The organism is Kitasatospora sp. NPDC101108 (assembly GCF_055584725.1).
The window spans coordinates 55470-111752 of sequence record NZ_JBVJLM010000019.1; the positions used below are offsets into that span (position 1 = coordinate 55470).

Consider the following 56283-nt stretch of genomic DNA (forward strand, 5'->3'; position numbering starts at 1 on the left):
TCGAGGTGCCCTGCATGTACCCGTACTTGTTGCCCCGGATGGTCGACAGGATGCGACCGTTCTTGTCCGGGGTGTTCGGGATCTGATAGCGGGCGTCACCGCCCGGCGCGGCGACGGTGACGACGCCCTTGCCGTAGCTGGAGTAGTACGACTTGTCACCGTTGACACCGACCGCGGAGACCGCGATCACGCCGGGCAGCTCGGTCGGCAGCGACAGGCAGTCGTTGGTGATCGGGCGGCTGCCGGGCTTGGTGTCGTCCGGGCTGGCGACGTCAGTGGTCTTGTGCGCCAGGTCGATGTTCTCGTTGCCCGCGGCGGCGACGTTCAGGACGCCCTTGCGCTGCGAGAAGGCGACGGCCTTGCGGACCGCCTCCGAGATCGCGGCCTGGTCCTTGTCGTTCGGGCAGTTGAACATCCACGGGTCGACGTAGTAGCTGTTGTTCGTCACCTTGAAGCCGTGCTCGCCGGCCCAGACGAAGCCGCAGACCGCGTTCTCCGGGTAGATGAAGCCGCCGTCGTCGACGACCTTGACCGCGGCCAGCTTCACGTTCGGGGCGACACCGATGACGCCCTTGCCGTTCTTGGCGGCGGCGATGGTGCCGGCCACGTGGGTGCCGTGGTCGCTGGTGGTCGGCTGCCAGGCCTTCCAGTCGGTGTTCGTCCTGCCGTCGAGGCAGGAGACCGACTGCGAGGCGTCGACGTTGGCGGCCAGGTCCTCGTGGGTGGCGTCGATGCCGGAGTCCAGCACGCCGACGGTGACGTTGCGGCTGCCGAGCGAGAGCTTGTGCGCCTTGTCGACGCCGATCTGGCGCATGTCCCACTGGTTGGGCTCGTAGGGCTCCTGACCGTCGGCAGCGGCGCCGGTCGGCTCGGCGGCGACGTCGGCCTCGCCCTGGTCGGAGGCGAGGATGCCCTTGGTGCGGCTGGCGCCGACGGAGTCGACGCCCTTGGCCAGGCGCAGCTTCTCCGCGAACGCGGTGTCGTTCGAGCGGGCGATCACGACGCCGACCTGCTCGTAGGACTGGACCACAGTGCCGCCGAGGCCGGTGATGGCCTTCTCGACCTTCTGCACCTGACCGTGGTTGGCCTTGGTGTTGACGACGTAGCTGAGCAGCGGACCGGTCGTCGAGTCGCCGGTGGGCGCCGCGACGGCGGTGCCGGCCGGGAGCGCGAGGGCGCCGGCGGTGGCGAGCACGAGGCCCACTGCCGCGTACCGGGTCCGGCTGATCCGAGTAACTCTCATTGGGGTAGGCCCTCCCGAGTCGTCAAGCGGCAGCTGCGGTGTGGCAGGTGCGCTGGGATGACCGGGACGTTAATGAATATTCGCTGAAAAGCGCAAGAGGCAGTCATCTGATCGTCACATCTCAACCAAGAACGCCGGTTAGCGCTCCGCGGGTCAACAACCGCAACAGGGCGAGAGATTGTTAAAAAGTGATGGTTCGCGACGGGACGACCTCGCTGGTCATGTACGCGAGGAGCAGCCGGAACGCCTACGGGAGCGCGTACAACCGGCGCGCATTGTCGGCGGCGACCAGTCGCGCCAGCCGCCGGGCGTCCGACGCCGAACAGGCGCCGTCCGCCTGCCAGTCGGAGAGCAGCCTGCCCAGTCCGTACCGGAACTGTGCGGCGCCCACCGGGAACAGTTCGGGAAGTCCGTAGGCATCGGTGGAGAACAACAGTTTTCCGAACGGCACGAGTTCGAGCATCTCCCCCAGCACCGCCGCCACCCGCGGCCCGGTGTAGGAGGCCGTCAGCCCCAGGTCCGTGTGCACCGTCGGAAAGGCCTGGGCCAGCCAGGCGGCCTGCCGGTGGTACGGATAGCCGTGCAGCAGCACCAGCGGGACGCCGCTCGGCTCGGCGGCGCGGACGAAGTCGGTCAGCAGGGCGGGGTCGGCGAGGTGCAGGGTGAGGTCGGGATCGCCGAAGCCGGTGTGGAGCTGGAGCGGCAGGCCCAGCTCGGCGCAGACGTCCACGGCCGTCCAGAGCAGGTGGTGCAGCAGCACCGGGTCGGTCAGCCGGGCGCGCCCGCCGCGCAGCCAGGCCCCTGCCGCGGCCACCACGGCCGGGCGCGCGGGCCGTTCGGCCGGGACGGCCAGGCCGTGCCGGTAGGCGAGCACCGACTTGACGGCGACCGCGCCGGTAGCGGCCGCCGCCAGCGCCTCGGCGACGGCCTGCGGCCAGTCCTCGGCGCCGGAGGCCACCGTCCCGGCCACCGACTCCAGCCGGACCACCTCGCGCACCACCGCCCCGGTGGCCTCGGCGAGTTCGGCCAGCGGCAGCAGCTCGCGGCCCGCGGCGGCGGTCAGCCCGGTGTCCACCAGGCAGGTGTCCAGCCCGGCGGCCGCGAGCAGCCGACGGGTCGCCTCGGCGGCGCCCAACTCCCGCCGCCGGGCCAGGTAGTCGGCGGCCGGGGCGTGCGCGGGCAGGTCGAGCGCGGGCGGACACCAGCGCCGCACGGCCAGGCCGAGCGCGCTGTCGAAGGGTGAGCAGCCGGGCGCGGGCGGGCGGTCGGACTCGGTGAGCAGCCCGGCCAGGGCGTCGTCGGCGAGCTCGGCGGCGACCACGCTATGGCAGTGGTGGTCGACCAGCGCCCCGACCTCCGGGAGCCGGACCACCGGTCAGTACCTCCAGCGCGTCGCGGCGACCAACTCCTCGGGCCCGACGGCCGCGTACCGCTCGGCCTCGGCCCGGCGCACCGCCAGCACCGCCTGGTGGAGCGGCTCGCCGAGCGCCTCGCGCAGCACCGCCGAGCGCTCGTACGCGGCGATCGCCTCCGCCGGGCCCTGCGGCAGCCGGGGCACCGTACCGGGCTCGGCGGCGGCCGGGTCCCCGGTGAACTCCGGTGGCAGCGCGCGGCGTTGTTCCAGCCCGGCGAGGCCGGCGGCGAGCACCGCGCCGACCGCCAGGTACGGGTTGGCGCTCGCGTCGAAGCACTTGACCTCGGCGTTCGCGGCGGCGGCCCGCTCCCCGGTGGAGCCGGTGATCAGGCGCAGCGCGGCCTCCCGGTTCTCCAGGCCCCAGCACTGGTACGCCCCGGCCCAGTGCGAGGGCACCAGCCGCAGGTACCCGGCGGGGCTGGAGCAGCCCAGCACCAGGAGTTCGGGCAGGGCCCGGAGCACTCCGGCGAGGAAGCCCTCGGCCTCGGCCGTCAGCCCGTGCGGGCCGGGGCCGCCGTGGCCCAGGTTGCGGCCGTCCCGCCAGAGGCTGAGGTGCAGGTGCCCGCCGTTGCCGACCGCGTCCGGTTCGACCACGGGGGCGAAGGAGGCCCGCAGTCCGTACCTGGCGGAGACGGCGCGGACGGTCTGCCGGATCAGGACGGAGGTGTCGGCGGCGCCGACCGGGCCCTCGGGGGCGACCGAGACCTCGAACTGGCCCGGGGCGTACTCGGGGTGGATCTGCAGCACGCCCAGCCCCTGCTGGCCGAGGGCGCGCAGGACGTCCCGCAGGTAGTCGGAGAGGTCGGTGAGGCGGTGCATGCCGTAGGCGGGGCCGTGCGTCGGGTACTGCGGCGGCTCGTCGGGGGCCCCGGCCAGGGCGACCACCCACTCGACCTCGATACCGGCCTTGACGCTCAGCCCGCGGGCGGCGGCCGCGGCTTCCATCCGGCGCGCGAACAGCCGCTGGCAGCCGGGGTGCGGGCCGCCGGCCTGGGTGTGGCGGTCCCCCGGGGCCCAGGCCCAGCCGGGCTGGGCGGCCAGCGGGACGAGCCGGTCGAGGTCGGGGTAGAGCCGCAGGTCCCCGGTGGGGCCGCCGATGACCGGGCTGGTGGTGATGGCGTCGTCGGCGAGGAACACGTCGAAGCAGGGCGAGGTGCCGATGCCCCACTCGGCCGCGTGCACCAGGCCGCCGAGCGGCACGGCCTTGACCCGGGTGATGCCGGCGTTGTCCACCCAGGTGACGGCCACCGCCTCGACGGCGGCGGTGCGCAGCCGGTCGGCCGCCTCCTCGGCCCGCGCGGCGCGCTCGGCCCGTGGGGGCAGCGCGACGGCGGCCGTGAGGGCGGCCAGGGCCGCGCCGGGGCCGAACGGCCCGGCGGGGTCGGCCGGCTCTGCGGGCTGGGAGGCGGTGACAGTGCCCATGTCACCATGCTGCCCCGCCGACCGGGTGCCGGTAACTCCCCTATCGAGTGGAACAGATGGACGCCCGTCCGTCCGTTCACTCGATGGGGGAACCGCCGCCCGGAGCGAAGCGGGCCACCAACTCCCCCGCGGTGATCCGCTCCACGGCGTCCGGGGCGCCGTCCAGCGGCCCGGGGTAGAGCCGGTAGAGCGTCCCGCCCGCTCCCGCCGGGGCGGGCACGTCGGCGTGCACCAGGGCGGTGAACGCCCGGGTGCCGGCCAGGCGTTCGGCGATCAGCCGGGCGGTGTCGTCCGGTGGCTGCTCGGTGCGGTGGTCGCTCTCGTGCCGGCCGCGCACCCGCTCGGCGAAGGCGGCCACCGGTTCGTCCGCTCCCCGGCGGTAGCGGCCCAGCCCGCGGCTGCTCCGGTCGCGCACCCACACCTCGTCGCTGCCGGCCGCGGCGGCGGCGCAGCCGAGGTCCCACAGGGTGGCCCGGGAGCCCGGGGCGAAGTGGGTCAGCACCGACTCGGCCAGCGAGCCGATCGCGGCGTGGTGCCGGCCGACGTTGTGGAACCCGGCGCCGGAGCCGACGTTGAGGTCGGTCCAGGTGTGGGTGCGGGTCTGCAGGTCGACGATCATCGGCACGCAGATCCGGGCCTCCCCGGCGAGGTCCAGCCGCTGGCGCACGCTGCGGGGGTGGAAGCTGCCGGTGCGCTTCCGGGCCGCCTCGGAGGGGGTGAGGGTCATGAATCCGGCGAAGGCGTCGGTGAGGTCCTCGAAGGGAACGTCGTTGTAGCTGAAGACCACCACCACGGCGTACCGGGCGCCTGCCTCGCCCAGCGCCCGCACGTCGAGGTCGACGAACTCGGTGGCGCCGTGCGGCGGCGGGGCGGTGGTGAAGTCGCCGGAGTGCACGGCGGCGCGCGCGCCGAGCACCAGCCGGGTGTAGTCGCACAGGCCGGTGAAGCGCCACTCCTCGTCGTAGAAGGCGACCGACAGGTCGAGGTCCACCCGCTGGTGGGCGCGCTGCATCCAGTGCACGAACAGGCGCAGGTACTGTCCGTCCGGGAGCGGCTGCACGCTGCCGCGGGGCACCGCGACCAGGGACTTGGCACTGGCCCGTTCGGCGAACGGGACGAACAGGTCGGCCAGTCCGGCGTCCAGCACCGCCACCTCGTAGCGGCCGGCCTCCGCCGCCGACCGCTCGGCGCGGCGCAGCAGTTCGGCCTCGATCAGGGCGCAGACCGGCGCGCTCAGCCCGGCCGGGACGGGCGTGCCCCAGTCGGCGCGGGCGTGGGCGGAGGCGACCCGGCCGCGCGGGAAGTACAGGCGCTGCTCGCCGAGCCGGCGGGGTGCGCGCAGCCGCCCGTACGCGCCGAGCAGCGGTCCGGGGGCGACGGCGCGCAGGGCCCGCGGCAGGGCGTCGGCGAGTTCGGCGGCCAGCGGCTCGCCGGGGAGCCAGGCGGCCTGCACCCGCAGCAGGTGGTGCAGTCGGCGCACCAGTTCGCCGGGACGGGTGGCCAGCAGCCGGACGGCGGCGGGCAGGTCGCCCTGGGCGAGGGCGTGCTCGACCCGGGCGGCGAAGGTCTCGACGGTGAGCCGGGTGTGGCCGGCGGGCGTCTCGCGGACCCGCAGCGGCGCGGGGGCCTCGCGCAACCGCGGGCCGAGGCCGTGCAGGTCGAGGTCGCTCTGCCGCACGACCGCGAAGGCGGCGGCCGCGTAGGGGAAGCGGGCGCGGTGCTCGTACGGGTGCAGCAGTTCGCCGGCCCGCAGCCAGGCGGCGCGGTGGCGGCGCAGGTCCTCGGCGAGGGTGCCGACCGGGAACGCGTCCAGGACGGCGAGCAGTTCGCGGCGCAGCGGGCGGGGCAGGTTGCGCAGCCGCAGGGTGCGGGCGGTGGCCGGCAGCAGGTCGGGCTCGGCGCCGGACCAGGCCCAGATCAGCCGCAGTACGTCGGTGGCGGTGGTGAGGTGGGCGGCGAGCAGCGGGCGGGTGCGCTCCGGGTCGCGGCGCAGCAGGGCGGCCAGCACGGTCGCGCGGCTCTCCCGGACCGGGATCTCCGCAGGCAGCCAGGCGGCCGGGTCGGCCGGGGCGTGGTCGAGCAGCAGGGCGAGGTCCTCGCGCTCCTGCGGGTTGAGCGGGGTCCGCCGGGTGAGCAGGGCGGCGAGCGCGGCGCCGGCGAGCGCGGCCGCGTCGCGGGCCTCGGCCAAGCGCAACGGCTTGAGCGTCTGGCCCGGCTCCAGGTCGCGGGCGGCCTTGCGGGCGCCCCTGGTGTCGGTGGGCAGGTGGTGCTCGGGGTCCAGCGGGGTGTCGCAGAGCGGGCAGTGGCGATCGTCGCCGTCCTCGCCCAGGTCCTCGAAGCAGTCCCCGCACAGCAGGTGGGCGCAGGGGGCGAGGGCGCCGATCCCGGCCTCCAGGCTGGTGCGCTCGCAGACCAGGCAGAGCTGGCCGGCCTGGTGGAGCAGGTGACCGCGGACCAGGACGGAGTAGTCGGCGTGGGCGTGCGAGGGCACGCCCTCGGGGAAGCGGCGGAACAGCGGCTGGTGGCGGCGGTCGCTGCCGAGCAGGGCCTCGATGCCGGCCAGCAGCCGGGCGCCGGCCTCGGCGAGGTCGGCCGGGCGCAGTCGGCGGAGCGCGTCGCGCAGCGGCTTGGTGAGGACGTGGCCGAGCCCTGCCAGGTCGGCTTCCAGGGCCACCAGGCCCTTGGCCGTCCACGGGTCGGGTTCGCCGGGCGCGGCCCCGGGTGCGACCAGAACCTGTCCGTGGTGGCGCAGCAGGTAGGCGTCCAGGGCGCTCCCGGGCGCGGCGGTGTCGGGCTTGTTCACTTCTCTGTCCCCCGCTGGATATGACGAAGCGGGGGCGGAGAGTGGGCGCACTCGGGTCATTTCAAAGATGAGGAGAAGGAAGCACGCCGCGGAGCCGCCCCCGCGTCGATCACCCTAGCGAAACGGCCGCGCAGCACCGAACGGTTTTCCGCCTCGGCCCTCTTCCTACCTGTGAGTAGCTTCGCTACAGTGGCCGCACGCACCACCGCCGGGCTTCGGGAGCCGCACCGGCGGGAGGTCGCGGTCGCCGTGTCTGCGGCACCCGCGCGGTGCGTCTTCACCGGCCGGTGCTGCGAACCGCGGCGGGCCGGGTTTCTCTCCTCGTATCAGCGCCGCTTCCTTCACCTTCGAGCGCCTGAGCACCACGGCACACCCCGCAGTTCGGCCGGAGCGGACCGGCCGACGCCCGGGTCTGCCGGACCCGTCATCTCCCCAGCCCCCGCGCGTGGACCCTCCTCCGGCGGCGGCCGCCCCCGTTTCGTCGACGGGTGCGGCGGCCCGCCCGCCGGAGCACGCGCGGGCCCTTCATGACTAGGAGTCAGGACATGGAGCGTCCCTTCCCCACCGTGGCCGTCGTCGGCCTCGGCACGATGGGTGCCGGCGTCGCGGTCGCGGTCGCCAGGAGCGGCCGCCGGGTGATCGGCATCGAGGCCACCGAGGACTCGGCCGCCCGGGCGCTGGCCCGGATCGAGGAGGCGACCGCGCACGCGGTCGACCGCGAGCGGATCACCGCCGAGGAGCGCACCGCGCTGCTGGCCCGGATCTCGGTCGGGCACGCGCTGGCGGCCGCCGCCGACGCGGACCTGGTGATCGAGGAGGTCCCCGAGCAGCTGGAGCTGAAGCGGGAGGTCTTCGCCGAGCTGGACCGGATCTGCCCGGAGAGCACCGTGCTGGCCACCGGCACCACCGCCCTGTCGGTGACCCGGATCGCGGCCGCGACCGCCCGTCCGGAGCGGGTGCTCGGCCTGCACTTCTTCAACCCGGTGCACACCATGAAGCTGGTCGAGGTGGTCCGCACCGTGCTGACCTCCCCGCAGACCGCCGAGGAAGCCGCCGCCTTCGCCCGCGACCTGGGCAAGGAGCCGGTGGCGGCCGGCGACCGGGCCGGCTTCGTGGTGAACGGCCTGCTGTTCGCGTACCTGAACCAGGCCGCCGCGATGTACGAGTCCAGGTACGCCTCCCGGGAGGACATCGACGCCGCGATGCGGCTCGGCTGCGGCCTGCCGATGGGCCCGCTGGCCCTGCTCGACCTGATCGGCGTCGACACCGCGCGCACCGTGCTGGAGGCGATGTACGAGCAGTCCCGCGACAAGCTGCACGCCCCCGCGCCGATCCTCGGCCAGCTGGTCTCGGCCGGGCTGCTGGGCCGCAAGTCCGGCCGCGGCTTCTACACCTACGAGGCGCCGGGCTCGTCCAAGGCCGTGGACGCGGCGACCGGACCGGCCCGCGCCAAGGTGCCCGGCCGCGACGTGCACACGGTCGGGGTCTGCGGCTCGGGCACGATGGCCACCGGCATCGCCGAGGTGTTCGCCAAGGCCGGGCACCCCGTGCTGCTGGCCGCCCGCAGCCAGGAGAAGGCCGACCGGGCCAAGGCCCAGCTGGCGAAGTCGCTGGAGCGCTCGGTCGCCAAGGGCCGGCTGAGCGGGGAGCAGCGGGACTCCGCCCTGGCGCTGGTCACCCCGGTCGGCCAGTACTCCGAGCTGGCCGAGGTGGACCTGGTGGTCGAGGCGGTCGCCGAGGACCTGGCGGTCAAGCGGGAGCTGTTCGCCATCCTGGACAAGATCGTCCGCCCGGGCGCGGTGCTCGCCACCACCACCTCCTCGCTGCCGGTGATCAGCTGCGCGACCGCCACCTCGCGGCCGCAGGACGTGATCGGCATGCACTTCTTCAACCCGGCCCCGGCGATGAAGCTGGTCGAGGTGGTCTCCACCGTGCTGACCGCCCCGGACGTCACCGCGACGGTGCTGGAGCTGACCGCGAAGGTGCGCAAGCACCCGGTGGAGTGCGGCGATCGGGCCGGCTTCATCGTCAACGCGCTGCTGTTCCCCTACCTGAACGACGCGGTGCGGATGCTCCAGGAGCACTACGCGACGGTGGACGACATCGACACCGCGATGAAGCTCGGCTGCGGCTACCCGATGGGTCCCTTCGAGCTGCTGGACGTGGTCGGCCTGGACGTCTCGCTGACCATCGAGCAGGTGCTGCACCAGGAGTTCCGCGAGCCGGGCCTGGCCGCCGCGCCGCTGCTGGAGCACCTGGTGGCGGCGGGCTGCCTGGGCCGCAAGACCGGCCGCGGCTTCCGCGACCACGCGCGCCGGTGACCACCGCACGGGCCGGGGGCGAGCAGCTGCCGTACGACCCGGCGGCGGGGTCGGGCGGCGCCTACGGCAACGGTGGCGCGGCGTACGGCGCCGGGGCCGCCGGGCGCCCCGGCTGGACCCCGGGGACGGTGTCCGCGCGCTGGCCCCGACCGGCCGTGACCGGCCCGGTCGCGCCGGTGCGCCGGGGAAGGGCGGCGGGCGCGCAGCCCGGGCCGTGTAGCGTTCCGGGCATGGATCGGGTTCAGTCAGCCTCCCCGCAGCACTCCGCCGGACCGCGCGGCACCGACCGGACGGCCGGCCCGTCCGGGGGCACCGCGCCGGAGGCGGGGCCGGGCAGCCGCCGGGCGGCGGCGCAGCGTCAGCAGATGCGCCAGGACCTGGCCGCGGCGGCGATGGAGTTGTTCGCCTCGCAGGGCTACGAGGAGACCACGGTCGACCAGATCGCCGCGGCCGCCGGAGTGGCCCGGCGCACCTTCTTCCGGTACTTCCGGTCGAAGGAGGAGGCGATCTTCCCCGACCACGACGACACCCTGGTCCGGGTGGCCGATCTGCTGGCCAGCGCCGAGCCGGAGGAGCACCCGCTGGACGTGGTCTGCCGCGGCATCAAGGAGGTGCTGCGGATGTACGCCTCCACCCCGGGGGTGTCGGTCGCGCGGTACCAGCTGATCCGTCAGGTGCCGGCGCTGCGCGAGCGGGAGATCGCCGTGGTGGCCCGGTACGAGCGGCTGTTCACCCGTTACCTGCTGGGCCGGTTCGACACCGGCGAGCCCATCCCCTCGGGCTGGCAGCGCGGCGGCGAGGACGACTCGATGCTGGCCGAGGTGTCGGCGGCGGCGGTCGTCGCGGCGCACAACCACGTGCTGCGGCGCTGGCTGCGAGCCGGCGGCCGGGGTGACGTGGAGGCGCAGCTGGACCACTCCTTCGAGGTGATCCGGCGGACCTTCTGGGCCGCCAGTTCGCCGGGTGCCAGACGCCGGGGCTCAGTGGTGGCACCCGGTGCCAGTGGGATGCCAGAGGACGGGGTGGCGGAGAGCGCACTGAGTGCCAGTCCCGGAGGTGAGGTACTCATCACAGTCGCCCGCACGGACGCTCCACTGGACGTCGTGGTGGACAGCATCCGGGCCGCGCTGAGCGGCGCCCGGGACGCCTGAAGGTCAGAAAACAGCAGGTCAGAGGCTGCTTGAGGGCCCGCGCCGAATCGTCGGCGCGGGCCCTCGGCATACCCGCGCCGCGCGCGTCCCGGGTCTTTCCAGAGCGTCGGAATTCCTGACACCCGGTGTCTTTACGAGTGGCACAGGGTGCCACTACCTTGTTACCCACCAGTCGCGGCGCCGCGGCTCCCCACCTCGGCGCGCCGTCGTCCGGCGTTCCCACACCCCGGGAGCTGTGCCAGACCAAGCAGTGCCGGATCCGCCCGAACCACCCCGGGCGACCGCCTGACCGCCAACCACCCACCTCAGCGAAGCCGGTGTCCGCTCCCGGTTCCCCCAGACGCCCTGTGACCCTCACACAGGTACGCCTTCGGAGGCAGCCATGCAGGAAATCCTCGACGCGATCCTCAGCTCCGACGCCACGTCGGCGGACTTCGCGGCGCTCAAGCTCCCCGAGTCCTACCGGGCGGTGACGCTCCACAAGGACGAGGAGCAGATGTTCGCCGGCCTCGACAGCCGCGACAAGGACCCCCGCAAGTCCCTTCACCTCGACGAGGTCGCCCTGCCCGACCTCGGCCCCGGCGAGGCCCTGGTCGCCGTCATGGCCAGCTCGGTGAACTACAACACCGTGTGGAGCTCGATCTTCGAACCCGTCTCCACCTTCGGCTTCCTGGAGCGCTACGGCCGCCTGTCCCCGCTCACCAAGCGCCACGACCTGCCCTACCACGTCCTCGGCTCCGACCTCGCCGGCGTCGTGCTGCGCACCGGCGCCGGCGTCAACTCCTGGAAGCCCGGCGACGAGGTCGTCGCCCACTGCCTCTCGGTCGAGCTGGAATCCCCCGACGGCCACAACGACACGATGATGGACCCCGAGCAGCGCATCTGGGGCTTCGAGACCAACTTCGGCGGCCTGGCCCAGATCGCCCTGGTCAAGACCAACCAGCTGCTGCCCAAGCCCAAGCACCTCACCTGGGAGGAGGCCGCCTCCCCCGGCCTGGTCAACTCCACCGCCTACCGCCAGCTCGTCTCCCGCAACGGCGCCGGCATGAAGCAGGGCGACAACGTCCTGATCTGGGGCGCCAGCGGCGGCCTCGGCTCCTACGCCACCCAGTACGCCCTGGCCGGCGGCGCCACCCCCATCTGCGTGGTCTCCAGCGAGGCCAAGGCCGACATCTGCCGCGCCATGGGCGCCGAGGCGATCATCGACCGCTCCGCCGAGGGCTACCGGTTCTGGAAGGACGAGCACAACCAGGACCCCCGCGAGTGGAAGCGCCTCGGCTCGAAGATCCGCGAGTTCACCGGCGGCGAGGACGTCGACATCGTCTTCGAACACCCCGGCCGCGAGACCTTCGGCGCCTCCGTCTACGTCACCCGCAAGGGCGGCACCATCGTCACCTGCGCCTCCACCTCCGGCTACATGCACCAGTACGACAACCGCTACCTGTGGATGTCCCTCAAGCGCATCGTCGGCTCCCACTTCGCCAACTACCGCGAGGCCTTCGAAGCCAACCGCCTGATCGCCAAGGGCAGGATCCACCCCACCCTCTCCAAGGTCTACACCCTGGAGGAGACCGGCCAGGCCGCCCTCGACGTCCACCACAACAAGCACCAGGGCAAGGTCGGCGTCCTGTGCCTCGCCCCCGAAGAGGGCCTCGGCGTCCGCGACCACGCCCTGCGCGAGAAGCACCTTCCGGCCATCAACCGCTTCCGGGACGTGTGATGACCGACGCTCAGAAGCGCGACCGCCCCTGGCTGATGCGCACCTACGCCGGCCACTCCACCGCGAGCGACTCCAACGCGCTCTACCGGCGGAACCTGGCGAAGGGCCAGACCGGCCTGTCCGTCGCCTTCGACCTGCCGACCCAGACCGGCTACGACTCCGACCACATCCTCGCCCGCGGCGAGGTGGGCCGGGTCGGCGTCCCGGTCGGCCACGTCGGCGACATGCGCACCCTGTTCGACGGCATCCCGCTCGAACAGACCAACACCTCCATGACGATCAACGCCACCGCGATGTGGCTGCTGGCGCTCTACCAGGTGGTCGCCGAGGAGCAGGGCGCCGACATCGCCAAGCTCACCGGCACCACCCAGAACGACATCGTCAAGGAGTACCTGTCGCGCGGGACGCACGTCTTCCCGCCCGGCCCGTCGGTGCGCCTGATCACCGACATGATCGCCTACACGGTCGGCAACATCCCCAAGTGGAACCCGATCAACATCTGCAGCTACCACCTGCAGGAGGCCGGGGCCACGCCCGTCCAGGAGATCGCCTACGCGATGTGCACCGCTATCTCGGTGCTCGACGCCGTCCGCGACTCCGGGCAGGTGCCCGCCGAGCGGATGGGCGACGTGGTCGCCCGGATCTCCTTCTTCGTCAACGCGGGCGTGCGCTTCGTCGAGGAGATGTGCAAGATGCGCGCCTTCGCCCAGCTCTGGGAGAAGGTCACGCTGGAGCGGTACGGCGTCACCGACGCCAAGCAGCGCCGGTTCCGCTACGGCGTCCAGGTCAACTCGCTCGGGCTGACCGAGGCCCAGCCGGAGAACAACGTCCAGCGGATCGTCCTGGAGATGCTGGCCGTCACCCTCTCCAAGGACGCCCGCGCCCGCGCCGTCCAGCTGCCCGCCTGGAACGAGGCGCTCGGCCTGCCCCGCCCGTGGGACCAGCAGTGGTCGCTGCGGATCCAGCAGGTGCTGGCCTACGAGTCGGACCTGCTGGAGTACGGCGACCTCTTCAACGGCTCCGAGGTGGTCGAGGCCAAGACCGCCGCGCTGCTGGCGGGCGCCGAGGCGGAGATCGCCAAGGTGCTGGAGATGGGCGGGGTCATCCCGGCCGTCGAGTCCGGCTACCTCAAGTCCAACCTGGTGGCCTCGCACGCCGCCCGCCGGGCCCGGATCGAGTCCGGCGAGGACAAGATCGTCGGCGTCAACTGCTTCGACACCACGGAGCCCAGCCCGCTCACCGCCGACCTGGACACCGCGATCATGGTGGTCGACCCGGCCTCCGAGCAGTCCGTGCTCGCCGCCCTGGAGGCCTGGCGCGGACAGCGCGACGAGGCCGCCGTCCAGCAGGCGCTGGCCGAGCTCAAGGCCGTCGCCGCCACCGAGGCCAACCTGATGCCGGCCACCCTCGCCTGCGCCCGGGCGGGTGTCACCACCGGCGAGTGGTCCTTCGCCCTGCGCGAGGTGTTCGGCGAGTACCGCGCCCCCACCGGCGTGGGCGGCGCGCCCGTCGCGGTCGCCGCCGAGCCCGGCGGGGAGCTGGAGCAGGTCCGCGCCGCCGTCGCCGCCACCGCCGAGGAGCTGGGCGCCGGCAAGCTGCGCCTGCTGGTCGGCAAGCCCGGCCTGGACGGGCACTCCAACGGCGCCGAGCAGATCGCCGTCCGGGCCCGCGACGCCGGGTTCGAGGTGGTCTACCAGGGCATCCGGCTCACCCCGGAACAGATCGTCTCGGCCGCCGTGGCGGAGGACGTGCACTGCGTGGGCCTGTCCATCCTCTCCGGCGCCCACTCCGAGCTGGTGCCGGACGTCCTCAAGCGGCTGCGCCGCGCGGGGGTGGAGGATGTCCCGGTGATCGTGGGTGGCATCATCCCGGCAGCGGACGGCGAGGCCCTCAAGGCCGCCGGCGTCGCCGCCGTGTTCACCCCGAAGGACTTCGGCATCACCACCATCATCGGCCGGATCGTGGACGAGATCCGGCTCGCCAACAAGCTCCAGCCGTGGACGCCCGCACCGACCGCGGCCACGAACTGACCAGCTGACCAGCTGACCACTGGGAAGGAACCGAACCACCCTCATGACGACTGTCAACCGCCTGCGCCCGCGCCGCTCCTGCCTCGCCGTACCGGGCAGCAACCCGCGCTTCCTGGAGAAGGCCCAGGGCCTCCCGGCCGACCAGGTCTTCCTCGACCTGGAGGACGCCTGCGCCCCGCTGGTCAAGGAGAGCGCCCGCCACAACATCGTCGACGCGCTGAACAACGGCGACTGGGGCAACAAGACCCGCGTCGTCCGCGTCAACGACTGGACCACCCACTGGACCTACCGCGACGTGATCACCGTGGTCGAGGGCGCCGGCCCCAACCTCGACTGCATCATGCTGCCGAAGGTCCAGGACGCCGAGCAGGTCAAGGCGCTCGACCTGCTGCTCACCCAGATCGAGAAGACCATGGGCTTCGAGGTCGGCAAGATCGGCATCGAGGCGCAGATCGAGAACGCCAAGGGTCTGATCAACGTCGACGCCATCGCCGAGGCCTCGCCCCGGCTGGAGACCATCATCTTCGGCCCCGCCGACTTCATGGCCTCGATCAACATGAAGTCCCTGGTGGTCGGCGAGCAGCCGCCCGGCTACGGCGCCGACGCCTACCACTACATCCTGATGCGCATCCTGATGGCCGCCCGCGCCAACGACCTCCAGGCGATCGACGGCCCCTACCTGCAGATCCGCAACCAGGAGGGCTACCGCGAGGTCGCCCGCCGCTCCGCCGCCCTCGGCTTCGACGGCAAGTGGGTGCTGCACCCGGACCAGGTCGCCGCCGCGAACGAGATCTACTCGCCCTCGCAGGAGGACTACGACCACGCCGAGCTGATCCTCGACGCCTACGACTACTGCACCTCCGAGGCGGGCGGTGCCAAGGGCTCCGCGATGCTCGGCGACGAGATGATCGACGAGGCCAGCCGCAAGATGGCCCTGGTCATCGCCGGCAAGGGCCGGGCCGCCGGCATGCAGCGCACCACCAAGTTCGAGATCCCGGAAAGCTGAGGACCTGAGCCATGCAGTTCGGACGCACCTACGAGGAGTTCGAGGTCGGCGCGGTCTACAAGCACTGGCCCGGCAAGACGGTCACCGAGTACGACGACCACCTCTTCTGCCTGCTCACCATGAACCACCACCCGCTCCACATGGACACCAACTATGCGGAGAAGACGACGGACTTCGGCAAGAACGTCGTGGTGGGCAACTACATCTACTCGCTGCTGCTCGGCATGTCCGTCCCGGACGTCTCCGGCAAGGCGATCGCCAACCTGGAGATCGAGTCGCTGCGCCACATCGCGCCGACCTTCCACGGCGACACCATCTACGGCGAGACCACCGTCCTCGACAAGTGGCCGTCCAAGTCCAAGAGCGACCGCGGCATCGTCCACGTGGAGACCAAGGGGTACAAGCAGGACGGCACGGTCGTCTGCGTCTTCCGCCGCAAGGTGATGGTGCCGACCGAGACGTACATCAAGGAGCGCGGCGGCGAGCAGCCCGGGCGCCCCGAGCCGCTCTCCTGAACCCCTCCCCTATATAGAGACCCCGGACGGGGAGGCCGCCGTCATCGGCCGACCCCCACCCGGTCGGGGGCCCTGCTGCCGCAGCCACGCCGGCAGGGCCCCCGGAAATCCCCCCCCGCCCTCTTCAGACATTCCGGAGCCGCACGATGGGACGCCTCGCACAGACCGACGGCCTCACCGAGATCCAGCGGGACATCCTCGCCACCGTGCGGGATTTCGTCGACAAGGAGATCATTCCGGTCGCGACCGAGCTGGAGCACAAGGACGAGTACCCGACCGCCATCGTCGAGGGCATGAAGCAGCTCGGGCTGTTCGGCCTCACCATCCCCGAGGAGTACGGCGGCCTCGGCGAGTCCCTGCTCACCTACGCCCTGGTGGTCGAGGAGATCGCCCGCGGCTGGATGTCGGTCTCCGGCATCGTCAACACCCACTTCATCGTGGCGCACATGATCAACGCCCACGGCACCCAGGAGCAGAAGGACTACTTCCTGCCGAAGATGGCCGCCGGCGAGATCCGCGGCGCCTTCTCGATGTCCGAGCCCGGCCTCGGCTCCGACGTTTCGGCCATCTCCACCAAGGGCGTCAAGGACGGCGAGTTCTACGTCCTCAACGGCCAGAAGATGTGGCTCACCAACGGCGGCACCTCCACCCTGGTCGCGGTCCTGTGCAAGACCGACGAGGGCGGCAACACCCCGTACAAGAACATGACCACCTTCCTGATCGAGAAGACGGCCGGCTTCGGCCCGAACCCAACCGTCCCCGGCCTCACCGTGCCCGGGAAGATCGAGAAGATGGGCTACAAGGGCGTCGACACCACCGAGCTGGTGCTGCAGGACGTGCGGATCCCCGCCGACCGCATCCTCGGCGGCGTCCCGGGCCGCGGCTTCTACCAGATGATGGACGGCGTCGAGGTCGGCCGCGTCAACGTCGCCGCCCGCGGCTGCGGCGTCGCCCGCCGTGCCTTCGAGCTCGGCATCTCCTACGCCCAGCAGCGCTCCACCTTCGGGAAGAAGATCGCCGAGCACCAGGCGATCCAGTTCAAGCTCGCCGAGATGGCGACCAAGGTCGAGGCCGCCCACCAGATGATGGTCATGGCCGCCCGCAAGAAGGACAGCGGCGAGCGCAACGACCTCGAAGCGGGCATGGCCAAGTACCTGGCCTCGGAGTACTGCAAGGAGGTCGTCGAGGACGCCTTCCGGATCCACGGCGGCTACGGCTTCTCCAAGGAGTACGAGATCGAGCGCCTCTACCGCGAGGCCCCGATGCTGCTCATCGGTGAAGGAACTGCGGAGATCCAGAAGATGATCGTCGGGCGCCGGCTCCTGGAGGAGTACCGGATCGCCGAATGACCGCCCGGTCTCCCGCCCCCGGCGGGACCGCCGAGTGATCGCGGGGCCGCCCCGGTTGACGGGCGGCCCCCTCCGAACCGCCGGTCGACGGGCGTGCGGGCCCGTCCCGGCAGAGTGCCGTGCCCCGTCATGGGCCCGGCCTGGTCCGCCAGGGTCCGGCACGGCCTCCGGAAAGCGGCCGCAGGGCGTACAGCTGCAGCGACGCGCCCTGCGGCCGCTTCCGTGCACCTTCTTCCGGCCGCTACTGGCCGTGTCCCCCTTGGGTTCCGCCCCCCACCCGGCTGAGACAAGAGTCACCAGCCGTGTCCGGTCCCTTGGGAACCGGACCGGGGCGAGCTACGGTCGTAGAGGCGGGACGCGTGCACGCGCTCCCGCCGGACACATGAACGAGCAGGCGGGTTGCCCACCCACCGTGTGCTCCCGATAGCATCCACCGGGACAGCAAGCCGTCCCTCTATTACCGATCCGCGGTGGCCCCCGTCCAGCGGCCATGATCCCCCGCGACAAAGGTCTTCGATGCCCATCAGCCCGTCCCCTCACACCTCCGTCACGGACCGCGATGCCCTCGCATCCCCGACGGCCGGTCGGCGACCCCGCGTGACCATCGCGCGCGGAGCCACCCCCTGGTTCGTCCCCACCCTCGCCACGGCCGCCGTGACCACCGCCCTCACCCGGCGCAGCGGCAAGTGGGCCCTGGCGGCGGTACCGGCCTGTGCGCTCAGCGCGGGCATGCTGTGGTTCTTCCGCGACCCCGAGCGTGAGATCGGCACGGGCAGAGTGATCTCCCCCGCCGACGGCGTGGTCCAGAGCATCGACGCCTGGCCGGACGGCCGCACCCGCGTCGCGATCTTCATGAGCCCGCTGAACGTCCACGTCAACCGCGCGCCCCTGCCGGGCACGGTGACGTCGGTCGAGCACGTCGCGGGCGGTTTCGTGCCGGCGTTCAACAAGGACAGCGACCAGAACGAGCGGGTCGTCTGGCACTTCGACACCGAGCTCGGCGACATCGAGATGGTGCAGATCGCGGGGGCCGTGGCCCGCCGCATCGTGCCGTACGTGGCCGCCGGAACCAAGGTCGAGCAGGGCGACCGGATCGGCCTGATCCGGTTCGGCTCCCGGGTCGACACCTACCTGCCGGCCGGCGTCGAGGTCGGCGTCGAGGTCGGCCAGAAGACCACAGCCGGGGTGACGCGCCTTGACCGTGACTGAACCTGAGACAATCGTCGGCCTGGACGACGAGGAGACTGCCCTGCGCCGCCGCCGCTGGGCGCGCGACCGCGAGCTGCGTGCCCCGCGCTCCCCGCAGCACCTGTCCACCGCCGACTTCCTGACCCTGGGGAACGCCGTCTGCGGCTTCCTGGCGATCTACTCGATCACCACCGGGGTCCTGATCCCGCACATCACCAACCCGGACGCCGCTCCGGACCGGCACAGCGCGGCCACCGCCGTCACGCTGCTGCTGATCGGCTCGATGTGCGACCTCTTCGACGGCCTGGTGGCGCGGAAGCTCCGCTCCTCCGCCCTGGGGGCCGAACTCGACAACCTGGCCGACCTGATCAGCTTCGGCATCGCGCCGGCCTACTTCGTCGCGGTCTGGGGCATGGTCTCGCAGGGCTCCAACCGGACGCTCTCGGCGCTGATCGCGCTGACCGTGCTGCTCGCGGTGGTGCTGCGGCTGGCCCGCTTCTCGGCCGTCAAGATGCGGCCCGGGGTGTTCCAGGGCATGCCCTGCCCGATGGGCGCGATGACGGTGATCGCCATCGTGCTGCTCGACCCGCCGTTCCTGCCCGGTCTGCTCGCCATCTTCGGCGCGGCGTACCTGATGGTCAGCCGGATCGAGTACCCGAAGCCGCAGGGGCTGCTGGCCACCGCCACGCTCTGCTGGGTCGTCGTGGCGATCGGCTGCCTGGCCGCCTGGGCGACCGGCCTGCCCGGTGGCGACACGCTGATGCACGTCGGCGCGTTCGCCCAGATCACCCTCGCCGCGATGGCGCCGCTGCTGGTCATCCGGCGCAAGGTCGGGCAGAAGGTCGGCGACGTCCGCGCCCGGCGGGCGGAGTCCCGGCTCGGCTGAGCCGCCTCGACGTGGGAAGGGCCCGGAACCGTCTGGTTCCGGGCCCTTCTTCGTGCGCTGCTCTCTCCTCACGCACCGCCGGAGTGGACGCTGAAGGCGGAGCGGCGGGCCGCCCGGGCCACGCCCGGGTCCGGGTGCACGCCGGAGACCGCCGTCAGCACCGAGGCCGCCCGGGGGTGACCGGACTGCCGGGCGCGGGCGAACAGCCGCACCGGGTCACCCGCCGAGGCGCCCTCGACGTGTCCCACCAGCAGCTCCGTCTCGCCGTGGTCCAGCACCGCCGCCGCGGTGTCCACCCACAGCCAGGCCGCGTCCTCGGCGCCCAGCACGTCCGCCGGGGAGACCCCCTCGTCGGAGCGCTCGGCCAGCCACAACAGCGCGTACGGGCGCAGCACCGGCTCGTCCACCGAGGCCCGCACCGCCTGCTCGGCCGGGCCGCCGGCCACCCGCAGCGCCTCGAAGGCCAGCCCGCGCACCAGCGCGTCGTCGCCCTGGGCGGCGTCCAGCAGCTCGGCCACCGCGCGGTCCGCAGGGCGGGCCGCCACCCAGGCGCGGAACTCGGCCCGGGCCGGGCCCGGCGAGTAGTCGGCGCAGGCGTTCAGCAGCTCGAAGGCGCTCTGCTCGATGTGCCCGGCCGCGGTCTGGGCGACCGTGCAGATCTCCTCCAGCTTCGCCCGCACCGCCCAGTGGCCCAGCGGGGACAGCTCGGCGGCATCGTTCCTGCGCACCACGGCACCGACCGCCGCCAGGCCGTCCAGCATCCAGTCCAGGACGGCGGCCACGTCGGAGGGCGCGGCCGGGGTGTCGATCTGCGGCGCCCGGCAGGTGCCGCGGACGGCGGACACCGCCGAGGCGGCGTGCGGCACCGGCGACAGGCCCGGGGTGCCGAGGCCGGCGCCGACCCGGCGCTCGTCCAGGCCGCGGCGCAGCAGCTCCAGCAGCTCGCTCTCGGCCACCGGGCCGTCCACCAGGTGCAGGAAGGACAGCAGCTGGGGAGCCTGGTCCACGGCCTGGCCGGCCAGGACGGCGAACACCCCGCGCAGCGCGGCGGGCGGCACCGGGGCGAGCAGCGTCCAGGCGTCGAACAGCCCGGACCAGCCGCGCACCACGGCCTCGTCGTCGTGCTCCCAGGCGTGCAGCCGCCATCCGGGGCCCGCACCGCCGTCCCGGGCCTCCACGAGGCCCACCAGCAGCGCCTGGCCCCACGCCTTGGCGGCGGCGCCGACCGTCATGGCCAGCGCCCGGCCGGCGGCGCGGGCGTCCTCCGGGAGCAGTTCGCCGCGCTTGTCGACCTCTTCCAGTTCACCGGCCCAACGGGCGATCCGGACGGCGTCCACCAGCATCCGGCGGGCCAGCGGCGCCAGCTCGGCCGGCGCGGGGAAGCCCTCCGGGACCGGAACCCGGCCTCGGCCGGGTGCCGGCGCGGGCCCTCGTCGCCGGGGTACACCGGCCCCGCCCGGCCTGCCACCGGAGGGCCGGTGGGCCGTACCGGGGAGACGGGTCACCGTCGCACCGGTACCGATCGTCGGCGGGAGCGGGGCATCACGGTCGCGCGGGTTCCGAGACGTCACGTCGAGCAGTCTTCCCCTTGCACGGGCCTTCTGTCACATCCGGTTGTCCGTACGACCGCTGGACCGGGTACCGCACCTCCGCAAGATCGGGCAACAGTGGCAAACCGCCTGGCCGGAAACGTGTGGCGGGGTCATGCCAGGCACTCGGCGAGGCGTCGCACTGACCGTTCGGTCGGTCACGCTCCGTGCCGGGAGCGGGGCGTTCCGGAACCGCGGGAGGGGGACCGGCGGAAGCGGAGGGCCGGAATCCGGCCAGGTGGCATGTGCCTGGCGGGTGGTGGCGGCGCGCAGGAAGTCGGCGGGACCGACTTCGAGTGCGGTGGAGGGTGCTCCGATTTCCGCCGTTCGGGAGCAAATTTCCCCCTTTACCGCTTCATTGCTTCACTGCTTCACGGTCAGAGCAACGGGGTCAGAGCAGCGGGGTGAGCCAGCGCCGGAGGAGTTCGGTGTAGTGCTCGGGGGCGGAATTCCACAGGGCCGCGTGTTCGGCGCCCGGGAAACGCTGGAGGTTCACCACGTCGTGGCGGGCGGCGGCCAGGCGCTCCACGGTGGCGAAGGAGGCGATCCGGTCATCCGGGCTGTGCAGGACCAGGGTGGGCACCCGCAGGTCCGCGCCCTCGGCGAGGCGGGAGGAGTCCGCGAGGTCCACCCCCGTACGGCCCTGCGCGGCCAGCGCGCCCAGTTCGGCGGAGACACCGGTGAACCCGGCCCGGGCGGCGTCCCGGCGCGCCGCGCTCGGGAGGTCGAGGACCGGCGAGTCCAGGACGAGCCCGCTGACCGTGTGCGCCCAGGCGGAACGGGCAACGGTCTGCAGGACCGTTGTGGCGCCCACCGACCAGCCGTAGAGGATCACCCGGCCCGCGCCGCTGTCCAGGGCCAGCCGCACCGCCGACTCGACGTCCCGCCACTCCGTCTCGCCGAAGTGGCTGTAGCCGTCGGGGGAGGCCGGGGCGCCCGCGTCGCCGCGGTAGGTGACGGCGAGGGCCGGCAGGCCGAGGCGGTGCAGGACGGGCAGCACCGGGAGGGTCTGCTGGCGGTCGGCCTCGGGGCCGTGCACCAGGATCACCCAGGTGCCGCGTTTGCCGTCGATCCGCCAGGCGGGGAGGGCGCCGAGCTCGCCGTCGGCGGCGGTCGCGGTGTAGGCGAGGCCGAACGCCTGGGCGGGGTCGCCCAGGTGCACGCGCGGGGTGAAGCGGACCTCGGTACCGGGCCTCAGGATGCCCCGGTCGGCCCGGACCAGCCGACGGGTGACGCTCTGGGCGTCGCGGTGCAGGATCTCCTCGGCCACCGCGTGCCCGTCGTCGTCCCACTCGATCGCCCAGCGGCCGGGCAGCAGGCTCTCGGGGCGGCGGCTGAACGTGACCCGGCCGGCGCCGAGGCTCCGCACCACCACCGGCCCCGCCTCCGGCTCGACCGGCCCCTGCACCCCGGGGCGGACCATCCGCTCGGAGGCCCGGCGGCCGACTACCAGGACGGCGGCCCCCGCCCCGACGGCGGCGGCCGCCACGACGGCTGCGGTTCCCCAACGCATTTCGTTCCCCGCTCTGTTTCACGGACCGGACGGTGTTCGAGCACCAGTCCACCGGAGTTCCGCCGTTCCGGCCACCGGGCCGACCCGTCCGGGGGACGGCCGGTGGGCTGTCGGGCTGTCGGGCCGGTGGCGGTCAGACCGGGATGGCGGGGCCCTGGATGCTGAGGAGGTGCCAGAAGCGGGGGGTGAGGGGCTGCGTGGCGGTGCGGGGCTGGGTGGTGGTGCCCCAGTGGGAGGGGACGTGGTGCTCCTGGTGGAGGACCGGGAGGACGGCGGCGAGGTCGGCCTCCGGGACGGGCACCAGGCGGGCGAGCGGGCCCAGGTGGGGCTGCCAGCGGGCGGCCACGCACTGGCGCAGGAGGCGGTCGAGGGCCTCGCCGCGTCCGGTGGCCTCGACCAGTTCGGTCAGCCGCAGGCCCAGCACCTGGGCGAGGGCGTGGGTCCGGTCCGGGTCACCGTCCCACTGGCCGGTCAGCTCGGCCTGCCGGTAGGCGGGCAGCGACACTCCGGCCCGCTCGGCGACGGTCTCCTGGGGGAGCTCCCGGGCGAGGCGGTGGTCGCGCAGGCTCACCGGGCGGCCGTCCATCAGTTGGTCGGCCGGGCACCAGAGGGCCCTGGCCAGTGCGACGAACTCGGCCTCGCCGGGGCGCAGGTCGCCGTTCTCCCAGGCGAGCACGTGGCCGGGCAGCAGTCGTACGCCGTGGGCGGCCATGCCCTCGGCGACCTGCTCGGGGGTCAGCCCGAGGCCGGCCCGGTGGGCGCGGGCGGCCTCGGGTGAGAACGGGACGGGAGAAGGGGCGGCAGTGGTGGGGGACTTTCTGCGGCGCATGGCACCGAACCGTAGGTGCGGTGCCCGGCCCGGCCCAGCCGACGAACGCACGAAGCGGAGCTGACGGGCCCTCCCCCGCGCTGGGCGATCACACAGGTCCGGTCCCCGTGCCGGGTGTGACCGACCCCTCTTTGACCTCGGTTGACTCCCGGTTCGGCCGCGTGATGGGATCCTGGGGCCAAACGGAGGCATGGAGAGGAAGCCGGTGCGAGTCCGGCGCGGTCCCGCCACTGTCACCGGGGAGCACGCTCGGAATCCCTCCTCGCCCGCCGTCGCGCAGGAGGGGCCCATCACGGCGGGCCGTCAGAAGCCGCCGCTGGAAGGCCCGGGGGTGCGTTCGACCCGGAAGCCAGGAGACTCTCGGCCCCCGGTACGTCGATCCAGGGCGCGGACCCTGAGTGAGGACACCCACGCGATGCAGGCTGCCCCGCCCCGTCCGGCCCCGAGCTGCCCGTCGAGCTGCCTGCCGCCGTGCGCCCGCTGACCCGGGCCGCCGTCTTCGCGCTCGGGGCCGTCGCGGGCTACGCCGCCGACGCCCGTTTCGCCGACCCGCGCCGCGGCCACCCCGTCGCCCTGTTCGGCAGCGCCGCGACCCGTCTGGAGCGGCGCGTGTGGCGTGACGACCGGACCGCCGGAGCCGGGTACACGGCGCTGTGCGTGGGCGCGGTCGCGGCCGGCGCGCTGGCGCTGGACCGTACGGTCGGGCGCCGTCCGACGGGCCGGGCCGCGCTGGCGGCCGCCGCGACCTGGACGGTGCTCGGCGGCACCTCGCTGACCCGGGAGGCGCGCACCATCGGCCGCTCGCTGGCCGCGGGCGATCTGACGGCCGCCAGGGAGCGGCTGCCGCACCTGTGCGGGCGGGATCCGAGCGCGCTGGACGGACAGCAGATCGCCCGGGCGGTGGTCGAGTCGGTGGCCGAGAACACCGCCGACGCCGTGGTGAACGCGCTGGCCTGGGGCGCCCTGGCCGGCACCCCGGGGCTGCTGGCCTTCCGCGCCGTCAACACCCTGGACGCCATGGTGGGCCACCGCTCGCCCCGCTACGCCCGCTTCGGCTGGGCCTCCGCCCGGCTGGACGACGTCGCGGGCTGGCCGGGCGCCCGGCTGACCGCGCTGCTGACGGTGGCCGCCGCGCCCGAGCCGCGGACCGCCTGGCGGGTCTGGCGCCGGGACGGCTCCGCGCACCCGAGCCCGAACGCGGGCCAGGCCGAGTCGGCCTTCGCGGGCGCGGTGGGCGTACGGCTCGGCGGGACGCTCCGGTACGGCGAGCGGGTGGAGCACCGGCCGGTGCTGGGCGCCGAATTGCGGCCGGTGACGGTGGACGACATCGAGCGGGCCTGCACGCTGTCCCGGCGGGTGGGCGCACTGGCGCTGGGTACGACGGTCGCGGGGCACGTCCTGCTGCGGATGCTGTTCGGGAGGGGTGGAGCATGAACAACGCGCTGCTGGTCGCCGGGACGACCTCGGACGCGGGCAAGAGCGTGGTGACGGCCGGGATCTGCCGTTGGCTGGTCCGTCAGGGCGTGCGGGTGGCGCCGTTCAAGGCGCAGAACATGTCGCTGAACTCCTTCGTCACCGCCGACGGTGCCGAGATCGGCCGCGCCCAGGCGATGCAGGCGCAGGCCGCCCGGGTGGAGCCGGAGGCGGCGATGAACCCGGTGCTGCTGAAGCCCGGCGCGGACGGCCGCAGCCAGGTGGTGCTGCTCGGCCGGCCGGTCGCCGAGGTGGGCGCGCTGGACTACCGCGAGCGCAAGCCCGTTCTGCTGGAACGCGCCCTGGAGTGCCTGGCGGACCTTCGCCGGCGCTACGACGTGGTGGTGTGCGAGGGCGCCGGGTCGCCCGCGGAGATCAACCTGCGCGACCGGGACATCGCCAACATGGGTCTGGCCACGGCCGCCGCCCTGCCCGTGGTGGTGGTCGGGGACATCGACCGCGGCGGGGTCTTCGCGGCGATGTACGGGACGCTGGCGCTGCTGTCCGCGGAGGACCAGCGGCACGTGGCGGGCTGGTTCGTCAACAAGTTCCGCGGCGACGCCCGGCTGCTGGCGCCCGGCCTGGAGATGCTGCACGAGCTGACCGGCCGTCCGGTGCTGGGCACCCTGCCGATGCTGCCGGGGCTGTGGCTGGACGCCGAGGACTCGCTCGACCTGTCCACGGTGGTGGACCGGGCGGAGGGGCCCGGACCGCTCGGGGCGGACGTGCTGCGGGTGGCCGTGGTGCGCTTCCCCCGGCTGTCCAACTTCACCGACCTGGACGCGCTGGCGCAGGAGCCCGGCGTGCTGGTGCGCTGGGCGACCCGGCCGGAGGAGCTGGCCGACGCCGACCTGGTCGTGCTGCCCGGCACCCGGGCCACGGTGGCGGACCTCGCCTGGCTGCGCGAGCGCGGTTTGGAGCCGGCGCTGAAGGCCCGGGCGGCGGCCGGGCTGCCGATCCTCGGGGTCTGCGGCGGCTACCAGATGCTGGCGCGCTCGATCGACGACACGGTGGAGTCGAAGGCGGGCCTCGTCGACGGGCTCGGTCTGCTGCCGACCGACGTCCGCTTCGGCGCCGAGAAGGTGCTGGCGCGGCCGGTCGGCGAGGCGTACGGCCAGCGGGTCGAGGGTTACGAGATCCACCACGGGGTGGTGTCCGTCGAGGGCGGCGAGGCCTTCCTCGACGGCTGCCGGGTCGGCCCGGTCTGGGGCACCACCTGGCACGGCGCGCTGGAGAACGACGGCTTCCGCCGTGAACTCCTGTGCAATGTCGCCGAGTTGGCCGGGCGGGCGTTCGTTCCGGCGCCGGACACCTCCTTCGCCGCGGCCCGCGAGGCCCGGTTGGACCGGCTGGGCGACCTGATCGAGGAACACGCGGACACCGACGCGCTGTGGAAGCTGATCGAGGGCGGGGTGCCGGCGGCCGGAACGCTGCCCTTCCTCCCGCCCGGGGCACCTGGGAGTGACGCATGAGTGACGTCCGCTATCCGTTCACCGCGATCGTCGGCATGGCCGACCTGCGGCTCGGGCTGCTGCTGAACGCGGTCTCCCCGGCCGTGGGCGGCGTGCTGGTGCGCGGCGAGAAGGGCACCGCCAAGTCGACCATGGTGCGCGCGCTGGCCGGGCTGCTGCCCTCCATCGCCGCCGTGGACGGCTGCCGCTTCGCCTGCGACCCGGCCGCGCCGGACCCGCAGTGCCCGGACGGGCCGCACACCTCCGCCGCGAGTCACGAACGCCCGTCCCAGCTGGTCGAGTTGCCGGTCGGCGTGGCCGAGGACCGGATCGTCGGCTCGCTCGACCTGGAGCGCGCACTCGCCGAGGGCGTCAAGGCGTACGAGCCCGGGCTGCTGGCCAAGGCGCACCGCGGCGTGCTGTACATCGACGAGGTGAACCTGCTCCAGGACCATGTGGTGGACCTGCTGCTGGACGCCGCGGCGATGGGCCGCTCGTACGTCGAGCGCGAGGGCGTGTCGGTGCGGCACGCGGCGCGGTTCCTGCTCGTCGGCACGATGAACCCGGAGGAGGGCGAGCTGCGGCCGCAGCTGCTCGACCGCTTCGGCCTGACCGTCGAGATCGCCGCCACCCGGGACCCCGCCGAGCGCGCCGAGGTGGTCCGGCGCCGGCTCGCGTACGACGCCGACCCGGCCGGCTTCGCGGCACGGTTCGCGGCGCAGGAGCGGGAACTCGCCGAACACATCACCGCCGCTCGGAAGTTGCTGCCCAAGGTCGAGCTCACCGATGTGGCGCTGCGTCAGATCACAGCCGTGTGCGCGGCGTTCGAGGTGGACGGGCTGCGCGCGGACATCGTGATGGCCCGCACCGCGGTGGCGCTGGCCGCCTGGGCCGGGCGGACGGAGGTGCTGGAGGAGGACGTCCGCAAGGCCGCCCAGCTGGCCCTGCCGCACCGGCGCCGGCGCAACCCCTTCGACGCTCCGGGGCTGGACGAGGAGCAGTTGGACCGGACGCTGGAGGAGCACTCCCAGCCGGAGGAACCGGAGCTCGAGGGCGACGGGCCCGGTCCGGACGGTCCCGGTCCGGACGGGGACGGCGGTGACGGCGGCCCCGACGGTGGCGGCGGTCCGGAGGGCGGCGGCCCCGACGGCGGTGGCGCCCCCGAGCCGTTCGACGGCGGCGCCCAGGAGGCCTCCGCCCCGGAGAGCGGCAGCCCGGACTCCGAGCCGCCCGCGCAGCAGCCCGTCCCCGCCCAACCCCCCTCCCCCGCCCGGGAGTCGGCGCCGGTCGCCGCCGGGGACCCGTACCGCACCCGGCTGTTCACCGTGCGGGGCACCGGCCACGGCGCCCAGGGCCGGCGCTCCCCCGCCGAGACCACCGGCGGGCACACCGTCCGGGCCCGCCGGCCTCAGGGCACCCTGAGCCGGCTGCACCTGACCGCGACCCTCCAGGCCGCCGCGCCGCACCAGGTGGCGCGCGGTCGGGACGGCCGGGCACTGGTGCTGCACAAGGACGACTTCCGCGAACAGGTGCGCCAGGGCCGGGAGTCCAACCTCGTCCTGTTCGTCGTGGACGCCTCCGGCTCGATGGCCGCCCGGCAGCGGATGACCGCCGTCAAGGGCGCGGTGCTGTCGCTGCTGATGGACGCCTACCAGCGCCGGGACAAGATCGGCATGATCACCTTCCGGGGCGCGGACGCCGAACTGGCGCTGCCGCCCACCTCCTCGGTGGAGGTCGGCGCGGCCCGGCTGGAGTCGCTGCCCACCGGCGGCCGCACCCCGCTGGCCGCCGGCCTGCTGCGCGCCCACGAGGTGCTGCGGGTCGAGCGGCTGCGCGACCCGAACCGGCGCCCGCTGCTGGTCGTGGTGACCGACGGGCGGGCCACCGGCGGGCGGGACGCGCTCGCCCGCTCGCAGCGCGCGGCCGCGCTGTTCGCCGCCCAGGGCACGGCCAGCGTGGTGCTGGACTGCGAGTCCGGACCGGTCCGCCTGGGCCTCGCCCGCACCCTGGCCGGGCTGCTCGGCGGCAGCGCCGTCAGCCTGGAGGAGCTGCGCGCGGAGGGCGTCGCCTCGCTCGTCCGCGAGAACCGCTCCGCGGGCCGTACGACCGCCGTTGCGCGCACTTCGACCAGCTCGACCGCTCCGACCACTTCGACCGCTCCGATGCGAAAGGCGGCCTGACCGACATGCCCAAGGGTGTCCCCGAGAGCGTTCCCGACGACGGCCTGACCACCCGCCAGCGCCGTACCCAGCCGATCACCGCCGTGCACACCGGCCCCGGGAAGGGCAAGTCCACGGCCGCCTTCGGCATGGCGCTGCGGGCCTGGAACCAGGGCTGGTCGATCGGGGTGTTCCAGTTCGTGAAGTCCGCCAAGTGGAAGGTCGGCGAGGAGAACGCGCTGCGCGTGCTCGGCGCCTCCGGCGAGGGCGGCAGCGTGGACTGGCACAAGATGGGCTCCGGGTGGTCCTGGATCCAGCGCTCCGCCGAGCAGGAGATGACCAGCGAGGAGGCGGCCAAGGAGGGCTGGGAGCAGGTCAAGCGGGACCTCGCGGCCGAGACCTACCGCTTCTACGTGCTGGACGAGTTCACCTACCCGATGCACTGGGGCTGGATCGACCCGGAGGAGGTCGTCTCCGTGCTCAAGGACCGCCCGGGCAGCCAGCACGTCGTCATCACCGGCCGGTACGCCCCCGAGGCGCTGACCGGACTCGCCGACCTGGTCACCGAGATGACCAAGGTCAAGCACCCCATGGACGCCGGCCGCAAGGGCCAGCGCGGCATCGAGTGGTGACCTCTTGAGCAACGTCCCCCGCCTCGTCGTCGCCGCACCCTCCTCCGGCGCCGGCAAGACCACCGTCGCCACCGGCCTGATCGCGGCGCTCGCCGCGCGCGGGCTGGCGGTGTCGCCGCACAAGGTCGGCCCGGACTACATCGACCCGGGCTACCACGCGCTCGCCGCCGGGCGCCCGGGCCGCAACCTGGACGCCTTCATGTGCGGGCCGGAACGGATCGCCCCGCTGTTCCTGCACGGGGCGGCGGGGGCGGACGTCGCCGTGGTCGAGGGGGTCATGGGTCTGTTCGACGGGGCCTCCGGGCGCGGGGAGCTGGCGTCCACCGCGCACGTCGCCAAGCTGCTGCGGGCGCCCGTGGTGCTGGTCGTGGACGGCTCCTCGCAGTCCCGCTCGGTGGCCGCGCTGGTGCATGGCTTCGCGTCCTGGGACCCGCAGGTGCGGCTGGCCGGGGTGATCCTCAACCGGGTCGCCTCCGACCGGCACGAGCACCTCCTGCGCGAGGCCCTGGAGGAGGGCTCCGGCGTGCCCGTCCTGGGCGCGCTGCGCCGCTCGGCGGCGGTGGCCACGCCGTCCCGCCACCTCGGGCTGATCCCGGCGGTGGAGCGCTCAGCCGAGGCGCTCCAGGCGGTCGCGGACATGGGCTCCCTCGTGGCGGCTTCGGTCGATCTGGACGCCGTCCTGGAACTCGCCCGCACGGCACCGGAGTTGGACGCCGAGCCGTGGGACCCCTCGGCGGAGGTCACGCCGGTCGCCGGACGGCCGCCGCGGATCGCGGTGGCGGGCGGCGCCGCGTTCTCCTTCTCGTACGCCGAGAACGCCGAACTGCTCGGCGCGGCGGGCGCGGAGGTCGTTCCCTTCGACCCGCTGCACGCCTCGGAACTGCCGGACGGCACGGCCGGGCTGGTCGTCGGCGGCGGCTTCCCGGAGCTGTACGTACGGGAGTTGAGCGGGAACGCCGCGCTGCGCTCGGCCATCGCCGCGTTCGCCGCCGCGGGCGGGCCGATCGCCGCCGAGTGCGCCGGACTGCTGTACCTGGGGCGGGAGTTGGACGGCCTGCCGATGTGCGGGGTACTGGACGCCACCGCCCGGATGACCGAACGGCTCACCCTCGGCTACCGGGAGGCCGTCGCCCTGCACGACTCCCCGCTCGCACCGGCCGGCACCCGGGTGCGCGGGCACGAGTTCCACCGGACGGTCTGCGAACCGGGCGCGGGCGACCACCCGGCCTGGGGCTGGCGCCTGCCGGCCGGGCCGCGGACGGAGGGCTTCGCGGGCGGCAACGTGCACGCCTCGTACCTGCACCTGCACTGGGCGGGGACGCCCGAGCTGGCCTCCTCGTTCGCGACGGCCGCGGCGGCTTTCAACGGCCCGGGCGGGGCGGGGTCCTGAAGCCGGGGCGGAACCGGGGACACGGCCGTAGGGTGGGCGCATGCATGTGATCGTCCTCAACGGCGGCTCCAGTTCCGGTAAGTCGAGCATCGCCCGGCGCCTCCAGGAGCTGCTGCCGGAGCCCTGGCTGCACCTCGGCGCGGACACCATGGTCGACGCGCTGCCGCCCTGGCTGCTCGGCGGGGACGGGGGCATCGGCGGTCTGGAGGACGGCGACGGCACGGTGGCGGTCGGGCCGGTCTTCGCCCGGCTGGACGCCGCCTGGACGCTCGGCGTGGCGGCGATGGCCCGGGCCGGGGCGCCGGTCGTGGTGGACGAGGTGTTCCTCGGCGGGGCCGCCTCGCAGCAGCGGTGGCGCGCGGCGCTGGAGGGCCTGGACGTGCTCTGGGTCGGCGTGCGCTGCGACCCGGCGGTGGCCGCCGCCCGGGAGGCCGCGCGCGGCGACCGGGTCGCCGGGATGGCCGCCGCGCAGGCCTCGGTGGTGCACGAGGGCGTCGCGTACGACCTGGTCGTGGACACCTCGCGGACTTCGGCGGACGACTGCGCGAAGGCGATCCTCGCCCGGGTGACCGCGGGGCGTCGAGGCGCCGTGGCGGGCTCCTGCGGTTGACTGTCCGGCGGTGACGCCCTCGCAGCAGCACCCCCTTCCGGTTCCGGCAGCACCACCCATCCCACGGAGGCACGCCCATGGCCAGGCAGCACGAGTACACCGCCGAGATCAGCTGGACCGGCAACCAGGGCACCGGCACCAGCGACTACCGCTCCTACTCCCGCGACGTCGAGGTCACCGCCGAGGGCCTGCCGGCCATCCCCGGCTCCGCCGACCCCGTCTTCCGCGGCGACAGCGCCCGCTGGAACCCGGAGCAGCTGCTGCTCGTCGCGCTCTCCCAGTGCCACCTGCTCTCGTACCTGCACCTGTGCGCGGTGAACGGGGTCGTGGTGACCTCGTACGTCGACCGGCCGGTGGGCACCATGGCCGTGTCGCCGGAGGGCGGGCACTTCACCTCGGTGGTGCTGCACCCGCGGGTCGAGGTCGCCGAGGCGGGTACGGCGGAGCAGGCGCTCGCGCTGCACGCGCAGGCGCACCGGGCCTGCTTCATCGCCAACTCGGTCAACTTCCCGGTGCGGCACGAGGCCGAGGTGACGGTCGCGGGCCAGGAGTAGGACCGGGGCCCTCGGACCCGCGTCAGAGGGTGAGGGTCTGCCAGCCGCGGGTGATCTGGTCGTGGACGGCCGCCGGGTCCGGTGACGTCGGCTGGGCCGCCGCCAGCGCCGCCAGCAGGCCCGTGCCGTCCGCCGGGCGCTGCGCCGGGTCGATGGCCAGGGCGCGGGTGACGACGGCGGCGAGTGCCGGGTCGAGGTCCCGGACCGCCGCCAGCGCGGACGGTTCGGGTCCGGTCTCCACGATCCGGCGGATCACCGCGCCGGTGTTGGTCGCCGCGAACGGGCTGGCGCCGTGCGCCGCGCACACCACGCAGCAGGCCCAGGCCCACACGTCCGCCGCGGGGCCGACCCGCTCCTCGCCGAACTGCTCCGGCGCCATGTACGTCAGGGTGCCCGGCCCGCCGCCGGTGGCGGTCAGCCGGGTGCCGTCCACGATCGCCGCGATGCCGAAGTCCAGCAGGCGCGGGCCCGCCGTGGTCAGCATGATGTTGGCGGGCTTGAGGTCCCGGTGGACCAGCCCCAGCCGGTGCACGCCGGACAGTGCCACGGCCAGCGCCAGCGCGAGGGCGCGCAGCGCCTCGGCGGAGCGGATCGGCCCCTGCTCGCGCAGGTGGACGTCCAGCGGGCGCCCGTCCAGCAACTCCATGGCCAGGTAGGGGCGTCCGGAGTCCACGCCGGTGTCGAGCACCCGGGCGGTGTAGGCGCCGGGGACCATGGCGAGCACCTCGGACTCGCGCTGGAAGCGGCGCAACAGGTCGGCGTCGTCGAGCAGTTCGAGGTTGATGGTCTTCAGCGCGACCTGGGTGGCGGAGCCCTGGCGCTGGGCGAGGTAGACCGTGCCCATGCCGCCGGAGCCGATCCGGCCGAGGAGTTGGTAGCCGCCGATCGTACGGGGCTCGTGGGCACCGAGCGGGGTGCCGAGGGGTGGGCTCGACGGCACGGGCGGAGCGGTCGGGGGCTGCGGAGCGGGCGGGGTGAACTGTGTCGGGACGTAAGGGGGTTGCGGGGTCTGCGGGGTGTACGGCGTGTGCAGTGGCGCGGTGGGGGCGTACGGGTTCTGCGGGGCCGGCTGCGCCTGGGCGGCCCGGGCGGCGTCGGCCCCGGGGGTGCCCGAACCCTCCGGGCCGACCGGCTTGGGGTGGCGGCTCACCAGCAGGGCGGTCACCTGGAAGACCAGGGCGGTGAAGATCAGGCCGACCGGCAGGAGGAACACGCCGATCACCGCGCGGAGCAGCACCAGAGCGATCAGCCGCGCCCGGGTCGACCCGGACCTCCAGACTTCCCGGGGCAGGCCGGTGGTCAGCAGCTTGCGCTGGGTCAGGTACCAGAGCAGCAGCCACAGCAGCAGGAACCCCAGGAAGAGGGCGAGGTACCAGGTCTGCGCCACGCCCAGGGAGATCTGCCACTCGTGGGCGAGGTACACGGCGTTGTCCAGGTCGAGCGGCCGTTCCAGCAGGAAGTAGCTGTGGAGGTCCTCGGAGTACACGGCGAAGTACGCCCCGACGGCGGCGACCAGGCCGGCCGCCAGCTCGCCGAGGGTCGCACCAGGACCGCCCGGCGCTCCCCCGGTCGCGTCGGCGCCGGTGGCCGCCAGCGCCCGCCGCCGGGTGGCCGCTTGGGCGCGCGCCAGCACCGGAAGCGTCACCAGCCGTACCAGCAGCGCCAGTCCGACCGTGATCAGTAGCGCCATGTCGAGCAGGTCCAGCATGTTCCCCCCAGCCAGATCGGGCACACGGAGTATAGGGGCACGCCCGGGGCCGCCGTCCCGCTCCGTCGGTCCTCCCCCCTCAGCCCTCCTCAGCCCTCCTCGTCCAGCAGCGCGGCGAGGTAGCGGTCGAGGTCGAGGCGCAGTTCCTCCGGCATCGGCACGTGCCAGTGCCCGCTGCCGGCCGTCGCGTTGAACAGCACGCCGTCGCACCAGCGGATCAGCCGACGGGCGTCCGCCTCCGGGTCGGTGGAGCCGGAGGCGGCGAGCAGATGGGCGACGATCCGGGTGAAGCGGGCGCCCAGGCGGTCGTAGACGGCGCGCAGTTCGGGTCGGCGGGTGGCCTCCAGGGCGAGTTCCATGCGGGCCAGGGTGAGCCTGCGACCGCTGGTGAGCGCCTGGAAGAGCGCCTCGGCGCCGACCTCGACCAGCAGGTCGCGCGGCGGGAGGGTGGCACCCGGGAGGCCGTCCTCGGTGAGGACCGGGTAGCCGGCGGTCTCGCGCTCGACGATCCGGGTGAGGACAAGTTCCAGCAGGGCGGCCCTGGTCCGGGCAAGGTTGGAGGTCGAGCCGGCGGGCAGGCCGGACGCGTCGTCCACGGCACGGTGGGTGAGCCCGCGCAGGCCGGCGTCGGCGATCAGGTCGATGGCGGCGTCGGCGATCAGGATCGGCCGCGGGGGCGTCAGCGGGGCTGTCATGGGTCCGATCATGGCCTTTCCGGCGGGGCTCCCCCAACTCACTACAGCCGTAGTTTACGGCCCACTACATGTGTAGTAGCGTGCTGGAGCAGTGGCCACTACAGCTGTAGTGGCCGGATCGTGTGAATCGCGCGAGAAGAGGACCCCTCATGCCTCCCACCGACCCGCACCGGGCGATCGTCATCGGCGGCGGAATCGGCGGCCTCACCGCCGCCCTCGCCCTCCACCGGCAGGGCATCCCCGTCACCGTCCACGAACGGGCCGCCTCGCTGGAACCCGTCGGCGCCGGACTCGCCCTCGCCCCCAACGCCCTGCGCGCCCTCGACCGGCTCGGCATCGGCCCCCGGCTGCGCGCCCTCGCCACCCCGCACCCCGCCATCGGCGTGCGCCACCCCTCCGGCCGCTGGCTCGCCCGCACCAGCACCGCCGCCGTCGAAGCCCACTTCGGCGATCCGATCGCCGCCGTCGCCCGCGCCGACGTCATCGCCGCGCTGGTCGACGCCCTCCCGGAGGGCACCGTCCGCACCGACTCCCCCGCCACGGTCATCGACCCGGGCGACGACCGGCGGCCCGCCGTCGTCCGCACCGCCGACGGGGACCGGCCCGCCCGGCTGGTCGTCGCCGCCGACGGCATCCGCTCCGCCACCCGCGGCCTGCTGTTCCCCGAACACCCCGGCCTCCGCTACAGCGGCTTCACCACCTGGCGCGTCATCGTCACCCCGGACCGCCGCCCGGCCGCCGCCGGCGAGGTCTGGGGCCCCGGCCGGCTCGCCGGGATCGTCCCGCTCGCCGACGGCCGGGTCTACGTCTACGGCGCGACCCTCGCCCCGGCCGGCGCCCGGGCCACCAGCGAACACACCGAGCTCCAGCGGCTGTTCGGCGACTGGTGCGCACCCGTCCCGCAGCTGTTCGCCCTCGCCGAGCCCGACCGGGTGCTCCGCAACGACGTCTGGGACCTCGCCGGCCCCCTGCCCGCCCACCACCTCGGCCGCGTCGCCCTCCTCGGCGACGCCGCCCACGCCATGTGTCCCTTCCTCGGTCAGGGCGCCTGCCAGGCCATCGAGGACGCCGTCGTCCTCGCCTCCCTCCTGACCCCCACCGCCGACCCGGCCACCGCCCTCCCCGCCTACACCGCCACCCGCCTCCCCCGCACCACCGCGGTCGTCACCGCCTCCCGCCGCACCGGCGCCCTCATCGCCCTCCGCTCCCCCGCCGCCACCCTCCTCCGCACCACCGCCCTCACCCTCGCCGGCCTCCTCCCCACCCCCACCCTCCTCCGCCGCTCCGCCACGATCTACAACTGGCGGCCCCCGGCGCTGTCGGGCGGCGCGTGAAGGCACGTCAACGGCACTTCCCACGGCGATCGGAAGGCCCGTCCGGTCGCGCCGGCTGCGGACCGCACCCGCGTGACCGGCCGGGCCCGCCGGGCCCGGGCGGGTGTCGGTGGGGGTTGGGAGGATGGGCGGCATGAGTGACTCCAGGCGGGCCATTGCCGACTACTGGGACGCCGCCGCGGCGGGGTTCGACGAGGAGCCGGATCACGGGTTGCGGGCGGCCGGGACGCGGGAGGCGTGGGCGCAGCGGGTGCGCGGCTGGGTTCCGGCGGGGGCGGTGGACGTGCTCGATGTCGGGTGCGGGACGGGCTCGTTGGCGGAGCTGGTCGCGGCGGGCGGGCACCGGGTGACCGGGGTGGATCTGGCGCCGCGGATGGTGGCGCGAGCCCGGTCGAAGCTGGCGGCGGCCGGGTTGGCGGGGCGGTTCCTGGTGGGGGACGCGGGCGCGCCGCCGGTGCGCGAGGGCGGTTTCGACGTACTCCTCTGCCGGCATCTGATCTGGACGCTGCCCGACCCGGAGCGGGCCCTGCGCGCCTGGGCGCGGCTGCTGCGGCCGGGCGGGCGGCTGGTGCTGGTCGAGGGGCGGTGGCGCGAGGCGGGTACGCAGGCGGAGCCGTACGTCGCCGGGGCGGAGCGGCTGCCGTGGGACGGCGGCGTCGGCGCGGAGCAACTCGCCGCTGCTGTGCGGCCGTTGGTCGCGCAGCTGCGGATCGAGCCGCTCAGCGGGGACGCCGCCCTGTGGGGCGGTCCGGTGGAGGACGAGCGCTACGCGCTGGTCGCGGACCTGTAGCGGGAGGTCACAAGCCGCTGCCGAAGGTGCCGTCGAGCGGGTCGCGGCCACGGTGCAGTGGTCGACGGTGGTCGACGAGTCCCGCACCTGGTGCGACCCCTGGTGCGACCGCGATTCAGTCGAAGAGGGACTCGGTGTCGCCGTGGGCGATGAGGAGCTTGCGCAGCAGGGTGTCGAGCTGGGCGCGTTCGTCGGCGTCGAGGGCGGTGAGGATCTGCTCCTCGTTGCGGAGGTGGCCGGGCAGGGCGGCGTCGATGAGCTCCTTGCCGGCCGGGGTGAGGCGAACCAGGACGGCGCGGCGGTCGGTGGGGCAGGGGTTGCGTTCGACCAGGCCCTTGGCGGACAGCTTGTCGACGCGGTTGGTGATGGCGCCGGAGGTGACCATGGCGGACTTGAGCAGGGCGCGGGCGTTGAGCTCGTAGGGCTCGCCGGAGCGGCGCAGGGTGGCGAGGACGTCGAACTCGGACGAGTCCAGCCCGCAGGTGAGGAAGTACTCGCGGAGGGCGGCGTCGACCCGGGCATTGAGCCGCCGGAGCCGGCCGATCAGGGCCATGGCCTCCAGGTCGAGGCCCGGGTCGACCCTCCGCCACTGCTCGGCGATGTCGTCGACGGTGTCGCGCTGCTGCATGACCTGCATCTCCCTCTCGATGGCGGCCCGGTACAGATATCTTAACATTCACATACTTGACGTTCGCCGATCTCGGCCGGTAGAAATATCTCAACGTTCAGATAGTCAACGTTGAGGGGATCGGGATCACCATGGACCGCAAGCGCGCAGGCATCGCCGCCACCGCCGCACTCGCCCCGGCCGCCTGGGGCACCACCTACCTGGTGACCACCCAGCTGCTGCCCGAGGGCCGTCCGCTGCTGCTCGCCGCACTGCGCGCGCTGCCCGCCGGGCTGCTCCTGCTGATGATCGGCCGCACACTGCCCAAGGGGCGCTGGTGGGGGCGCGCGGCGGTGCTCGGGATGCTCAACATCGGGCTGTTCTTCCCGCTCACCTTCGTCGGCGCCTACCGCCTGCCCGGCGGCGTCGCGGCCACCATCGGGGCGATCCAGCCGCTGCTGGTCGCCGGGTTCTCGATCGGGGTGCTCCGGGTACGGCCCGGGCGCCGGGCGCTGCTCGCCGGGCTGGCCGGGGTCGGCGGGGTGGCGCTGCTGGTGCTCAAGAGCGGGGCGAAGCTGGACGGCGTCGGGATCGCCGCGATGGTCACCGCGATCGGCCTGATGGCCATGGGCACCGTCCTCACCCGCCGCTGGGGCCGGCCCGAGGGGGCCACCATGGTCGACCTCACCGCGTGGCAGTTGCTCGCCGGCTCGCTCTTCCTGGTCCCGCTCGCGGCGCTGGTCGAGGGCGCGCCGCCGGCGCTGAGCGCCTCCAACCTGGCGGGCTTCGCCTACCTCGGGCTGTTCAGCACCGCGCTCGGGTACGTGCTGTGGTTCCGCGGCATCGACCGGCTCGGCGCCGGGCCGGCGTCCTTCCTGGGGCTGATCAACCCGGTGGTGGCCACCGTCGGCGGCCTGGTCGTACTCGGCCAGACGCTCACCCTGTGGCAGGTGCTGGGCCTGGTGCTGGCGCTCGGTGCCATGCTCGCCGGCCAGGCCCCGGCCCGTCGGAGCGCCACGACGAGCCCGGCGCCCGCACCGGCCCCCGGCCTCACCCCGGCAGCCACCCGCTGACCATCACGCCTGCGCCCCGCCGACCGGTGGTCGGCGGGGCGCAGGCTTGTCGCAGGTGGGCTTCCCCGGCCCCGCCCCGCCCCGCCCCGGCAACGGCGCCGGCGGCGGGCCGCGCGGTCAGCCGGTGGCGCGGACGTAGATGTCGGCGGCGCCGGAGAGGCCGCCGGGGATCGTCGCGACGTAGATGCGCCGGGTGCTGGGAGCGTGGGTGGGGACGGCGGACGGGGTCGCGGTGAGCACCGGGGTGGGGGACGGGGTCGGGGTCGGGGTCGGGGTCGGGGTCGGGCTGGGCGTGCCGCCCTCGGAGGCGTCGTTCTCGGCCTGGTCTGCGCCGGGGGTGTCTCCCGCGCCGTCCGGGTCGGCCTCGACCGGCGTCGGCTCCGCCGCGATCGCGACGGGCGCGACGGAAGCAGAGCAAGCAGAGGAAGCAGAGGAACCGGAGGAAGCAGAGGAAGCAGCAGGCGTGTCCGGCGCGGAGGGCACTGCGGGCACTGCGGGCGCCGCGGGCACGGCCGGCGTAGAGGGCGCACTCGGCCCCGAGGAGGAAGCGGAGGAGGACGGAGCGGAGGAAGGAGCGGAGGGCGAAGCCGGCTCCTCCGGCAGCTCCGGCGCCTCGGCCGGCTCGTCGCCCCCGAGGGCGGCGGCGAGGTCCGGCGGCAGCGGCGCGGCGGGCCCGGGCTCGGGCAGACCGTAGGTGTGCAGGAAGTCGTCCAGGCCCGGTTCCTTTCCGCCGCCGAGCCGGTAGTGCAGGTAGGCGACGGGCGCGCCGTCCGAGGTGCGGGTGAAGACGGCGCCGACCGGGACGTAGTAGCGCCCGGCGCCGGGGTGCTGGGAGGGGTGGAGGCCGGCCAGGCGTTCGGCGCGGTCGCGGTCGGTCTCCCGGCCGCCGACCCCTCCGACGGTGAGCGCGTTGACGCCGCGCACCACCAGGGCGGCGGCGACGGACACGCACAGCACCAGTCCGACGGCGACGGTGCGTCGCAGGACCGGGCGGCCGTGCAGGGCCGGCCACGAGTCGGTGACCATGCGCTCGGGTGGGATGCCGTCCACGGTTGTCTCGCTCCCCCGTATCGATCAGGACGCCCGACCGGACCCGCCGGTCAGGGCGTCGCACTGTGCTCGACGTGGGACGCTAGCGGAGAGTTCCTCAGCCCAGGTAGGCGGGGGCGACGGCAGCCTTGGTGACCGGCCGGGCGGCACCCGAGCCGTCCGCCGGGACGGTCCACAGGTCGGCGCCGTAGTCCCCGGGCAGCGCGTAGAGCAGGGTGCCGTCGTCGGACCAGAGCGCCTGGTCGTCGATGTTGCGCTGTTCGGCGGTGGCGGTCTCCGTCCCGGTCGCGAGGTCCAGTACGTACAGCCGCCAGGGGGCGTCGGGCGACAGGCCGGGGACGCGCTTCTTGTAGGCGACGCGGGTGCCGTCCGGGGAGAGGGAGGGGCACTCGACGTTGTCGTGCAGGGTGGTGAGGGTGCGGGCGGCGAGGTCGCCGCGGACGAGGTGGGTCTGGCCGGAGGTGGCGAGGGTGGCGTAGAAGGTGTTGTCGTCGGCGAAGGTGACGCCCCAGATGTTGACGTCGTGCGCCTGGTACGGGTGGCCGTCCTTGACGACGGCGAAGTCCTCCAGGTTCTCCCGCAGGTTCCAGTCGCGCACGTCCACGATCGAGGTGCGGGTGGAGAAGTCGGTGCCCGCGTAGGAGTCGCCGCTGACGAAGACCGTCCAGGCGGCGAGGTGCCCGGACGGGGAGACCCGGGCGCGGGTGGGGATGCCCGCGGCGGGGAACGAGCGCCGTTCGCGAAGGTGGTCGTCGAGGACGACGGCGCGGTAGGTGTCCCCCAGCGCGCCGTGCTCCGCCTGGAGGCAGATTCCGGTGCCGGCGGCGGCGTGGAAGCGCAGGCACTGGGTGCCGGAGGCGGTGCGCGGGCCGTCGGGGTGGTCGGCGGAGACGGTGGTGATCTCGTCCCGGTGCGGGCCCCAGGCCATGTTGCGGAAGAGCAACTGGCGGCCGTTCGAAGGGACTTGGAGCGATACGTTCCCGGCGGTGACGGCCGGGCCGCCGGACTGGGCCTGGTTCCGGCGGGCGGTGCGGTCGGCCGCGTGGAGGACGGCCCCGGTGCCGACGGCGCCGAGCACCAGGACGGCGACCAGCAGCACGATCACCCTGGTGCGGTTGTTCTGCAGGTTCACACGCCCTCCTCGGCGGCGACGGCGACGGTCCCGGACGTACGCAGCACCACCGCCGCGCCGGCCACGCACAGCGCCAGCGCCCCCGCCGACCAGGCGAGCGCGGCCGGGCCGCCCACGGCGCTCCACAGCGCGCCGAACAGCAGGGAGCAGGCGAAGCGGGCCAGCGCCTGCCCGGTGCCGACCAGGGCGAGCCCGGCGCCGCGCTGCTCGGCGGGTACGGCGTCGGCCGCCGCGGCGGCGAGCACGCCGTCGGTGGCGGCGTAGAACGAGCCGTGCAGTACCAGCACGCAGAGCACCGCGGGCAGTCCGCGCAGCGGTGAGAGCAGCAGTCCGTACGCGAGCAGCAGCACCCCGTGCCCGAGCAGGAAGAGCCGGCGGCGGCCGATCCGGTCGGCGAGCGCCCCGAGCGGGACGGCGAGCAGCAGAAAGGCGGCCGCGGTGCCGAGCGGCAGCAGCGGGAACAGGTTGACGGACAGGCCGAGCCGGCGCTGGATCAGCAGGTAGAGGAAGGAGTCGCTGACGGTGGTGAGCCCGAGCAGCACCGCGCAGCCGGTGAGCCGGCGCAGTCCGGGCAGGCGCAGCAGGGTGAGGCTGCTGCGCAACGAGGGAGCATGACTTGACGAATCGTCACCCTCCTGCCGGCTGGGCACGAACAGCAGCAGGATCAGCACGCCCAGTGCGGCGACGCAGGCGCTGACGGTGAACACCGCGTCGTAGCCGTGCCGTTCGCCGCCGTCGGCGAGCATCGGGCCGCCGGCCAGGCGCAGCACCAGGAAGGCGGTGAGCGGGCCGAGCAGGGCGCCGGCCGTGTCCATCGCCCGGTGTACGCCGAACGCCCGTCCGCGGTGGGCGGGTTCGGTGGCCAGCGAGATCATCGCGTCCCGGGGCGCGGTGCGCAGGCCCTTGCCGGTGCGGTCGACGGCGATGACGGCGCCGATCAGCGGCACGGTGTGGACCAACAGCAGCAGCGGCCGGCACAGCGCGGACAGCCCGTAGCCGACGGCCGCGACGGCCTTGTGCCGGGCGGCGCCGTCGCGGCCGCGGCGGTCGGCGAGGTGGCCGCCGACGAGCCGGACCAGCGCGCTGAAGCCGTTCTGGATGCCGTCGAGCAGCCCGAAGCCGAGCGGGGAGAGGCCGAGTCCGGTGAGCAGGTAGAGCGGGAGCACGGCGTTGACCATCTCGGAGGAGATGTCGGTGACCATGCTGACGGCGCCGAGGGCGAGGACCGCTCCCGGCACGGCGCGCAGGGCGGCGCCCCGCCGCACCTGGCCGGCGGCCGGTGCGACGGGGGCCTTGGAGCTGCGGGAGTCCGCGACGTACACGGGCGTCAGTTCCAGATGCCGGTGATGTCGGTGGCGTTGGCGGAGTTGCCGGCGTGGGCGTTGACGCCGGCCAGGTCCTCCAGGGTGTGGAGCACGTCGTAGTGGTTGTAGGTGGTGGCGGTGGAGCTGCCGGGGGCGACGTGGGCGCCGTAGACCAGGGTCGGGATGCGGTTGCCGGCAAAGCGGTTGTCCTCGTCGAAGGTCACCACCAGCAGGCTGTTGTTGCTCTTGGCCCACTGGGCGTACGCGTCGAGGTTGGACTGGAGCCAGGAGTCGCCGGTGCCCACCGAGCAGTCGTGCATGTCGTCGCACAGGTCCGGGATGACGAAGGAGACCTTGGGCAGGGTGGTGAAGTCGGTCGGGAACGCGTCCATGCCGTAGGCGCTGGAGGTGGGCACGTTGCCGAAGCCGAACCACGGGTTGTGCTTCTGGGCGTAGTTGCCACTGCTGCAGTCGGTGGCGCCGACGGCGGGCAGGCCCTCGTTGTAGCTGGCCCAGGTCTGGTTGGCGGCGAGCAGCTCGGAGGCCAGGTTGGGCTGCTGCAGCGCGCCGACGTCCACGCAGCTGTCGTCGACGACGCCCTGCGAGCTGCCGGAGAACAGCATGTAGTAGTTGGGCTGGCTGGGGTGGGTGAGCGCGTACGACTGGGTCAGCGTCGCGCCGCCGGCGGCCAGGGTGCCGTTGATGTACGGCGCCCTGGAGCTGCCGATGACCTGCGAGTAGGCGTGGTTCTCCAGCATGACGACGACGACGTGGTCGGGCGAGGGCAGGCCGGCCGCGGTGTCGGCGGCCGCGCTGCCGCCCGCGGCCCACAGGCCGAGCGAGCCGGCGACCAGACCGAGGCCGGTGGCGAGGGCGGTGATCGGGCGGAGCCTGCGGCGACGGGCGGGGCGCGGGCCGGCGGTGGGGGCGGGGGTGCCGGGGGTGCGGAGTCGTGCGAAGGCCATGGGGTCCTCCGGGTGTCGGGGCTTCCGGGGCGGGAGCGCCGAGAACAGTAGGATCGCCGCGTGTCGTGTACCGCACAAGAGAGGTGAAGAACAGAAGAACAGCTACGAGGCGGTTGCGGTACGGAGCAACTCGGCGCCGCGTCGGATGTCACACGCGCCGCGATTGACCCCTTTCGACCGCACGTGGTGGGATCACGGGGGCCCGTCAGCGTAGGGCCGGGGACGGCAAGGAGTGCGGTACGTGATCGGACTGGTCGCCATCTACGGGCCGGGCCGCCCGCTGGCCGACGAACTGCAGGCCCTCTGGCCGGAGAGCAGCCACGTCTACCGGGCCTCGCGCGGCAACTGCTTCCAGGCACCGGAGGCGATGCAGTTCGCCCTCAACCAGCACCGGCAGGTGATCGCCGTCGGCTCGCTCGCCACCGTCGTCCGGCTGCTGACCGACGGCGTCGACGTCCCGCGCGGCGCCGAGGTGCTCTGCGTGGATCCGGGACGGCGCTGGGTGATCCCGCTGAGCCTCGCCGACTCGGCCGAGGAACTGGCCCGGGAGGTGGCGGCCGCCCTCGGGGTCACCCCGGTGTTCACCAGCTCGCTGCCCGCCCCCGGGAACCCGCTCGACGTCCTGACCCCGCACGCCGTGCGCCACTACCGGGCCGGCGCCGATGCCGCCGCACAGGCGACGGCGGACGGACGTCCCGTCCGGCTGGTCACCGAGGTGCCGTACCCGCTGCCCGCGCTGCCCCCGAACGTCCGGCCGGACGCGCCCGGGGACGCCCCGGTCCTGCGGGTCACCGACCGGGAGGACCCGGACGGCGACGACCTGCTGGTCGTCCCGCGCACCTTGGTCGTCGGCATCGGTGCGGGCAGCGGCACCGACGCGGCCGAGGCCATGCGGCTGCTGATGGACGTGCTCAAGGAGACCGGGTACCTGCGCTCGGCCATCGCCCGGGTGGCCACCGTGGCGGGCAAGGCGGACCACCCGGCGGTGCGCTGGGCCGCGCGCTGCCTGAACGTGCCGGTGGAGGAGCATCCGGCGGAGGAGCTGGCGCGGCTCACGGTGCCGAACCCGTCGGACGCCGTCGGCACGGCGGTCGGCACGGCGAGCGTCGCCGAGGCGGCGGCACTGGCCAGCGCCGACAGCGGCCACGGCGGCGGCCAACTCGTCGTCCCCAAGCGGAAGTCGGCGACGGCCACGGTGGCCATCGCCCGGGCCGCGGTGCGCGGACGGCTGGCGCTGGTCGGCCTCGGGCCCGGGGCGCACGACCTGCTGGTGCCGCGCGCACTGGAGGAACTGCGGCGCGCCTCGGCGGTGGTGGGCCGGCCGGAGGCGGTCGAGGCGGTGGCCGCGCTGCTCCGGCCGGGGACGCGACAGGTCGCGGTCCCGGAGCCCGGGTCGATCCGGAGCACTCGCGGAGTGGTGCTGGACTGGGCCGGAGTGGCGACGGACGGCACCGGACAGGTCGTCGACCACATCGGGGCGGCCGTCACCCTGGCCGCACACGGCCACGCCGTGGCCCTGGTCGCGCTCGGCGACGGCGCGGGGCTCACCGTGCCGCCCGGGCCGTACGACGTCCTGCGGGTGCCCGGGTTGCCGGAGGCTTCCGCATGACCGCCCAGGAGACGACCGCCCGGGAGACGACCGCCCACGAGGCGACCGCGCACGAGCCCGACCTGCGCCACCACGGCGACGCCGAGGTACGGGCGGACGGGCGCGGCCTGGTCGACCTCGCCGTCAACGTCCGCACCGGCACGCCCCCGACCTGGCTGCGCGAACGCCTGGCCGCCACCCTCGGCGACCTCGCCGCCTACCCCGACCAGACCGCCGCCCGAGCCGCGGTGGCCGCCCGGCACGGGCGTCCGGTCGAGGAGGTGCTGCTCACCTCCGGCGCGGCGGAGGCCTTCGTCCTGCTCGCACGGATTCTGACTCCTCGTCACATCATTGTCGTGCACCCGCAGTTCACCGAGCCGGAGGCGGCCCTACGGGACGCCGGCCACCGGGTGCACCGGGCGCTGCTCTCCCCCGGGGACGGCTTCCGGCTGGGCACCGTCCCCGAGGAGGCGGACCTGGTCGTCCTCGGCAACCCGACCAACCCGACCTCCGTCCTGCACCCCGCCGAGGCCGTCGCCGCGCTCGCCCGGCCCGGGCGCACCCTGGTGGTGGACGAGGCGTTCATGGACACCGTGCCCGGCGAGCGGGAGTCCCTCGCCCCGGTCCGGGACCTGCCCGGCCGGGTCGTGGTGCTGCGCAGCCTCACCAAGACCTGGGGCCTGGCCGGGCTGCGGATCGGCTACGTGCTCGGGCCGGCGCCGCTGATCGCCGCCCTCGGCGCCGCGCAGCCGCTCTGGCCGGTCTCCACCCCGGCCCTGGTCGCCGCCGAGGTGTGCAGCGGTCCGTCGGCGCTGGCCGAGGCGGAGCGGGCGGCCGCCGAACTCGCCCTCCGGCGCGCGTACTTGGTGAAGGGACTGGCCGCCTTCCCGGCGCTGCGAATGTACGGGGAACCGGCCGCCTCCTTCGTCCTGGTCCGGCTGCCGGACGCGGCCACCGTCCGCGAGCGGCTGCGCGAGCACGGCTTCGCCGTCCGGCGCGGGGACACCTTCCCAGGCCTCGGCGAGGAATGGCTGCGGATCGCCGTGCGGGACGAGGAGACCACCGACCGCTTCCTCAACGCCCTGGAGGCCGTGCTCGGTCCAGCCTGACCTCGGCGCCGGGCTCGATCCGGCCGGGCGCCAGCACCTGCGCGTACACCCCCGCGCAGGGCAGCGCCGGCATCCCCTCCAGCGGGACCAGCCGGTTGCGCTCGGCCGGCACCCGCAGCGCCTCCGCCCGGCGGGGCAGCGGGCCGTGCCGCAGGGTGGGGACGGCGCAGCGCGGGGTGGGCGCCACGATACGCAGCCGCAGCGTCTCCCCGACGGCCAGCTCCCGCCCCACCCAGGCGTTCTCGACGAACCCCTCGCCCCCGGTGCAGAGCACCAGGTTGGGCCGGTAGCGCTCGGCCTCGACGCCGACGGCGCGCAGCGTGGCGTCGGTGATCAGGTGCACGGGCGCGAAGTCGAAGAAGCCGCCCTCCGGTGCGGCCCGCCCCAACTCGTTGACCGTCACCGGCACTTCGGCCTCGATCCCGCGCGCCAGCACCTCCTCCGGCACGGCTCGCTCGACCGCCGCACCGGGCGGGCGCTCGGTGATCAGGGCGAGCTTGCGGCCGAGCGCCCCGGACAGCTCCGCCTCGTCCGCGGCCCGCCCGTCCGGACCGGTGATCGCCACCCCGCCGTCCGCGGTGGCCGCCGCCGAGTACCGCAGCAGGGCCGCCCACAGCCGGGGGTGCTTCGCGCTGGCCACCCGCCCGGTCGCCAGGTCCAGCAGCGCACGCTCACGGTCCCCGGCCACCCCGCGCCCGGACACCTCCGCCGCCGACAGCTCCTCCCCCAGCAGCGACTTGACCGGGTAGCGGCGCAGCCGCTCCACATGACCGATCAGCACGGCGCGTCCTCCGCCCACTCGCGCAGCGCCGCGAAGTGCAGCTCGTGCAGCCCCGCCCGGGGGTCGACCCACAGCGGCAGCGCCTCTCCCGGATGGTTCGCCGCGATCCACTCGATGTCCTGCGGCCCCAACTCGTCGTCCAGCCAGACGAAGGGCCGCCCGTCCGCCCAGGCGACCAGGTCCCTGGTCTTCCAGTGCAGCCCGTCCGGGTCCTCTGCGAACATCTCCGTCCAGGGGATGTACGGGAGTTGGGGCAGCCCGACCCGCGGGGCTATCAGGCTGTTCGCCTCGTCCATCCAGGTGGTCGCCCACACCAGCTGGTACGGCAGCGCCAGCAGCGCCGACCCGTGCGCCGGGTTCAGCCACACCCGCAGCGGCTCGACCTGCTCCCGCGGCAGCGGCGCGTGCCGCGCCACCCAGGACTCCGGCAGCAGCCGATGGGTCCCGTACCCCTCCGGGCACCGACTGTCCGGAGCGGCATAGGGATTGAGCGGTCCGTCCACGTCGAGCAGGAGCAGCGGTCGCCCGGTCATGCGGCGGCCGCCCAGTCCCGCAGGGTCGCGAAGTCCTCTGCCCGCAGGCCGTTGCGGGGGTTGACGTGCAGCACCAGCGCCGGACCGGGGTGGTTCACCTCGATCCACTCGGCGTCCTGCGGCCCCAGTTCGTCGTCGACCCAGACGAACGGCCGCCCCTCCGCCCAGGCGACCACGTCCCTGGTCTTCCAGTGCAACCCGTCCGGGTCCTCCCCGAACATCTCCGTCCAGCGGATGTACGGGAGTTCGGGCAGTCCGAGGTTCGGCCCGATGTGGGTGTTCGCCTCCTCCATCCACCCGGTCGCCCACACCAGCTCGTACGGCAGCGCCAGCAGCTCCACCCCGTGCGCCGGGTTCAGCCACACCCGCAGCGGCTTCGCCTCCCCCTCCGCCCGCCGCGCCTGCCGCTCCGCCCACCACGTGGGCATCAGCTCATGGCTGCGGTACCCGGCCGGCCGCCGCAGCCTCGGCGCGGCATAGGGATTGAGCGGTCCGTCCACGTCGAGCAGGAGCAGCGGCTGTCGGGTCATGCCGTGAATTGTCCGGTGGACAACCGGGATTGACCAGCGATTTGACGGAGCCGCAACGCCCGCCCGCAGGCCCTTCCCAACGGCCGCAGGCCCTCCCCCGGTGGGGGAGGGCCTGCGGGCGACGTGTGCCTCGGGGGCGGATCAGACCTGGCCGGCCTTCTCCAGGGCCTCGCAGCAGGTGTTGATCAGGAGGCGGGTGACGACGTAGGGGTCGACGTTGGCGTTCGGGCGGCGGTCCTCGATGTAGCCCTTCTTCTCCACCTCGACCTGCCACGGGATGCGGACCGAGGCACCGCGGTCGGAGACGCCGTAGCTGTAGACGTTCCACGGGGCGGTCTCGTGCTTGCCGGTCAGGCGGGACTGGATGTCGTCACCGTACTGGTTGACGTGCTCCAGCACCTTCTCCTGGGAGGCGCCGAGCGACTCGCAGGCGGTGATGATGGCGTCGTAGCCCTCGCGCATCGCCTTGGTGGAGAAGTTGGTGTGCGCACCCGCGCCGTTCCAGTCGCCACGCGCCGGCTTGGCGTCCAGGGTGGCGTCGATGCCGAACTCCTCGGCGGTGCGGTAGAGCAGGTAGCGGGCGATCCACAGGTCGTCCGAGACGGTCAGCGCGTCGACCGGGCCGATCTGGAACTCCCACTGGCCGGGCATGACCTCGGCGTTGATGCCGCAGATCGCCAGGCCGGCGTCGATGCAGCGGTCCAGGTGCAGCTCGACGATCTCGCGGCCGAAGACCTCCTCGGCGCCGACACCGCAGTAGTAGCCGCCCTGCGGGGCCGGGTAGCCGCCCTCCGGGAAGCCGAGCGGACGGGAGCCCTTGAAGAAGGTGTACTCCTGCTCGATGCCGAAGATCGACTCCTGAGCGGCGTACTTCTCGGCGACCTCGCGCAGCAGGGCGCGGGTGTTGGACTCGTGCGGGGTACCGTCCGTCTCCAGGACCTCGCAGAGGACCAGGATGTTGTCGCCGCCGCGGATCGGGTCCTTGACGACCTTCACCGGCTCCAGCACGCGGTCCGAGGCGTGGCCCTCGGCCTGGTTGGTCGAGGAACCGTCGAAGCCCCAGGTCGGGATCTTGTCGGCGTTCGGCAGGACGCGAGTCTTGGAACGGAGCTTCGCGGTCGGCTTGGTGCCGTCGATCCAGATGTACTCGGCCTTGATTGCCACGGCTGGTCCCTCGCATTGCTGGGTGGTGGGTGCCCGCGTAGCGTCGCAAGCGGCCGTTTCCCGGTTGTTCCTCTCGTGTAACGCGCATGTGAACCAACCGTCCGCGTTGGCACGGTCACGGTGCGGGAGTGCCGGGCGCGGCACCCCGCACCGCTCCGGGTGGCCGGGCGCGGCCCGCGGGAGTGCTCAGTGCCGGCGGGCGTGCGCGGCCCGGCGGCGCCGGGTGGCCCACAGCGCGGCCGCGCCGCCCGCGACCAGGGCGGCGGCCCCGGCGGCCAGCGGGCCGGTCGCGCTGCTGCCGCCGGTGCTGGCGAGCGCCTCGGGCTTCCCGGTCCGCTCCACCGCCGCCTGGGGCACCGCGGCCCGCGAGGTGGTGGTGTCGGCGACCGGCTGGGCGCTGGGCGCCGTGCTCGGGGTGTCCGTGGGGGCGGGAGCGGCGGGCTTCTCGCAGCTCACCGAGGCGACGGTGACCGTGCCGGTGACCTTGGCGACGTTCAGGTTCAGCGGGTTCACCTCCACCTGCACCTCCAGGGCCGAGGCGGCGGCGGTGGTCGTGGTCGTGGTCTTCTTGGAGAACTCCACCGCCACGCTGCCAACCAGCGGCACGTCCACCTTGGTCGGGCCGTACAGCCCGACGGTGACGGGCTTGCCCAGCACGGTCAGCTTGGCGGGCGCGATCACGTTCGCGGTCGGCTGCCCGTCGACCGGACAGGTGACCTCGGCGCTCATCGCCTCCAGGCCGAGCAGCGCGGTGGCGGGCAGGCCGGGGGCGTGCACGTCGGCGTTGACCAGCTTGACGGAGGCGGCGGTGCCCTTGGCGTCGGAGCGGGTGACGGACTTGCCGACATCGGCCTTGACCAGTTCGACCGGGCCGCGCTGGTCGACGCCGTCCACCTTGGCGGTGAGGACGGAGCCGTCCCTCTGCGCGGGTGTCTCCACCTTGTTGAGCGCGATGTCCACCGGGACGTCGACGGCGTTGTTCAACAGCTTGACGTCCAGGGCGACTTCGGCGGTGACGGCACGTGCCTTGCCCGGAGAGGAGGCGCCCGGCGAGGAGGCGCCCGACGAGGAGGCGCCCGACGAGGAGGCACCCGACGAGGAGGCACCCGACGAGGAGGCACCCGACGAAGGAGCGGCCTGGACGGGCCCGGCGGTGAGCAGTGTGCACGCCACCGTGGCGGCGGCAGCAGAAACGATTCGACGAGAAGACATGGCGGGACCCCCACACAGATGAAACGATGAGCCGCCAGTCTTCTCGAACAATCCGTCACATGAGCACCACGGAATGTCATTTCACCCGTTGGAGTGAGTTTGACGTTCCGCACTGACCCCGATCTGCTACGGGCTAGCGCGGCGGCGCCCGGACGCGCCAACTCGCCTACGGCAGACGCCAGTCCACCGGCTGCGCCCCCTGCCGCACCAGCAGCTCGTTCGCCCGGCTGAACGGCCGCGAGCCGAAGAAGCCGCTACTGGCCGAGTACGGGCTCGGGTGCGCCGACTCGATCGCCGGGACGTCCCCGAGCAGCGGCCGCAGGTTGCGGGCGTCACGGCCCCACAGGATCGCCACCAGCGGGCCGCCGCGCGCCACCAGCGCCCGGATCGCCTGCTCGGTGACCTCCTCCCAGCCCTTGCCCCGGTGCGCGGCGGGCTTGCGCGGGGCGGTGGTCAGCGCCCGGTTGAGCAGCAGCACCCCCTGCTTCGTCCACGGGGTGAGGTCTCCGTTGGACGGCTGCGGCAGGCCGAGGTCGTTGCCGTACTCCTGGAAGATGTTGATCAGGCTCGCCGGGATCGGCCGCACCTCCGGCCCCACCGAGAAGCTGAGCCCGACGGCGTGGCCGGGGGTCGGGTAGGGGTCCTGCCCGACGATCAGCACCCGCACGTCGGCGAGGGGCTGCTGGAAGGCCCGCAGCACGTTCGGCCCGGAGGGCAGGTAGGTACGGCCTGCGGCGATCTCGGCGCGCAGGAAGTCGCCCATCGCGGCGACCCGTCCGGCGACGGGCTCCAGGGCTGCGGCCCAACCGGGCTCGACGATCTCATTCAGTGGACGCGGTGCCATGGGCGTCACCCTATCGGCCGATACCGACAGGGCGTCACCACGCACGATCACGCGCCCGACCAGGGCGGACGCTCACCCCACCGGCCGCCCCCGCAGCACCACCAGGCGCGGGTCCGCCAGCACCCGGACGTCCGCCCGGGGGTCCTCCCCGTACACCACGAAGTCGGCCGGCGCGCCCTCCTCCAGCCCCGGCCGCCCGAGCCACGCCCGCGCTCCCCAACTCGCCGCCGACAGCGCCTCGGCCGGGCTCAGCCCCGCCCTCACCAGCTCCGCCACCTCGTCCGCGACCAGCCCGTGCGCCAGCGAGCCGCCCGCGTCCGTGCCGACGAACACCGGGATGCCCGCGTCGTGCGCGGCGCCGACGGTGTCGTAGCGCCGCTCGTGCAGCCGCCGCATGTGCGCCGACCAGGCCGGGAACTTGGCCTCCCCGCCGGCCGCCAGCTGCGGGAAGGTGGCGATGTTGACCAGCGTCGGGACGATGGCCACACCACGCTCGGCGAAGACCGGGATCAGTTCCTCGGTCAGTCCGGTGGCGTGCTCGACGCAGTCGATCCCGGCCGCCAGCAGGTCCGGCAGCGACTCGGCCGCGAAGCAGTGCGCGGTGACCCGCGCACCCTCCTCGTGCGCCGCCGCGATCGCCTCGGCCAGCGCGTCGCCCGGCCAGCAGGCGGCGAGGTCGCCGCGCTCCCGGTCGATCCAGTCGCCGACCAGTTTCACCCAGCCGTCGCCGCGCCGGGCCTCGGCCCGCACGTACGCGGCGAGGTCGCCGGGCTCGATCTCGTGGGCGTAGTTGCGGATGTAGCGGCGGGTGCGGGCGATGTGCCGGCCGGCCCGGATGATCCGGGGCAGGTCCTCGCGCTCGTCGATCCAGCGGGTGTCGGCGGCCGAGCCGGCGTCGCGGATCAGCAGGGTGCCGGCGTCACGGTCGGTGAGCGCCTGCTTCTCACTGGTCTCGGCGTCCACCGCGCCGTGCGCGTCCAGTCCGACATGGCAGTGCGCGTCCACCAGACCGGGCAGCACCCAGCCGGTGACCGTCCGGACGTCCCCGGCGGTCGTCGGGCGGGTGAAGCTCACCCGGCCGTCCACCACCCAGAGTTCGTCCCGGACCTCCTCCGGACCGACCAGCACCCGTCCCCGGACGTGCAGCACCGCGCCATCACTCATGGCCGCACTCTACCGACGGGCGCGTTCCGTGTAAGCAGCGAGAATGCGGCAGACTCGTTGCCGCACCCACCACCCCTGCGGCGAAAGGCATCGAAACCGTGAGCGAGCGCAGAGAGCGAACCGTCAAGAGGGGCGCGTGGGCGGATGCCCCTGCCGAGCGGAGCGAGGCGGGCGCATGAGCGAGCGCAGCGAGCGAATCATCAAGAGGCGCGCGTGGGCGAATGCCCCTGCCGAGCGGAGCGAGGCGGGCGCATGAGCGAGCGCAGCGAGCGAATCATCAAAAGGCGCGCGTGGGCGAATGCCCCTGCCGAGCGGAGCGAGGCGGGCGCATGAGTCCCTTCCTCGACCTCCCCCCGCTCAGCGCCGCCGGGTTCGCGGCGATCGAGGACCAGGTGGCCGCGCTGCTGCACACCGAGGCCGATGTGATCGTCACCCAGGGTGAGGCCCTGCTCCCGCTGGAGGCCGCGATCCGTGGCGCCGCCCACCCCGGCTCCACCGCGCTCAACATCGTCACCGGCCCGTACGGGCAGACCTTCGGCAACTGGCTGCGCTCCTGCGGCGCCACCGTCGTCGACCTCGCCGTGCCCTTCGACAGCGCGGTGAGCGCCGGGCAGGTGGCCGAGGCACTCGAAAGCCACCCCGAGATCGACTTCGTCTCCCTGGTGCACGCCGAGGCCGCCACCGGCAACACCAACCCGGTCGCCGAGATCGCCGCCGTGGTCCGCGAGCACGGCGCACTGCTGATGCTCGACGCGGTCGCCTCGGTCGCCGCCGAGCCGCTGCTCACCGACGAGTGGGGCATCGACCTGTGCGTGATCGGCGGCCAGAAGGCGATGGGCGGCCCGGCCGGGGTCTCCGCCGTGTCCGTCTCCGAGCGCGCCTGGGAGCGGATCGCCGCCAACCCGGCCGCCCCGCGCCGCTCCTACCTGTCCCTGCTCGACTGGAAGGAGCGCTGGACCGACGCCGGCCGCACCGTACTCCCGCACGCCCCGGCCCAGTTGGAGATGCTCGCGCTCGGCGCCTGCATGGACCGGATCGCCGCCGACGGCCTGCCCGCCGTGATCGCCCGCCACCGCGCCGCCTCCGCCGCCACCCGGGCCGGCGTGCGCGCCCTCGGCACGCTCAGCCCGTACGTCCACGAGGACGCCCACGCGGCCCCGGTCGCCACCACCCTGCGCACCCCGGCCGGCCTGCACGCGGCCGAACTCGCCGCCACCCTCGACCCGGCGCTGCCGATCCAGCCCGGCGGCGGCGCGCTGGCGGCCGAGATGCTGCGGGTCAACCACTACGGCCGGGCAGCCTCGCTGGACACCGTCCGCACCTGCCTGACCACGCTCGCCGACGCGACGAAGGCCGACGCCGCGCCGGCCCTGGCGGCCGCCGAGGCGGCCTGGGCGGCGACCGTCTGAGACGGGATTCCGAGACGGAACTCTGAGACGGGATTTCCGAGACGGAACTCCGGGACGGAAGTCCGGGACGACGAACGGCCCCGGTCGGCAGACCGGGGCCACTTCCGTACCGGTGACTCAGTGCCCGCCCGCGTCCACCACCTCGACGCCCCGGATGTTCCGCTCGATCTCCTCCGCCGGCAGGGCCACCGCGAGGGCCCAGTAGTAGATGATCAGCGAGAACACCACCACGACCCCGATGTCCCACCACAGCGGCAGGTTCCCCTGGGCGCCCACCCCGAAGGTCCCCTGCCAGGAGATGATCCCCATCCCGACGAGGTAGACGGGCAGCCACTGCCCCGCCTTGAAGTCCATCCGCGGAGCGTTCGGCACCCCCTTCGAGGCGGCGTACACCGAATACCCGCCGAGCAGCAGGTACCCGATGACGATCGCCAGCCCGAGGCGCCACAGGGTGTCCCAGCCGGCCCAGTAGATGACCAGGCTCGCCACCACGAAGGCGATCGGCGAGATGATCGTGCCGCCGGGCAGGTGGTACGAGCGCTCCATCCCCGGCAGCCGCTTGCGCAGCACCCCGAAGGCCAGCGGTGCGCCCGCGTACATCAGCACGACGGCCGAGGTGATGAAGCCGACCAGCTTCTGCCAGCTCGGGAACGGCAGGAAGCAGACCACGCCGGCGACCCAGGCGATCAGCAGGCCGAGCCAGGGCACCGAATTGCGGTCGGTGTACTGCAGGGCCTGCGGCGCGTAGCCGTTGCGGCTGAGGCCGTAGGTGACCCGCGAGCTGGAGGTGATGTAGACCAGCCCGGTGCCGGCGGGCGAGATCACCGCGTCGATGAACAGGACCGTCGCCAGCCAGCCCAGGCCGATCAGTGTCGCGAGGCCCGCGAACGGGCCGCTGATGCCGGGGTAGGTGAGCTTGCTCCAGCCCCCCGCGATGGTCTCCGCCGGCAGCGCGCCGATGAACACCACCTGGAGCATCAGGTAGATGACCGTGCCGATCACCACCGAGCCGAGCACCGCCCGGGGGATGTCCTTGCGGGGGTTGCGGCTCTCCCCCGCCCACTGGATGGCCTGCTCGAAGCCGAGCAGGGCGAAGATCACGCCGCTGCTGCTGATCGCCGCCAGCACGCCCTTGGAGCCGTCCGGCGCGAAGCCGTGGACGGTGAAGTTGGAGCCGTGGAACTCGGTGAGCCCGAGCGCGAAGATCGCCAGGATCGGGACCGCGACCTTCCAGACGGTGGCGGCGCTGTTGGTGTGGGCGAGCAGGCGGACACCGAGGAAGTTGATCGCGACGAACACACCCATCAACGCGGCCGCGACCACGAATCCCGTCGCGGTCAGCGTCAGGTCCTTGTTCAGGAAGCCGTCCGCCCAGGACCAGTGCTGGGCGTAGTTGATCATCGCCTGCACCTCGATCGGCGCGATGGTCGCCGCCTGGAGCCAGGTGAACCAGCCGAACGACATCCCGGCGAAGCCGCCGAAGGCGTAGTGGGGGTAGCGCGCGGTGCCGCCGGCGACCGGGAACAGCCCGCCGAGCTCCGCGTGGATCAGCGCCAGCAGGATGATCGCCACCGCGCCGATGCCCCAGGAGAGCAGGGCGGCGGGCCCGGCCGCCACCGCGGCCTTCTGCGCCCCGAACAGCCAGCCGGACCCGATGATCGCACCGACCGACGCCCAGAGCAGCCCGGCGAGGCCGACCTCACGCTTCAGCCCGCTGTGCCCCGTGGGGGGCGATGAGGTGGTACCGGGATGGGCCATGGCACAGCCGCCTCTCGTGTCGGGGGAGGGAGATCCACCCCGACAGTGCCGCAGCCGAGGCTGGACCCTCCGCCCCGAAACACCCTCCGACCAGCCCCCTCACCCGAACGGTCGCAGGGTTTAGAGCATGTGGGCCCGCCCCGAGAGCCCTCGGGGCGGGCCCGTCACCCATTCGCTCAGACGGCCCCGAATTCCCCGGTTCGGACGGCGGAGACGAAGGCCGACCAAGCGTCAGCAGGGAAGACGAGGGACGGGCCCGAGGGGTCCTTCGAGTCACGGACGGGGACGACGCCGGAGGCGACCGAGTTCCCCGCTACCTCCACACAGTCGCCGCCGTTGCTGCTGTACGAAGATTTGAACCACACGGGTTCATCCGCAGTCACGGTAGTTCCTCCCTCAGCCGTTTGATCAGGGCCACGGACTCAGCTTGCGAGAGCACGAGAGCCTGAAGCTGATAGTAGGCCGTGAGTACTGGCAGCACTGCGCCACTGTCCTGCTCCAAGTGCCCCTGCTGCGCCGATTCGGCATAGGAGACCAGGGACCGGTCGGGAAGGGTGAGGATGTTCACCGGCAGGTCGAACGACCGGTCTTCCCCTATGGCGTAAGGAGCCACCTGGAGCATCGTGTTGGGCATCCCAGCGAACTCAACAAGCTGATCCAGCTGGGCAGCCATGACCGCGGGGCCGCCGACCGGCCGACGAATGCAGCTCTCGTCCAGGACAACGTGGATCAACGGCGAAGGCTCTCGACGCAGGTTGGCCTGTCGACGCGCAAGGTAGGCCACTCGTTCATCCGCCTGACTCTGCGTGATGCTGCCTCGGCGCACCGCTCCCGCCGCGATGGCTGTTGCGTAGTCCGCGCTTTGAAGCAGACCCGGCACGATCCCGAGTGTGAACAGCCTCAGCTCCACGGCCTTCGACTCCCGCGCCACATACTGCGGGAACCCTTCGAGGAGTGCCGAGGTCTTGATGTCGAGGGCCCTGCGGACGAACACGCGGTCCCACCCAAACGCCCTGTCAAGTTCGCGAGCCAGACGCGGCGTTGGGGGCCTCCGACCAGTTTCTACGGCCGACACGTGCGTCGCGGAGTAGCCGATGACTTGTGCCAGATCGTCCTGGGTCCACCCCCGTGCCTCTCGTGAAGTGCGGAGAAACACACCGAACTTCGCCGTCGGGCCCCCGTCGGGGTCGAGCTCGACCTTGTTCATGGACCGTGATCCCCACTCTTCGAGCAACTTTGACAGCTTGAAGACCCTCCGAGCATAGACCACAGTTGGCACCCCGGGTAGTCATCTCACTACTGAGAGGAGCGGGCCTTGAAGCTGCACCACATCCCGCCGGCCCCTTCGCCCCAGATCCCCACCGAGCGCTTCCAGGTGGTGATCTACCTGGCCAAACCCACCTCCACCTTCCCCGAGTTGGAGATGCGCACCTGCGAGAGCTACGCGCTCGCCCACAACTGGGCCGTCGCCCTCACCGTCCTGGACGACGAGACCGAGAAGCCCCCGGAGCAGCGTCCCCTGCTCCTCGCCGCGCTGCGGACCATCAGCGACCGGACCGCCGGAGCGATCCTCGCCCCCTCCAGAACCGCCATCTCCCCCATCGACGGCGAGTTCGACGAGTTCGCCGCCCAGGTCGAGAAGGCGGGCGGCTTCCTCCAGGTGGCCCCCCGGTGAACAGCCGCTACGGGATCGTTCCTGTCGACGCCCCCGGCGGGGCCGACTACCCGGTCTGGGTCATCCACGACCACCGGACCGGCCACCTGGTGAAGGCGCTCCCGCCCCGTCCCGAACCGCTCCGCTTCTACTCGTACGACCAGGCCGAGCGCTGGGTGAGCGCCAACGAGCGGACGCCCCCGCCCCCGGAGGTCGTCCCGCCCGGCGACCCCCGGTAGCGGTGCGGCCCCGACCTGCCGAGCAGGACGGGGCCGCACCGAGGGACCGCGCCGAGTCAGGCCCGTACCTCCGCGAGGTGGCGGAACTTGCGGGCGTCGTTGGCCAGGTCGTCCGTGTCGAGCGTGATGTCGTCGCCGTGCTCCAGGTAGACGGCCCACATGCTGCCGTCGACCCAGACGCAGAAGGCCATGTCCTGGGGCTTCCCCGCCTTCTTCATGCCGCCGGCGTGGCCGCACTTCATGACGCCGCCGCGCTCACCCGGGTCGACGGTGCGCACGTTCTCGACGTGGAAGCCGGTGGTCGACTCGGTGATCACCGTGTCGATCACCGCCGAGGGCGAGACGATGGGCAGCTCGCGGACGGTGACGGCGACGCTGCGCGACCTGTCCGA

Annotated in this window: 49 protein-coding genes and 1 riboswitch (2 of these 50 running past the window's edge); of the genes, 24 read left to right on the forward strand and 25 right to left on the reverse strand. The window is 73.7% G+C overall.

Going from position 1 to position 56283, the window contains the following annotated elements:
* The 4 genes from ACZ6Z8_RS30825 to ACZ6Z8_RS30840 all read right to left on the reverse strand — a co-directional run.
* Positions 1–1243 carry the 5' portion of a S8 family peptidase gene (locus ACZ6Z8_RS30825; protein ID WP_465613323.1) on the reverse strand. The gene continues 242 nt to the left of window position 1, outside the view, so only the first 1243 of its 1485 coding nucleotides appear in the window; it begins with the start codon at positions 1241–1243; its stop codon lies off the left edge, out of view.
* 247 nt (positions 1244–1490) lie between these two features.
* Positions 1491–2615: an amidohydrolase family protein gene (locus tag ACZ6Z8_RS30830; protein ID WP_465613324.1), complete on the reverse strand. Its 1125-nt coding sequence runs from the start codon at positions 2613–2615 to the stop codon at positions 1491–1493.
* A 3-nt stretch (positions 2616–2618) separates the two neighbouring features.
* Positions 2619–4079, reverse strand: a complete 1461-nt coding sequence (locus ACZ6Z8_RS30835; protein WP_465613325.1) for a type I glutamate--ammonia ligase — start codon at positions 4077–4079, stop codon at positions 2619–2621.
* Positions 4080–4155: 76 nt separating this feature from the next.
* On the reverse strand, positions 4156–6882 hold the full coding sequence (locus ACZ6Z8_RS30840; protein WP_465613326.1) for an MXAN_6230/SCO0854 family RING domain-containing protein: 2727 nt from the start codon (positions 6880–6882) through the stop codon (positions 4156–4158).
* 545 nt (positions 6883–7427) lie between these two features.
* Here ACZ6Z8_RS30840 and ACZ6Z8_RS30845 point away from each other — a divergent pair.
* The 9 genes from ACZ6Z8_RS30845 (at position 7428) to ACZ6Z8_RS30885 (ending at position 19048) form a co-directional block, all read left to right on the forward strand.
* Complete coding sequence (locus ACZ6Z8_RS30845) at positions 7428–9203, forward strand: 3-hydroxyacyl-CoA dehydrogenase family protein (protein WP_465613327.1); 1776 nt, start codon at positions 7428–7430, stop codon at positions 9201–9203.
* A 230-nt stretch (positions 9204–9433) separates the two neighbouring features.
* Positions 9434–10354 (forward strand): TetR family transcriptional regulator, encoded by a 921-nt coding sequence (locus ACZ6Z8_RS30850; protein ID WP_465613328.1) that lies wholly within the window; start codon positions 9434–9436, stop codon positions 10352–10354.
* Between the two features lie 382 nt (positions 10355–10736).
* On the forward strand, positions 10737–12074 hold the full coding sequence (ccrA, locus tag ACZ6Z8_RS30855) for a crotonyl-CoA carboxylase/reductase (protein WP_465613329.1): 1338 nt from the start codon (positions 10737–10739) through the stop codon (positions 12072–12074).
* Positions 12074–14104 carry a protein meaA gene (locus tag ACZ6Z8_RS30860; protein ID WP_465613330.1) on the forward strand — a complete coding sequence of 677 codons (2031 nt, stop codon included), beginning with the start codon at positions 12074–12076 and terminating at the stop codon, positions 14102–14104. The genes ccrA and ACZ6Z8_RS30860 overlap by 1 nt, the downstream gene beginning before the upstream one ends.
* Positions 14105–14147: 43 nt before the next feature.
* A complete protein-coding gene (locus ACZ6Z8_RS30865; RefSeq protein WP_380412918.1) occupies positions 14148–15110 on the forward strand; it encodes an HpcH/HpaI aldolase/citrate lyase family protein in 963 nt (320 codons plus the stop codon).
* Positions 15111–15121: 11 nt separating this feature from the next.
* Positions 15122–15625 (forward strand): MaoC family dehydratase, encoded by a 504-nt coding sequence (locus ACZ6Z8_RS30870; protein ID WP_465613331.1) that lies wholly within the window; start codon positions 15122–15124, stop codon positions 15623–15625.
* Between the two features lie 146 nt (positions 15626–15771).
* The gene (locus ACZ6Z8_RS30875; protein ID WP_465613332.1) at positions 15772–16974 is read left to right on the forward strand and encodes an acyl-CoA dehydrogenase family protein; all 1203 of its coding nucleotides are present in this window, start codon (positions 15772–15774) and stop codon (positions 16972–16974) included.
* A gap of 516 nt (positions 16975–17490) precedes the next feature.
* Positions 17491–18183, forward strand: a complete 693-nt coding sequence (locus ACZ6Z8_RS30880; protein WP_030285593.1) for a phosphatidylserine decarboxylase — start codon at positions 17491–17493, stop codon at positions 18181–18183.
* Positions 18170–19048 (forward strand): CDP-alcohol phosphatidyltransferase family protein, encoded by an 879-nt coding sequence (locus tag ACZ6Z8_RS30885; protein WP_402820751.1) that lies wholly within the window; start codon positions 18170–18172, stop codon positions 19046–19048. The genes ACZ6Z8_RS30880 and ACZ6Z8_RS30885 overlap by 14 nt, the downstream gene beginning before the upstream one ends.
* Before the next feature lie 68 nt (positions 19049–19116).
* On the opposite strand, the gene ACZ6Z8_RS30890 is transcribed toward ACZ6Z8_RS30885, so the two are convergent.
* The 3 genes from ACZ6Z8_RS30890 to ACZ6Z8_RS30900 all read right to left on the reverse strand — a co-directional run bounded on the left by ACZ6Z8_RS30890 (position 19117) and on the right by ACZ6Z8_RS30900 (position 22979).
* The gene (locus tag ACZ6Z8_RS30890; protein WP_465613333.1) at positions 19117–20391 is read right to left on the reverse strand and encodes a hypothetical protein; all 1275 of its coding nucleotides are present in this window, start codon (positions 20389–20391) and stop codon (positions 19117–19119) included.
* Positions 20392–21028: 637 nt separating this feature from the next.
* On the reverse strand, positions 21029–22150 hold the full coding sequence (locus ACZ6Z8_RS30895; RefSeq protein ID WP_465613334.1) for an alpha/beta hydrolase family protein: 1122 nt from the start codon (positions 22148–22150) through the stop codon (positions 21029–21031).
* A gap of 133 nt (positions 22151–22283) precedes the next feature.
* Entirely contained in the window at positions 22284–22979 is a 696-nt protein-coding gene (locus tag ACZ6Z8_RS30900) for a helix-turn-helix domain-containing protein (protein WP_465613335.1), read from the reverse strand.
* 196 nt (positions 22980–23175) lie between these two features.
* A riboswitch (cobalamin riboswitch) is annotated at positions 23176–23338 on the forward strand.
* A 112-nt stretch (positions 23339–23450) separates the two neighbouring features.
* Here ACZ6Z8_RS30900 and ACZ6Z8_RS30905 point away from each other — a divergent pair.
* The 7 genes from ACZ6Z8_RS30905 (at position 23451) to ACZ6Z8_RS30935 (ending at position 31248) form a co-directional block, all read left to right on the forward strand.
* Positions 23451–24413, forward strand: a complete 963-nt coding sequence (locus tag ACZ6Z8_RS30905; RefSeq protein WP_465613336.1) for a cobalamin biosynthesis protein — start codon at positions 23451–23453, stop codon at positions 24411–24413.
* On the forward strand, positions 24410–25924 hold the full coding sequence (locus tag ACZ6Z8_RS30910; RefSeq protein ID WP_465613337.1) for a cobyric acid synthase: 1515 nt from the start codon (positions 24410–24412) through the stop codon (positions 25922–25924). The genes ACZ6Z8_RS30905 and ACZ6Z8_RS30910 overlap by 4 nt, the downstream gene beginning before the upstream one ends.
* Positions 25921–28083, forward strand: coding sequence for a putative cobaltochelatase (locus ACZ6Z8_RS30915; protein WP_465613338.1), 2163 nt, complete (start codon positions 25921–25923; stop codon positions 28081–28083). The genes ACZ6Z8_RS30910 and ACZ6Z8_RS30915 overlap by 4 nt, the downstream gene beginning before the upstream one ends.
* A gap of 5 nt (positions 28084–28088) precedes the next feature.
* A complete protein-coding gene (cobO, locus tag ACZ6Z8_RS30920; protein ID WP_465613339.1) occupies positions 28089–28694 on the forward strand; it encodes a cob(I)yrinic acid a,c-diamide adenosyltransferase in 606 nt (201 codons plus the stop codon).
* Between the two features lie 4 nt (positions 28695–28698).
* Positions 28699–30084 (forward strand): cobyrinate a,c-diamide synthase, encoded by a 1386-nt coding sequence (locus tag ACZ6Z8_RS30925; RefSeq protein ID WP_465613340.1) that lies wholly within the window; start codon positions 28699–28701, stop codon positions 30082–30084.
* 46 nt (positions 30085–30130) lie between these two features.
* Positions 30131–30694, forward strand: coding sequence for a chloramphenicol phosphotransferase CPT (gene cpt, locus ACZ6Z8_RS30930; protein ID WP_465613384.1), 564 nt, complete (start codon positions 30131–30133; stop codon positions 30692–30694).
* A gap of 77 nt (positions 30695–30771) precedes the next feature.
* Positions 30772–31248: an OsmC family protein gene (locus tag ACZ6Z8_RS30935; protein ID WP_465613341.1), complete on the forward strand. Its 477-nt coding sequence runs from the start codon at positions 30772–30774 to the stop codon at positions 31246–31248.
* Between the two features lie 22 nt (positions 31249–31270).
* Here ACZ6Z8_RS30935 and ACZ6Z8_RS30940 read toward each other — a convergent pair whose 3' ends face one another.
* Both ACZ6Z8_RS30940 and ACZ6Z8_RS30945 read right to left on the reverse strand, forming a co-directional pair.
* A complete protein-coding gene (locus ACZ6Z8_RS30940; RefSeq protein WP_465613342.1) occupies positions 31271–32980 on the reverse strand; it encodes a serine/threonine-protein kinase in 1710 nt (569 codons plus the stop codon).
* A gap of 65 nt (positions 32981–33045) precedes the next feature.
* On the reverse strand, positions 33046–33651 hold the full coding sequence (locus ACZ6Z8_RS30945; RefSeq protein WP_465613343.1) for a TetR/AcrR family transcriptional regulator: 606 nt from the start codon (positions 33649–33651) through the stop codon (positions 33046–33048).
* Positions 33652–33800: 149 nt separating this feature from the next.
* Here ACZ6Z8_RS30945 and ACZ6Z8_RS30950 point away from each other — a divergent pair, with 149 nt between their 5' ends.
* On the forward strand, positions 33801–34985 hold the full coding sequence (locus tag ACZ6Z8_RS30950; RefSeq protein ID WP_465613344.1) for an FAD-dependent monooxygenase: 1185 nt from the start codon (positions 33801–33803) through the stop codon (positions 34983–34985).
* Positions 34986–35118: 133 nt separating this feature from the next.
* Positions 35119–35775 (forward strand): class I SAM-dependent methyltransferase, encoded by a 657-nt coding sequence (locus ACZ6Z8_RS30955; protein WP_465613345.1) that lies wholly within the window; start codon positions 35119–35121, stop codon positions 35773–35775.
* 115 nt (positions 35776–35890) lie between these two features.
* Here the strand turns inward: ACZ6Z8_RS30955 and ACZ6Z8_RS30960 are convergent, their stop codons facing one another.
* Positions 35891–36451: a MarR family winged helix-turn-helix transcriptional regulator gene (locus ACZ6Z8_RS30960; protein WP_465613346.1), complete on the reverse strand. Its 561-nt coding sequence runs from the start codon at positions 36449–36451 to the stop codon at positions 35891–35893.
* A gap of 83 nt (positions 36452–36534) precedes the next feature.
* Between ACZ6Z8_RS30960 and ACZ6Z8_RS30965 the strand changes: the two genes are divergently transcribed.
* Positions 36535–37455 carry an EamA family transporter gene (locus ACZ6Z8_RS30965; protein WP_465613347.1) on the forward strand — a complete coding sequence of 307 codons (921 nt, stop codon included), beginning with the start codon at positions 36535–36537 and terminating at the stop codon, positions 37453–37455.
* 117 nt (positions 37456–37572) lie between these two features.
* Here ACZ6Z8_RS30965 and ACZ6Z8_RS30970 read toward each other — a convergent pair whose 3' ends face one another.
* From ACZ6Z8_RS30970 to ACZ6Z8_RS30985, 4 genes are all read right to left on the reverse strand, one after another.
* Positions 37573–38505: a hypothetical protein gene (locus tag ACZ6Z8_RS30970; RefSeq protein WP_465613348.1), complete on the reverse strand. Its 933-nt coding sequence runs from the start codon at positions 38503–38505 to the stop codon at positions 37573–37575.
* 97 nt (positions 38506–38602) lie between these two features.
* A complete protein-coding gene (locus ACZ6Z8_RS30975) occupies positions 38603–39637 on the reverse strand; it encodes a TolB-like translocation protein (protein ID WP_465613349.1) in 1035 nt (344 codons plus the stop codon).
* Positions 39634–40959, reverse strand: a complete 1326-nt coding sequence (locus ACZ6Z8_RS30980) for an MFS transporter (protein WP_465613350.1) — start codon at positions 40957–40959, stop codon at positions 39634–39636. Before ACZ6Z8_RS30980 ends, ACZ6Z8_RS30975 begins: the two co-directional genes overlap by 4 nt.
* Before the next feature lie 5 nt (positions 40960–40964).
* Positions 40965–41906 (reverse strand): alkaline phosphatase family protein, encoded by a 942-nt coding sequence (locus tag ACZ6Z8_RS30985; RefSeq protein ID WP_465613351.1) that lies wholly within the window; start codon positions 41904–41906, stop codon positions 40965–40967.
* A gap of 241 nt (positions 41907–42147) precedes the next feature.
* Here ACZ6Z8_RS30985 and ACZ6Z8_RS30990 point away from each other — a divergent pair, with 241 nt between their 5' ends.
* Positions 42148–43515, forward strand: a complete 1368-nt coding sequence (locus tag ACZ6Z8_RS30990) for a cobalamin biosynthesis protein (protein ID WP_465613352.1) — start codon at positions 42148–42150, stop codon at positions 43513–43515.
* Positions 43512–44603, forward strand: coding sequence for an Rv2231c family pyridoxal phosphate-dependent protein CobC (gene cobC / locus ACZ6Z8_RS30995; RefSeq protein ID WP_465613353.1), 1092 nt, complete (start codon positions 43512–43514; stop codon positions 44601–44603). Before ACZ6Z8_RS30990 ends, cobC begins: the two co-directional genes overlap by 4 nt.
* On the opposite strand, the gene ACZ6Z8_RS31000 is transcribed toward cobC, so the two are convergent.
* The 7 genes from ACZ6Z8_RS31000 to ACZ6Z8_RS31030 all read right to left on the reverse strand — a co-directional run bounded on the left by ACZ6Z8_RS31000 (position 44569) and on the right by ACZ6Z8_RS31030 (position 50831).
* Positions 44569–45384: an MOSC domain-containing protein gene (locus ACZ6Z8_RS31000; protein ID WP_465613354.1), complete on the reverse strand. Its 816-nt coding sequence runs from the start codon at positions 45382–45384 to the stop codon at positions 44569–44571. The two genes, cobC and ACZ6Z8_RS31000, sit on opposite strands and share 35 nt — an antisense overlap.
* The gene (locus ACZ6Z8_RS31005; protein WP_465613355.1) at positions 45378–45917 is read right to left on the reverse strand and encodes a hypothetical protein; all 540 of its coding nucleotides are present in this window, start codon (positions 45915–45917) and stop codon (positions 45378–45380) included. Before ACZ6Z8_RS31005 ends, ACZ6Z8_RS31000 begins: the two co-directional genes overlap by 7 nt.
* Positions 45914–46447 (reverse strand): hypothetical protein, encoded by a 534-nt coding sequence (locus ACZ6Z8_RS31010; protein ID WP_465613356.1) that lies wholly within the window; start codon positions 46445–46447, stop codon positions 45914–45916. The genes ACZ6Z8_RS31005 and ACZ6Z8_RS31010 overlap by 4 nt, the downstream gene beginning before the upstream one ends.
* A 141-nt stretch (positions 46448–46588) precedes the next feature.
* The gene (gene glnII, locus ACZ6Z8_RS31015; RefSeq protein WP_465613357.1) at positions 46589–47611 is read right to left on the reverse strand and encodes a glutamine synthetase; all 1023 of its coding nucleotides are present in this window, start codon (positions 47609–47611) and stop codon (positions 46589–46591) included.
* Between the two features lie 186 nt (positions 47612–47797).
* Positions 47798–48823: an SCO1860 family LAETG-anchored protein gene (locus tag ACZ6Z8_RS31020; RefSeq protein ID WP_465613358.1), complete on the reverse strand. Its 1026-nt coding sequence runs from the start codon at positions 48821–48823 to the stop codon at positions 47798–47800.
* A 166-nt stretch (positions 48824–48989) separates the two neighbouring features.
* Complete coding sequence (locus ACZ6Z8_RS31025; RefSeq protein WP_465613359.1) at positions 48990–49667, reverse strand: uracil-DNA glycosylase; 678 nt, start codon at positions 49665–49667, stop codon at positions 48990–48992.
* A gap of 72 nt (positions 49668–49739) precedes the next feature.
* Complete coding sequence (locus ACZ6Z8_RS31030) at positions 49740–50831, reverse strand: amidohydrolase family protein (RefSeq protein ID WP_465613360.1); 1092 nt, start codon at positions 50829–50831, stop codon at positions 49740–49742.
* A 329-nt stretch (positions 50832–51160) separates the two neighbouring features.
* On the opposite strand from ACZ6Z8_RS31030, the gene ACZ6Z8_RS31035 reads away from it, so the two are divergent.
* Positions 51161–52240: a pyridoxal-phosphate-dependent aminotransferase family protein gene (locus tag ACZ6Z8_RS31035; protein ID WP_465613361.1), complete on the forward strand. Its 1080-nt coding sequence runs from the start codon at positions 51161–51163 to the stop codon at positions 52238–52240.
* A 117-nt stretch (positions 52241–52357) separates the two neighbouring features.
* Here the strand turns inward: ACZ6Z8_RS31035 and ACZ6Z8_RS31040 are convergent, their stop codons facing one another.
* The 3 genes from ACZ6Z8_RS31040 to ACZ6Z8_RS31050 all read right to left on the reverse strand — a co-directional run bounded on the left by ACZ6Z8_RS31040 (position 52358) and on the right by ACZ6Z8_RS31050 (position 55205).
* On the reverse strand, positions 52358–53998 hold the full coding sequence (locus ACZ6Z8_RS31040) for an APC family permease (RefSeq protein ID WP_465613362.1): 1641 nt from the start codon (positions 53996–53998) through the stop codon (positions 52358–52360).
* 176 nt (positions 53999–54174) lie between these two features.
* A complete protein-coding gene (locus ACZ6Z8_RS31045) occupies positions 54175–54381 on the reverse strand; it encodes a DUF397 domain-containing protein (protein WP_465613363.1) in 207 nt (68 codons plus the stop codon).
* The gene (locus ACZ6Z8_RS31050; RefSeq protein ID WP_465613364.1) at positions 54378–55205 is read right to left on the reverse strand and encodes a helix-turn-helix domain-containing protein; all 828 of its coding nucleotides are present in this window, start codon (positions 55203–55205) and stop codon (positions 54378–54380) included. The genes ACZ6Z8_RS31045 and ACZ6Z8_RS31050 overlap by 4 nt, the downstream gene beginning before the upstream one ends.
* Positions 55206–55313: 108 nt before the next feature.
* Between ACZ6Z8_RS31050 and ACZ6Z8_RS31055 the strand changes: the two genes are divergently transcribed.
* Together ACZ6Z8_RS31055 and ACZ6Z8_RS31060 are read left to right on the forward strand one after the other, a co-directional pair.
* A complete protein-coding gene (locus tag ACZ6Z8_RS31055) occupies positions 55314–55673 on the forward strand; it encodes a hypothetical protein (RefSeq protein WP_465613365.1) in 360 nt (119 codons plus the stop codon).
* The gene (locus ACZ6Z8_RS31060; RefSeq protein ID WP_465613366.1) at positions 55670–55891 is read left to right on the forward strand and encodes a hypothetical protein; all 222 of its coding nucleotides are present in this window, start codon (positions 55670–55672) and stop codon (positions 55889–55891) included. Before ACZ6Z8_RS31055 ends, ACZ6Z8_RS31060 begins: the two co-directional genes overlap by 4 nt.
* Before the next feature lie 56 nt (positions 55892–55947).
* On the opposite strand, the gene ACZ6Z8_RS31065 is transcribed toward ACZ6Z8_RS31060, so the two are convergent.
* Positions 55948–56283, reverse strand: the 3' portion of a protein-coding gene (locus tag ACZ6Z8_RS31065; protein ID WP_465613367.1) for a hypothetical protein. Its footprint extends 300 nt past the window's final position; 336 of the gene's 636 nt are visible here — the last part of the coding sequence; the start codon falls outside the window, past its right edge; its stop codon occupies positions 55948–55950.

Excerpts from the sequence above, each read along its gene's own strand:
- ACZ6Z8_RS30835 (WP_465613325.1), bottom strand. The coding sequence starts at position 4,079 with ATGGGCACTGTCACCGCCTCCCAGCCCGCAGAGCCGGCCGACCCCGCC.
- ACZ6Z8_RS30845 (WP_465613327.1), top strand. The coding sequence starts at position 7,428 with ATGGAGCGTCCCTTCCCCACCGTGGCCGTCGTCGGCCTCGGCACGATG.
- ACZ6Z8_RS30850 (WP_465613328.1), top strand. The coding sequence starts at position 9,434 with ATGGATCGGGTTCAGTCAGCCTCCCCGCAGCACTCCGCCGGACCGCGC.
- ccrA (WP_465613329.1), top strand. The coding sequence starts at position 10,737 with ATGCAGGAAATCCTCGACGCGATCCTCAGCTCCGACGCCACGTCGGCG.
- ACZ6Z8_RS30860 (WP_465613330.1), top strand. The coding sequence starts at position 12,074 with ATGACCGACGCTCAGAAGCGCGACCGCCCCTGGCTGATGCGCACCTAC.
- ACZ6Z8_RS30865 (WP_380412918.1), top strand. The coding sequence starts at position 14,148 with ATGACGACTGTCAACCGCCTGCGCCCGCGCCGCTCCTGCCTCGCCGTA.
- ACZ6Z8_RS30870 (WP_465613331.1), top strand. The coding sequence starts at position 15,122 with ATGCAGTTCGGACGCACCTACGAGGAGTTCGAGGTCGGCGCGGTCTAC.
- ACZ6Z8_RS30875 (WP_465613332.1), top strand. The coding sequence starts at position 15,772 with ATGGGACGCCTCGCACAGACCGACGGCCTCACCGAGATCCAGCGGGAC.
- ACZ6Z8_RS30880 (WP_030285593.1), top strand. The coding sequence starts at position 17,491 with ATGCCCATCAGCCCGTCCCCTCACACCTCCGTCACGGACCGCGATGCC.
- ACZ6Z8_RS30890 (WP_465613333.1), bottom strand. The coding sequence starts at position 20,391 with ATGCTGGTGGACGCCGTCCGGATCGCCCGTTGGGCCGGTGAACTGGAA.
- ACZ6Z8_RS30895 (WP_465613334.1), bottom strand. The coding sequence starts at position 22,150 with ATGCGTTGGGGAACCGCAGCCGTCGTGGCGGCCGCCGCCGTCGGGGCG.
- ACZ6Z8_RS30900 (WP_465613335.1), bottom strand. The coding sequence starts at position 22,979 with ATGCGCCGCAGAAAGTCCCCCACCACTGCCGCCCCTTCTCCCGTCCCG.
- ACZ6Z8_RS30910 (WP_465613337.1), top strand. The coding sequence starts at position 24,410 with ATGAACAACGCGCTGCTGGTCGCCGGGACGACCTCGGACGCGGGCAAG.
- ACZ6Z8_RS30915 (WP_465613338.1), top strand. The coding sequence starts at position 25,921 with ATGAGTGACGTCCGCTATCCGTTCACCGCGATCGTCGGCATGGCCGAC.
- cobO (WP_465613339.1), top strand. The coding sequence starts at position 28,089 with ATGCCCAAGGGTGTCCCCGAGAGCGTTCCCGACGACGGCCTGACCACC.
- ACZ6Z8_RS30935 (WP_465613341.1), top strand. The coding sequence starts at position 30,772 with ATGGCCAGGCAGCACGAGTACACCGCCGAGATCAGCTGGACCGGCAAC.
- ACZ6Z8_RS30945 (WP_465613343.1), bottom strand. The coding sequence starts at position 33,651 with ATGACAGCCCCGCTGACGCCCCCGCGGCCGATCCTGATCGCCGACGCC.
- ACZ6Z8_RS30950 (WP_465613344.1), top strand. The coding sequence starts at position 33,801 with ATGCCTCCCACCGACCCGCACCGGGCGATCGTCATCGGCGGCGGAATC.
- ACZ6Z8_RS30955 (WP_465613345.1), top strand. The coding sequence starts at position 35,119 with ATGAGTGACTCCAGGCGGGCCATTGCCGACTACTGGGACGCCGCCGCG.
- ACZ6Z8_RS30960 (WP_465613346.1), bottom strand. The coding sequence starts at position 36,451 with ATGTTAAGATATCTGTACCGGGCCGCCATCGAGAGGGAGATGCAGGTC.
- ACZ6Z8_RS30965 (WP_465613347.1), top strand. The coding sequence starts at position 36,535 with ATGGACCGCAAGCGCGCAGGCATCGCCGCCACCGCCGCACTCGCCCCG.
- ACZ6Z8_RS30985 (WP_465613351.1), bottom strand. The coding sequence starts at position 41,906 with ATGGCCTTCGCACGACTCCGCACCCCCGGCACCCCCGCCCCCACCGCC.
- cobC (WP_465613353.1), top strand. The coding sequence starts at position 43,512 with ATGACCGCCCAGGAGACGACCGCCCGGGAGACGACCGCCCACGAGGCG.
- ACZ6Z8_RS31005 (WP_465613355.1), bottom strand. The coding sequence starts at position 45,917 with ATGACCGGGCGACCGCTGCTCCTGCTCGACGTGGACGGACCGCTCAAT.
- ACZ6Z8_RS31010 (WP_465613356.1), bottom strand. The coding sequence starts at position 46,447 with ATGACCCGACAGCCGCTGCTCCTGCTCGACGTGGACGGACCGCTCAAT.
- ACZ6Z8_RS31020 (WP_465613358.1), bottom strand. The coding sequence starts at position 48,823 with ATGTCTTCTCGTCGAATCGTTTCTGCTGCCGCCGCCACGGTGGCGTGC.
- ACZ6Z8_RS31025 (WP_465613359.1), bottom strand. The coding sequence starts at position 49,667 with ATGGCACCGCGTCCACTGAATGAGATCGTCGAGCCCGGTTGGGCCGCA.
- ACZ6Z8_RS31030 (WP_465613360.1), bottom strand. The coding sequence starts at position 50,831 with ATGAGTGATGGCGCGGTGCTGCACGTCCGGGGACGGGTGCTGGTCGGT.
- ACZ6Z8_RS31035 (WP_465613361.1), top strand. The coding sequence starts at position 51,161 with ATGAGTCCCTTCCTCGACCTCCCCCCGCTCAGCGCCGCCGGGTTCGCG.
- ACZ6Z8_RS31040 (WP_465613362.1), bottom strand. The coding sequence starts at position 53,998 with ATGGCCCATCCCGGTACCACCTCATCGCCCCCCACGGGGCACAGCGGG.
- ACZ6Z8_RS31050 (WP_465613364.1), bottom strand. The coding sequence starts at position 55,205 with ATGAACAAGGTCGAGCTCGACCCCGACGGGGGCCCGACGGCGAAGTTC.